The sequence below is a fragment of the Nonomuraea sp. NPDC051941 genome (genome assembly GCF_044593615.1).
Window position 1 is genome coordinate 1 of sequence record NZ_JBIUCF010000010.1, and the last position, 57,671, is coordinate 57,671.

At 71.2% G+C, this 57,671-nt stretch carries 47 protein-coding genes (1 of these 47 running past the window's edge); 21 read left to right on the forward strand and 26 right to left on the reverse strand.

What is annotated here, in order from left to right; genetic code table 11:
- Nucleotides 1–60 precede the first annotated feature (60 nt).
- Entirely contained in the window at nucleotides 61–1,491 is a 1,431-nt protein-coding gene (locus tag ACIHFD_RS18400) for an N-acetylmuramoyl-L-alanine amidase (protein WP_397367927.1), read from the forward strand.
- A 337-nt stretch (nucleotides 1,492–1,828) separates the two neighbouring features.
- Here ACIHFD_RS18400 and ACIHFD_RS18405 read toward each other — a convergent pair whose 3' ends face one another.
- Both ACIHFD_RS18405 and ACIHFD_RS18410 read right to left on the reverse strand, forming a co-directional pair.
- Nucleotides 1,829–2,809 carry a helix-turn-helix domain-containing protein gene (locus ACIHFD_RS18405; RefSeq protein WP_350742859.1) on the reverse strand — a complete coding sequence of 327 codons (981 nt, stop codon included), beginning with the start codon at nucleotides 2,807–2,809 and terminating at the stop codon, nucleotides 1,829–1,831.
- Between the two features lie 34 nt (nucleotides 2,810–2,843).
- Complete coding sequence (locus tag ACIHFD_RS18410; protein ID WP_355210662.1) at nucleotides 2,844–3,797, reverse strand: LuxR C-terminal-related transcriptional regulator; 954 nt, start codon at nucleotides 3,795–3,797, stop codon at nucleotides 2,844–2,846.
- 115 nt (nucleotides 3,798–3,912) lie between these two features.
- Here ACIHFD_RS18410 and ACIHFD_RS18415 point away from each other — a divergent pair, with 115 nt between their 5' ends.
- The 4 genes from ACIHFD_RS18415 to ACIHFD_RS18430 all read left to right on the forward strand — a co-directional run bounded on the left by ACIHFD_RS18415 (nucleotide 3,913) and on the right by ACIHFD_RS18430 (nucleotide 11,002).
- Nucleotides 3,913–7,746: a S8 family serine peptidase gene (locus ACIHFD_RS18415; RefSeq protein WP_397367928.1), complete on the forward strand. Its 3,834-nt coding sequence runs from the start codon at nucleotides 3,913–3,915 to the stop codon at nucleotides 7,744–7,746.
- Between the two features lie 122 nt (nucleotides 7,747–7,868).
- Nucleotides 7,869–8,759 carry an ABC transporter ATP-binding protein gene (locus ACIHFD_RS18420; protein ID WP_397367929.1) on the forward strand — a complete coding sequence of 297 codons (891 nt, stop codon included), beginning with the start codon at nucleotides 7,869–7,871 and terminating at the stop codon, nucleotides 8,757–8,759.
- Complete coding sequence (locus ACIHFD_RS18425) at nucleotides 8,756–9,601, forward strand: ABC transporter permease (RefSeq protein WP_397367930.1); 846 nt, start codon at nucleotides 8,756–8,758, stop codon at nucleotides 9,599–9,601. Before ACIHFD_RS18420 ends, ACIHFD_RS18425 begins: the two co-directional genes overlap by 4 nt.
- Before the next feature lie 105 nt (nucleotides 9,602–9,706).
- The gene (locus tag ACIHFD_RS18430; RefSeq protein ID WP_397367931.1) at nucleotides 9,707–11,002 is read left to right on the forward strand and encodes an FG-GAP-like repeat-containing protein; all 1,296 of its coding nucleotides are present in this window, start codon (nucleotides 9,707–9,709) and stop codon (nucleotides 11,000–11,002) included.
- A 51-nt stretch (nucleotides 11,003–11,053) separates the two neighbouring features.
- Here the strand turns inward: ACIHFD_RS18430 and ACIHFD_RS18435 are convergent, their stop codons facing one another.
- Nucleotides 11,054–11,692, reverse strand: a complete 639-nt coding sequence (locus ACIHFD_RS18435; protein ID WP_355210647.1) for a TetR/AcrR family transcriptional regulator — start codon at nucleotides 11,690–11,692, stop codon at nucleotides 11,054–11,056.
- Nucleotides 11,693–11,864: 172 nt separating this feature from the next.
- Here ACIHFD_RS18435 and ACIHFD_RS18440 point away from each other — a divergent pair, with 172 nt between their 5' ends.
- Genes ACIHFD_RS18440 through ACIHFD_RS18460 form a run of 5 tightly spaced genes read left to right on the forward strand, consistent with a single transcriptional unit; the run spans nucleotide 11,865 to nucleotide 16,821 of the window.
- Nucleotides 11,865–12,743, forward strand: coding sequence for a sugar phosphate isomerase/epimerase family protein (locus tag ACIHFD_RS18440; protein ID WP_397367932.1), 879 nt, complete (start codon nucleotides 11,865–11,867; stop codon nucleotides 12,741–12,743).
- Nucleotides 12,740–13,780: a Gfo/Idh/MocA family protein gene (locus ACIHFD_RS18445; protein ID WP_397367933.1), complete on the forward strand. Its 1,041-nt coding sequence runs from the start codon at nucleotides 12,740–12,742 to the stop codon at nucleotides 13,778–13,780. The genes ACIHFD_RS18440 and ACIHFD_RS18445 overlap by 4 nt, the downstream gene beginning before the upstream one ends.
- On the forward strand, nucleotides 13,777–14,577 hold the full coding sequence (locus ACIHFD_RS18450; protein ID WP_397367934.1) for a hypothetical protein: 801 nt from the start codon (nucleotides 13,777–13,779) through the stop codon (nucleotides 14,575–14,577). The genes ACIHFD_RS18445 and ACIHFD_RS18450 overlap by 4 nt, the downstream gene beginning before the upstream one ends.
- Nucleotides 14,578–14,605: 28 nt before the next feature.
- On the forward strand, nucleotides 14,606–15,877 hold the full coding sequence (locus ACIHFD_RS18455; RefSeq protein WP_397367935.1) for an MFS transporter: 1,272 nt from the start codon (nucleotides 14,606–14,608) through the stop codon (nucleotides 15,875–15,877).
- 26 nt (nucleotides 15,878–15,903) lie between these two features.
- Nucleotides 15,904–16,821, forward strand: coding sequence for an NAD(+)/NADH kinase (locus tag ACIHFD_RS18460; protein WP_397367936.1), 918 nt, complete (start codon nucleotides 15,904–15,906; stop codon nucleotides 16,819–16,821).
- 10 nt (nucleotides 16,822–16,831) lie between these two features.
- Here ACIHFD_RS18460 and ACIHFD_RS18465 read toward each other — a convergent pair whose 3' ends face one another.
- Genes ACIHFD_RS18465 through ACIHFD_RS18485 form a run of 5 tightly spaced genes read right to left on the reverse strand, consistent with a single transcriptional unit; the run spans nucleotide 16,832 to nucleotide 22,057 of the window.
- Nucleotides 16,832–17,869, reverse strand: coding sequence for a hypothetical protein (locus tag ACIHFD_RS18465; RefSeq protein ID WP_397367937.1), 1,038 nt, complete (start codon nucleotides 17,867–17,869; stop codon nucleotides 16,832–16,834).
- A gap of 54 nt (nucleotides 17,870–17,923) precedes the next feature.
- A complete protein-coding gene (locus ACIHFD_RS18470) occupies nucleotides 17,924–18,769 on the reverse strand; it encodes a carbohydrate ABC transporter permease (RefSeq protein ID WP_350742833.1) in 846 nt (281 codons plus the stop codon).
- Nucleotides 18,762–19,787, reverse strand: coding sequence for a sugar ABC transporter permease (locus tag ACIHFD_RS18475; RefSeq protein ID WP_350742831.1), 1,026 nt, complete (start codon nucleotides 19,785–19,787; stop codon nucleotides 18,762–18,764). Before ACIHFD_RS18475 ends, ACIHFD_RS18470 begins: the two co-directional genes overlap by 8 nt.
- Complete coding sequence (locus ACIHFD_RS18480) at nucleotides 19,784–21,034, reverse strand: extracellular solute-binding protein (protein ID WP_350742829.1); 1,251 nt, start codon at nucleotides 21,032–21,034, stop codon at nucleotides 19,784–19,786. Before ACIHFD_RS18480 ends, ACIHFD_RS18475 begins: the two co-directional genes overlap by 4 nt.
- A 39-nt stretch (nucleotides 21,035–21,073) precedes the next feature.
- The gene (locus ACIHFD_RS18485) at nucleotides 21,074–22,057 is read right to left on the reverse strand and encodes a LacI family DNA-binding transcriptional regulator (RefSeq protein WP_397367938.1); all 984 of its coding nucleotides are present in this window, start codon (nucleotides 22,055–22,057) and stop codon (nucleotides 21,074–21,076) included.
- A gap of 162 nt (nucleotides 22,058–22,219) precedes the next feature.
- On the opposite strand from ACIHFD_RS18485, the gene ACIHFD_RS18490 reads away from it, so the two are divergent.
- A complete protein-coding gene (locus tag ACIHFD_RS18490) occupies nucleotides 22,220–24,286 on the forward strand; it encodes a glycogen debranching N-terminal domain-containing protein (protein ID WP_397367939.1) in 2,067 nt (688 codons plus the stop codon).
- On the opposite strand, the gene ACIHFD_RS18495 is transcribed toward ACIHFD_RS18490, so the two are convergent.
- From ACIHFD_RS18495 to ACIHFD_RS18515, 5 genes are read right to left on the reverse strand one after another with little or no spacing between them, the layout of a single operon-like run.
- The gene (locus ACIHFD_RS18495; protein WP_397367940.1) at nucleotides 24,261–25,091 is read right to left on the reverse strand and encodes a carbohydrate ABC transporter permease; all 831 of its coding nucleotides are present in this window, start codon (nucleotides 25,089–25,091) and stop codon (nucleotides 24,261–24,263) included. The two genes, ACIHFD_RS18490 and ACIHFD_RS18495, sit on opposite strands and share 26 nt — an antisense overlap.
- The gene (locus ACIHFD_RS18500; RefSeq protein WP_397367941.1) at nucleotides 25,088–26,023 is read right to left on the reverse strand and encodes a carbohydrate ABC transporter permease; all 936 of its coding nucleotides are present in this window, start codon (nucleotides 26,021–26,023) and stop codon (nucleotides 25,088–25,090) included. The genes ACIHFD_RS18495 and ACIHFD_RS18500 overlap by 4 nt, the downstream gene beginning before the upstream one ends.
- Nucleotides 26,023–27,333, reverse strand: a complete 1,311-nt coding sequence (locus ACIHFD_RS18505; RefSeq protein ID WP_397367942.1) for an ABC transporter substrate-binding protein — start codon at nucleotides 27,331–27,333, stop codon at nucleotides 26,023–26,025. Before ACIHFD_RS18505 ends, ACIHFD_RS18500 begins: the two co-directional genes overlap by 1 nt.
- A gap of 7 nt (nucleotides 27,334–27,340) precedes the next feature.
- A complete protein-coding gene (locus ACIHFD_RS18510; protein ID WP_397367943.1) occupies nucleotides 27,341–28,054 on the reverse strand; it encodes a fibronectin type III domain-containing protein in 714 nt (237 codons plus the stop codon).
- Nucleotides 28,055–28,072: 18 nt separating this feature from the next.
- Nucleotides 28,073–28,657: a hypothetical protein gene (locus tag ACIHFD_RS18515; RefSeq protein WP_397367944.1), complete on the reverse strand. Its 585-nt coding sequence runs from the start codon at nucleotides 28,655–28,657 to the stop codon at nucleotides 28,073–28,075.
- 124 nt (nucleotides 28,658–28,781) lie between these two features.
- On the opposite strand from ACIHFD_RS18515, the gene ACIHFD_RS18520 reads away from it, so the two are divergent.
- Nucleotides 28,782–31,673, forward strand: a complete 2,892-nt coding sequence (locus ACIHFD_RS18520) for a CBM35 domain-containing protein (RefSeq protein ID WP_397367945.1) — start codon at nucleotides 28,782–28,784, stop codon at nucleotides 31,671–31,673.
- A 103-nt stretch (nucleotides 31,674–31,776) separates the two neighbouring features.
- Here the strand turns inward: ACIHFD_RS18520 and ACIHFD_RS18525 are convergent, their stop codons facing one another.
- Both ACIHFD_RS18525 and ACIHFD_RS18530 read right to left on the reverse strand, forming a co-directional pair.
- Complete coding sequence (locus ACIHFD_RS18525) at nucleotides 31,777–33,132, reverse strand: OFA family MFS transporter (RefSeq protein WP_397367946.1); 1,356 nt, start codon at nucleotides 33,130–33,132, stop codon at nucleotides 31,777–31,779.
- Nucleotides 33,133–33,247: 115 nt separating this feature from the next.
- On the reverse strand, nucleotides 33,248–34,039 hold the full coding sequence (locus tag ACIHFD_RS18530; protein ID WP_397367947.1) for an SDR family NAD(P)-dependent oxidoreductase: 792 nt from the start codon (nucleotides 34,037–34,039) through the stop codon (nucleotides 33,248–33,250).
- 87 nt (nucleotides 34,040–34,126) lie between these two features.
- Here ACIHFD_RS18530 and ACIHFD_RS18535 point away from each other — a divergent pair, with 87 nt between their 5' ends.
- From ACIHFD_RS18535 to ACIHFD_RS18550, 4 genes are all read left to right on the forward strand, one after another.
- On the forward strand, nucleotides 34,127–34,735 hold the full coding sequence (locus ACIHFD_RS18535) for a TetR family transcriptional regulator (RefSeq protein WP_397367948.1): 609 nt from the start codon (nucleotides 34,127–34,129) through the stop codon (nucleotides 34,733–34,735).
- Between the two features lie 258 nt (nucleotides 34,736–34,993).
- Entirely contained in the window at nucleotides 34,994–35,734 is a 741-nt protein-coding gene (locus tag ACIHFD_RS18540; protein ID WP_397367949.1) for a hypothetical protein, read from the forward strand.
- A gap of 1 nt (nucleotide 35,735) precedes the next feature.
- Nucleotides 35,736–38,432, forward strand: a complete 2,697-nt coding sequence (locus ACIHFD_RS18545; RefSeq protein ID WP_397367950.1) for a PQQ-binding-like beta-propeller repeat protein — start codon at nucleotides 35,736–35,738, stop codon at nucleotides 38,430–38,432.
- A gap of 191 nt (nucleotides 38,433–38,623) precedes the next feature.
- Complete coding sequence (locus ACIHFD_RS18550) at nucleotides 38,624–40,798, forward strand: fibronectin type III domain-containing protein (RefSeq protein WP_397367951.1); 2,175 nt, start codon at nucleotides 38,624–38,626, stop codon at nucleotides 40,796–40,798.
- On the opposite strand, the gene ACIHFD_RS18555 is transcribed toward ACIHFD_RS18550, so the two are convergent.
- Nucleotides 40,783–42,012: a serine hydrolase domain-containing protein gene (locus tag ACIHFD_RS18555; RefSeq protein WP_397367952.1), complete on the reverse strand. Its 1,230-nt coding sequence runs from the start codon at nucleotides 42,010–42,012 to the stop codon at nucleotides 40,783–40,785. The two genes, ACIHFD_RS18550 and ACIHFD_RS18555, sit on opposite strands and share 16 nt — an antisense overlap.
- Nucleotides 42,013–42,089: 77 nt before the next feature.
- Between ACIHFD_RS18555 and ACIHFD_RS18560 the strand changes: the two genes are divergently transcribed.
- Entirely contained in the window at nucleotides 42,090–42,260 is a 171-nt protein-coding gene (locus ACIHFD_RS18560; protein WP_397367953.1) for a hypothetical protein, read from the forward strand.
- 4 nt (nucleotides 42,261–42,264) lie between these two features.
- Nucleotides 42,265–42,510 (forward strand): dihydrodipicolinate reductase C-terminal domain-containing protein, encoded by a 246-nt coding sequence (locus tag ACIHFD_RS18565; protein WP_397367954.1) that lies wholly within the window; start codon nucleotides 42,265–42,267, stop codon nucleotides 42,508–42,510.
- 8 nt (nucleotides 42,511–42,518) lie between these two features.
- Here ACIHFD_RS18565 and ACIHFD_RS18570 read toward each other — a convergent pair whose 3' ends face one another.
- The 6 genes from ACIHFD_RS18570 to ACIHFD_RS18595 form a co-directional block, all read right to left on the reverse strand.
- Nucleotides 42,519–43,376: a carbohydrate ABC transporter permease gene (locus tag ACIHFD_RS18570; protein WP_397367955.1), complete on the reverse strand. Its 858-nt coding sequence runs from the start codon at nucleotides 43,374–43,376 to the stop codon at nucleotides 42,519–42,521.
- Nucleotides 43,373–44,287, reverse strand: coding sequence for a sugar ABC transporter permease (locus ACIHFD_RS18575; protein WP_350742797.1), 915 nt, complete (start codon nucleotides 44,285–44,287; stop codon nucleotides 43,373–43,375). Before ACIHFD_RS18575 ends, ACIHFD_RS18570 begins: the two co-directional genes overlap by 4 nt.
- Nucleotide 44,288: 1 nt before the next feature.
- Nucleotides 44,289–45,608: an ABC transporter substrate-binding protein gene (locus ACIHFD_RS18580; RefSeq protein ID WP_397367956.1), complete on the reverse strand. Its 1,320-nt coding sequence runs from the start codon at nucleotides 45,606–45,608 to the stop codon at nucleotides 44,289–44,291.
- Between the two features lie 11 nt (nucleotides 45,609–45,619).
- Nucleotides 45,620–47,713 carry a glycoside hydrolase family 36 protein gene (locus tag ACIHFD_RS18585; protein WP_397367957.1) on the reverse strand — a complete coding sequence of 698 codons (2,094 nt, stop codon included), beginning with the start codon at nucleotides 47,711–47,713 and terminating at the stop codon, nucleotides 45,620–45,622.
- 36 nt (nucleotides 47,714–47,749) lie between these two features.
- Nucleotides 47,750–49,804 (reverse strand): hypothetical protein, encoded by a 2,055-nt coding sequence (locus ACIHFD_RS18590; RefSeq protein ID WP_397367958.1) that lies wholly within the window; start codon nucleotides 49,802–49,804, stop codon nucleotides 47,750–47,752.
- 223 nt (nucleotides 49,805–50,027) lie between these two features.
- Nucleotides 50,028–50,384, reverse strand: a complete 357-nt coding sequence (locus tag ACIHFD_RS18595; RefSeq protein ID WP_397367959.1) for a winged helix-turn-helix transcriptional regulator — start codon at nucleotides 50,382–50,384, stop codon at nucleotides 50,028–50,030.
- 132 nt (nucleotides 50,385–50,516) lie between these two features.
- Between ACIHFD_RS18595 and ACIHFD_RS18600 the strand changes: the two genes are divergently transcribed.
- Nucleotides 50,517–51,254 carry an SDR family oxidoreductase gene (locus ACIHFD_RS18600; protein WP_397367960.1) on the forward strand — a complete coding sequence of 246 codons (738 nt, stop codon included), beginning with the start codon at nucleotides 50,517–50,519 and terminating at the stop codon, nucleotides 51,252–51,254.
- Here the strand turns inward: ACIHFD_RS18600 and ACIHFD_RS18605 are convergent.
- Nucleotides 51,233–51,928, reverse strand: a complete 696-nt coding sequence (locus ACIHFD_RS18605; RefSeq protein WP_397367961.1) for a DUF899 domain-containing protein — start codon at nucleotides 51,926–51,928, stop codon at nucleotides 51,233–51,235. The genes ACIHFD_RS18600 and ACIHFD_RS18605 overlap by 22 nt on opposite strands.
- Nucleotides 51,929–52,211: 283 nt before the next feature.
- On the opposite strand from ACIHFD_RS18605, the gene ACIHFD_RS18610 reads away from it, so the two are divergent.
- Entirely contained in the window at nucleotides 52,212–54,212 is a 2,001-nt protein-coding gene (locus ACIHFD_RS18610; RefSeq protein ID WP_397367962.1) for a serine/threonine-protein kinase, read from the forward strand.
- A 113-nt stretch (nucleotides 54,213–54,325) separates the two neighbouring features.
- On the opposite strand, the gene ACIHFD_RS18615 is transcribed toward ACIHFD_RS18610, so the two are convergent.
- Together ACIHFD_RS18615 and ACIHFD_RS18620 are read right to left on the reverse strand one after the other, a co-directional pair.
- The gene (locus ACIHFD_RS18615) at nucleotides 54,326–54,856 is read right to left on the reverse strand and encodes a hypothetical protein (protein ID WP_397367963.1); all 531 of its coding nucleotides are present in this window, start codon (nucleotides 54,854–54,856) and stop codon (nucleotides 54,326–54,328) included.
- A 162-nt stretch (nucleotides 54,857–55,018) separates the two neighbouring features.
- A complete protein-coding gene (locus ACIHFD_RS18620) occupies nucleotides 55,019–55,702 on the reverse strand; it encodes a TetR/AcrR family transcriptional regulator (protein WP_397367964.1) in 684 nt (227 codons plus the stop codon).
- A 73-nt stretch (nucleotides 55,703–55,775) separates the two neighbouring features.
- Between ACIHFD_RS18620 and ACIHFD_RS18625 the strand changes: the two genes are divergently transcribed.
- A complete protein-coding gene (locus tag ACIHFD_RS18625; protein WP_397367965.1) occupies nucleotides 55,776–57,302 on the forward strand; it encodes an FAD-dependent monooxygenase in 1,527 nt (508 codons plus the stop codon).
- A gap of 50 nt (nucleotides 57,303–57,352) precedes the next feature.
- Here ACIHFD_RS18625 and ACIHFD_RS18630 read toward each other — a convergent pair whose 3' ends face one another.
- On the reverse strand, nucleotides 57,353–57,671 hold the 3' end of the coding sequence (locus tag ACIHFD_RS18630; RefSeq protein ID WP_397367966.1) for an enoyl-CoA hydratase/isomerase family protein. 530 nt of this gene lie beyond the right edge of the window; the window shows 319 of its 849 coding nt (coding positions 531–849); its start codon lies beyond the right edge, outside the window — the gene reads right to left on this strand; its stop codon occupies nucleotides 57,353–57,355.

The following is a 57,671-nucleotide window of genomic DNA, read 5'->3' on the forward strand; positions in this document are numbered from 1 at the left end:
GGCAAGGCCGGATCCAGCACGTACAACAGCCCGTCCGAGCACTGCGGGAGCTGAACCCCCTTGAACCTGCGCATTCTCCTGACCGGCGCCGCCGTTCTGCCCCTGTCGATGCTGGTGGGGCAGCCGGCCGGGGCGGCGGCCGCCGATCCGATGACCGACGCGTTCATCAAGGCGGCCTCGACGTACGAGGTGCCCCGTGACCTGCTGGTCTCGGTGGCCTACTCCGAGACCCACCTGGACGGGCACCAGGGCCAGCCGAGCGCCGACGGCGGCTATGGCGTGATGCACCTGGTCACCGCCAAGACCCTCGACAAGGCCGCCACGCTGACGAAGAAGTCCGCTTCGGCGCTGAAGTCGGACGACGCGGCCAACATCGCGGGCGGCGCGGCCGTGCTGCGTGCCCTCGCCGACGAGCTCAAGCTGGACGCCACCGCCCGCAAGGACGCGGGCAAGTGGTACCAGGCGGTCGCCAAGTACGGTGGCGCCTCCTCGCCCGCGGTCGCCCGGCTGTATGCCGACACCGTGTACGAGCAGCTCGCCAAGGGTGTGAACGCCAAGACGCCCGCAGGGGAGACCGTCACCGCGCCCGCACGCGCCGTGACGCCCGACCGCGGCCCGTACGCCAAGGCGGACGACCTGGACAAGCCCAGCACGCTCGCGGCGAGCACCGACTACCCGGGCGCCGCGTGGGTTCCGGCGCACAGCAGCAACTACGCCGTCTCCAACCGGCCGACCAGCGACGCGATCGACCGCATCGTCATCCATGTGGCGCAGGGCACCTACGCCGGGACGATCGACTGGTTCCAGACCGGGCCCCGGCCGAACCCCACCTCGGCCCACTACGTCGTGCGCTCCTCCGACGGCGCCATCACGCAGACGGTCAGGGAGAAGGACCGGGCCTTCCACGCCGGCACCTACAACCGGCGCTCGGTCGGCATCGAGCACGAGGGCTGGGTCGACAACGCGACGTGGTTCACCGACACGATGTACCGCGCGTCGGCGGCGCTGACCCGCAACATCGCCGACCGGTACGGCATCCCCAAGGACCGCACCCACATCGTGGGCCACAGCGAGGTCCCGGAGGCCGACCACACCGACCCGGGCCAGTACTGGGACTGGACCAAGTACATGCAGTACGTCACCGGTGGCGGCGGCGGGGGCACCAACCCGCACACGCCGGAGTCGGTGTGCGGCACCGGCTACAAGGTGATCGACTCGAGCGCGCTGGGCACGGCGGGCACCGTCTACCTGCTGTACAACGCGGACAACGGGAACAACTGCGTGGCCACGATCAAGAAGACCTCGCTGGGCACGGCCACCGCCACGACAGCCTTCCTGGAGGTCGAGGACAAGGCCCGGGTCACCGACACCGGCAACTTCGAGTACTACGCCGGACCCGTCCGGGCCGCCGCCGCCGACAAGTGCGTCAAGTGGGGCGGCAAGGCAGGGGCTAGCACGTACGAGAGCCCCTTCGAACACTGCGGAAGCTGACCCTCTGAGCTGTGGCCGGATCGCGCGGGCTCGCGATCCGGCCACATCCATGTCTTCCCGGAAAACCACACCACCGGTCGGCGCATCCGGGGGCTTCCCGCCGTCTCGTGGAGGCGCGCGCCGGACGGCCCGGTGCGCCCGCACCCCCTCCCCCGACCACGCAAGACGCCTCCTACTCCTCCACCCTGGTCAGTGGGGGAGGGGCTCTCCCGCCGTCAGAGGCGGGGTCTCTTGGAGGGAGGGCCGGTGCTGGGGTTGTGCGGCGTTGAGCGCGTCCTGACACTCCCACTCCCCGAAGGACCGCACCCCGGTCGGTGGGGGAGTGGCTCTCCCGCCGTCAAGGGGACGGTGGTGGGGGTGGCTGGGAGAGGGCGGCCTGGACGCCGGCCTGGAAGCGGGTGCGGGCGCCGAGCCGGGACATCAGCTCGGCGATCCGGCGCTCCGCCGTCCGGTGGCCGACCCCGAGCTGGCGGGCGATGGCCTCGTCCGTGAGCCCCGACAGCAGGAGCGCGATCAGCCGCGCGTCGTCCCGGGAGTCCCTGGGCGGCGGGTTGCGGACGGACGGTGCCAGCCCGAGCGGCAGCGCCCGCTGCCACAACCCCTCGAAGAGCCTGATCAGCGCCTCCAGCAGCCCCGACGGATGGATGACGAGCGCCGCCACCGCGTCCGCCGGCTCGTGCCTGAGCAGGAGCAGCGCCAGCCGGTCGTCCACCACGTACAGCTTCATCGGCAGCTCGGGCAGCACCCGCGCCTGCTGGCCCGCCCCCACCATCTCCTCGATCTGCCGTAACGCGCCCTCGGCCGCCACGAAGTCCCGCTCGTAGATCATGCGGCTGGTGATCCCGCGCTCCAGCAGCTCCCGCTGCGCGGCCACGCTGCCCAGCGGGTCGAAGTACGGCCGCCTGGACAGGCACCGGAGCTGCTGCCTGGCGGCGCGCTGGATCTGGGCGTGCCGCTGCTCGACCGCCCGCCGCCCGGTGACCACCTCCACGACCACCGGGGGCGTACGCTCGCGGGCGCGCTCCTGGAAGACCTCCTCGAGCTCGCGGGCACGTTCGCGGACCCGCAGCAGGTCGCGTTCGGCGGCGAGCAGGAGGACGTCGAGCGCCATCTCCGGGGCGACGGCGGCGTAGGCGGGCGGAGGCCCCGGGGAGGTGTTGAGCAGGCCCTTGGCCTCCAGCGACGCGAGCAGCGGCTGCAGGTCGGCGCGCGGCCAGGCGGCGGCCAGCTCGGCGAGGGTGGCGGGGGAGCGGTCCAGCAGCACCTCGTACAGCGCCTCCTCATCGGGCCCGAGCCCGATCGCGCCCAGCGAGGTCACGGCCCGCCCCCGTCCATGCCGAGCCCGAGGGCGGTCATAACGCGTCCCCGTCCAGCCAGCCGCGTACGACCGCCTGGTAGCCCGCCTGGAAGCGGGTGCGCGCGTCGAGCCGGACCATCATCGCGCGCACGTGGCGGCGTACCGTCCGGTCGCTCCACCCGAGGTGGGCGGCGATGGCCGCGTCCGTCAGCCCCGCGGTGAGCAGCGGCAGCAGGTCCCGCTGCGCGTCGGCGGGGCCGGTCGCCTCGGCCAGCCGCCCGTGCCTGACCTGCAGCGGTACGGCCCGCTCCCAGTACATCTCGAACAACGCCGACAACGCGTCCAGCAGCGTCGAGTCGTGCACCACCAGCGCGGACTCCACCACGTGCTGGTCATGGCGGAGCGGCATGATCGCCATGGGGAGGTCGTTCAGCGCGAGCTTGACGGGCACGTCGCCGACCCTGGCCTGCTCGCCAGCCGCGACGTAGCGGGTGATGAGCGAGAGGGTGCCCGGCACCTCCATGGCCCGCCGGTCGTACAGCGCACGGTACTCGACACCCCGCTCCAGCAGCTCGAACTCCACCGCGTTGCCGCCCATGGGCGTCGCGTACGGCGGCGCGTCGAAGACGCTGATCTGCCGCCGCGCGCTCTCCTGGAGCCGCCGGAACCACCGGCCCACCGCGTCCTTGCCGATCACCACCTCGACCAGGTCGGCGGAGTCCCCGTCCGGCACCGAGCGGTGGAAGCGCGCGGCGAGCTGGGCGGCGCGGTGGCGGGCCGCCGCCAGCTCCCGGGTGCGCGCCCGGATCAGCGCGTCCAGCCCCATCTCGGGAGAGACCGCAACATAGCGCGGCGGGTCCTCCGGGAGCCGGGTGATCAGCCCCAGCTGCTCCAGCCTGGCGGCCGTGGAGGCGGCGTGCCCCAGCTCGGCGAGCGCGGCGGGGGAGCGCTCCACCAGCGCCTCGTACAGCGCCTGCTCGGCGTACGAGAGCCCGATGATCTCCAGCACGATCACAGCATGTCCTATTTCCGCACATGGCGGGAAGAGGACTCACAATCGTCTTTCGCGGCTTTACTGCGATCTGTCATGGTTCCCGGGGACACGATGATCTCTGAGGAGACGCATGATCGGCCGGTCGCTTGTCGCGTTGGGGGTGCTGCTTTCCACCGGGATGGCCGCCCCGACCCCACCTCCCGCTCCCTCCGTGCCGCCGCCGGTCGTCGGCGCGGCGGGGGAGTCCGCAAAGAGGATCACATTGATCACCGGGGACGTGGTCACCTACAGTACCGCCCCGGACGGCAGCCCGCAGGCTCAGATCCAGCCGGCCCGGCGCCCGGACGGCGCCCCGGTGTTCTTCATGTCGGTACGCGAGCCCGCCGCGTACTACGTCTACCCCACGGACGTGATGGGCCTGGTGTCGGCGGGACGCCTGGACAGAGGCCTGTTCGACGTCGCCTACCTGGCGGCCAACGGCTACTCCGACGCGGAGAGCCCCACCCTGCCGCTGATCGTCCAGCACGGGGCGCAGCAGCGCATGGCCGGGGCCCGCACCCTGGTCAGCATCGACGCCGCCGCCGTGAAGGTGGACAAGAAGACCGCCGGCCAGTTCTGGTCCGGGGTCAGCACGGCGAGGGCCGCGTCCGAGAAGATCTGGCTCGACCGCAAGGTCCAGGTCTCGCTCGACAGGAGCGTCAAGCAGATCGGCGCGCCCGAGGCGTGGGCGGCCGGGCTCAAGGGTGCGGGCGTCAAGGTGGCCGTGCTCGACACCGGCATCGACGCCACCCACCCCGACCTCGCCGGCCGCATCGCCGCGGCCGAGAACTTCAGCTCGGAGAAGACCGCCCAGGACGGCCACGGCCACGGCACGCACGTCGCCTCCATCATCGCGGGCAACGGCGCGAAGTACCGGGGCGTCGCTCCCGAGGCGTCGCTGCTGGTCGGCAAGGTGCTCAACAACTACGGCAGCGGCCTCTCATCCGACATCATCGCGGGCATGCAGTGGGCGGTCGACCAGAAGGCCCGCGTGGTCAGCATGAGCCTCGGCGGCTGCTGCCCCGGCCCGGACAACCCCCTCGACCAGGCCCTGAACAAGCTGTCCGCCGATTCGGGGGCGCTGTTCGTGGTCGCCGCGGGCAACGACGGCACGAGCCGCCAGGTCGGTGCCCCGGGCACCGCGGCCTCGGCGCTCACGGTCGCCGCCGTGGACCGCGACGACAAGCTGGCGTCCTTCTCCAGCCGGGGCCCCACCGCGATCGACTACAGCCTCAAGCCCGACATCAGCGCCCCCGGCGTGGACATCGTCGCCGCCCGCGCGGCCGGCACGTCCATGGGCGAGCCGGCCGAGGACGGCTACACCACCGCGTCCGGCACCTCGATGGCCACCCCGCACGTCGCGGGCGCCGCCGCGCTGCTCGCCCAGCAGCACCCCGACTGGACGAACACCCAGCTCAAGGCCGCGCTCACCAGCTCCGCCCACGGCGACGGCCAGGACGCCTACGAGCAGGGCGCCGGCCGCGTGGACGTCGCCCGCGCCGTCAAGCAGCAGGTGCGCGGCTCCGGCGGCATCGACTTCGGCTTCCTGCCCTCGCCCCAGAACGGCCCGGTCACCAAGACCCTCACCTACACCAACGACGGCGACCAGCCGGTCACCCTCACGCTGAGCACGGGCGTCAGGGCGCACCGGGGCGGCGACGTGCCCGCGCGCACGCTCACCGTCGACCGCGACACGGTCACCGTCCCCGCGCACGGCACCGCGCCGGTCTCGGTCACGTTCGACCCCGCGGGCCCCGACACCTGGTACGAGGGCTCCGTCCGCGCCACCGGCGAGAACGGCCAGGTCCAGGTGAACACGGCCGTGGGCGCGTTCGTCGAGCCGAAGAAGGTCACCGTCCGGGCCCGGGTGGTGCTGCCCGACGGCGCGAGCGCCCCCACGGAGAACCCGTGGATGTTCATGCGCACCGACGACCGCGACGACCTCCAGTACGCCTACACCCCCGCCTCGGGCACCGAGACCGAGGCCCAGGTCTACCCCGGCACCTACACCGTGCTCACCGCGCTGGCCTGGCGCGGCGCGGACGGCGCATGGGTCCAGTCGCTCCCGTCCGACCCGCAGATCGAGATCACCAAGGACACCACGGTCACGCTCGACCTGCGCAAGGCGCGCAAGGTGTCCGTGCGGACGCCGCGCGAGTCGGAGACCCGCCTGTCGCAGTACGCCTACCGGCGCACCGCGGCCAACGGCGTCGGCTACGTCGACGTGCAGTCCCTGTACCCGCAGTACGGGCTGGACAACTACGTGATGCTGCCCACCCGCAAGGTCACCCAGGGCACGTTCACCCTCAACGGCCGCTACCAGCTCGGCGCCCCCGCCATCACCATGTCGGTGCCCGGCGGCCCTCGCATCACCCCCCGCTACCAGGACATGGCGCCGCAGACGCCCAAGCTCGACGGCCGCAGCAGGCTCTCGCTGGCCTACGCCGGCAAGGGCACCGACTTCGGCGGCCTGGACGTGCGCGGCAAGCTCGTCCTGCTCAACCTGGAGGACCTCTGCCCGGCCGTGGCCTGCACGGGCAACGCCCTGGACCGGGTCAAGGCCGCCCAGCAGGCGGGGGCCGTGGGAGTCCTCGGGTACGGGGCCGTCAACCGGGCCTTCCTCGACCCGGCGGGTAGCTGGCCCACGTACCCGATCCCGACCATGAGCCTGACCGCCGAGCAGGGGCGGGCCCTGGCAGCCCTGGCCGGGCGCCGGCCGGTGACGGTCACGGCGGAGGGCGTCGCCACCACGCCGTACCTTTACTCGCTGATGCTGCCCGAGCAGGGCCGCGTCCCCGCCGACCTGTCCTACTCGGTCCGGACGGGCGACCTGCAGCGCATCGAGGACCGTTTCCACGCCGACCGGCCCGGCTCGGTCGAGCTGAGTACGTCGGCGGGGATGGTGCGGCCGGCCAGGTTCGCGAACACGTGGTCCATGGAGCACACCGTGCGGGCGCAGACGACCTTCACGGAGTACGTGGGGCCCGTCTCGCCGGACGTCGTCTGGACCCGCACGAACACGATGAACTACGACGAGGGCGGCGACTTCTACAACAGGCGCGCGCTGTCGGCGACCGCGGTGGACATCTTCGCCACCGCAGGCACGCGGACCGAGCCGTGGGGGATCCAGCCCCGCGTGCCGGGCAACGTCGTCGTCTCCGACGCGGTGCTCCGCTCCGGGACCGCCCAGTGCTTCCCCTGCCGGACGAAGGACACCTTCCTGTCGGCCCTGCCGATCATGGGCCCGGTGCCGAACCACCAGGAGGCGTTCGCATACAACGCCAACTTCCAGGGTGACAAGCACGGCGGAAAGGACGAGCTGCGCCTGTACCGCGACGGGCGGGAGGTCCCGCTCGTCGAGGCAACGGTCGTGATCGCCATCTTCGCGATCATCGTGCCGACCTTCACCCTCCCGGAGACGGAGGCCGCCTACCGGCTCACCGACAAGTTCCACACCCCGAACCCGTCCCAGCTGTACGCCAAGGACGTCGAGACCGCCTGGACGTTCAAGTCGAAGCGGCCCACCGGCGGGATGCAGACCACGGACGACGGGCTCTGCCTGGCCTGGTTCGCCACGGGCAAGCTGGCGCCGTGCGAGCCGGTCCGGCGGCTCAACCTCCGCTACGGCGTGCCTCTCGACCTGGACAACCGCCTCAAGGCGGGCACGCCGCACCGGATCACCGTCACCGGCTACCACGGGTCCTACGGCACCCCGGACGCGAAGGTCAAGGACGTGAAGCTCTCGGTCACGTTCGACGACGGCGCCCACTGGACGCCGGTCCGCGTCTCGGCCTCCGGCCAGGCCACCGTCACACCTCCCGCGCTGGCGGCCACCACGGGCGCCGTAGGCCTGCGGGCCCAGGCGACGGACGCCGAGGGCAACACCGTCGAGCAGACCGTCCAGCGGGCGTACGGCCTGAAGTGACCTCGCACGGCCGCGCCAAGCAACCCGCGTTGACTAAGTCGAAATTAGTCAACTAGGGTTGCTTGCGCGGCCGGGCTCTCCGGGCGCCACGCCGAGGCGTGCTCCCACGAGAGGCGAGATCCATGACGACGAGCGAAGTCGTGCTGGACGTCGAGGGCCTGCGGATGCGTTACGGCCCCGCCGACGTCCTGCACGACGTGACCTTCCGGGCACGCCGGGGCGAGGTGGTGTGCCTGCTCGGCCCGAACGGCGCGGGCAAGACCACCACGATCGAGATCCTCGAAGGCTTCCGCATGCGGTCGGCCGGCCGGGTCGAGGTGCTGGGCGCCGATCCGGCCCGCGGCGGCGAGGACTGGCGGGCGCGGGTCGGGGTCGTCCTGCAGTCCTGGCGCGACCACGGCAAATGGCGGGTACGCGAGCTGCTCGAGCACCTCGGCCGCTACTACGCCGCGTACGCCACCGAGACCGTCACCCGGCCGTGGCCGGCCGACCGGCTCATCGCGGCGGTCGGGCTGACCGAGCAGGCCGAGCACAAGATCAGGACGCTCTCCGGCGGCCAGCGGCGCAGGTTCGACGTGGCCGTCGGCCTCGTGGGCCGTCCCGAGCTGGTCTTCCTCGACGAGCCCACCGCCGGGCTCGACCCGGTGGCCCGGCGCGCCTTCCACGAGCTGGTCCTGGAGCTCGCCGCCGAGGGCGACACCACGATCCTGCTCACCACCCACGACCTGGCCGAGGCCGAGAAGCTCGCCGACCGCATCATGGTGCTCGACGGGGGCCGCATCGTCGCGGACGGCACGGTCGCGCAGCTCGCCCAGCAGATCGCCGGCGAGGACGAGGTGCGCTGGACCCGCGACGGGCAGCGCTTCGCCCGGTCGGCCACGGAGGCGACCCGGCTGGTGTTCGACCTGTTCAAGCAGTACGGCGAGGAGATCGAGGACCTCGAGGTGCGCCGCGCCTCGCTGGAGGACACCTACCTCTCCCTCGTCCGGCAGGCGGAGGAGGCGGCCCGATGAGCCCGACCGCGACGGCCTGGCGGGCCGGATGGTCCCGCGGCCTGATCGAGCTGCGGCAGTCGTTCACGAACGGCGCCGACCTGTTCGGCCACTTCCTCTGGCCCGTGCTGATGCTGGTCACCACGTACTTCCTGCGGAACGTGTCCTTCGGACAGAGCGGGCTCTCCCTCGGAGCCCTGGCCCTGCCGAGCATCCTCGGCATGAACGCCGGGATGTCCATGGTGAGCATGAGCCAGCACCTCACCGCCGACCGCGAGGACGGCACCCTGCTGCGCGCCAAGGCCACGCCGCACGGGATGACCGGCTACCTGCTCGGAAAGATCATCCTCGTCGCCGGCGGCCTGGTCGCCGACCTCGCGATCTTCCTGGTTCCCGGCATGTTCCTGGTGCCCGGCCTGGCGTTCGGCGACGCGGGCGCCTGGCTGACCGTGCTCTGGGTGCTCGTGCTGGGGCTGGTGGCGACGCTGCCGCTGGGGGCGGTGCTGGGCTCGGTGTTCGTCAGCGCCCGCAGCCAGGGGCTGATCCAGCTCCCCGTGCTGGGCTTGATCGCGATCTCCGGCATCTTCTACCCGATCACGGCGCTGCCGGAGTGGGTGCAGTGGATCGCCCAGGCGTTCCCGGTCTACTGGCTCGGGCTCGGCATGCGCTCGGCCCTGCTCCCGGACGCCGCGGCCGCCGTCGAGATCGGCGCGTCCTGGCGGCCCGTGGAGACGGCCGGGGTGCTGGTGACCTGGGCCGTGCTCGGCCTGGTAACGGCCCCGTTCCTGCTGCGCAGGATGGCCCGCGGGGAGTCGGGCTCCAGCGTCGCGGCCCGCCGCGAGAAGGCCCTGCAGCGGATCTGACGCGCCCTGCGACGCCGCGAGATGGCCCGGCGGCGCGGGCGCGGGTGGCGGAAGCGGTGGCGGAAACCCGGCGCTCGGCAGGGTCGAGCACTAAGCTCGGTGCCTGTGCCGCGAAGGGTGATGATCTGGCCGGCGTTGGTCCTCCTGCTCGCCGGATGCGGCGGCGTCCGGCCTGCGCCCAGCCCCGCCGGTCAGTCGCCGTCGGCGTCCACGCCGGCTCCGACGCCGACCGCCACCCCGACCCCCGCGCCGACCCCCGCGCGGCGTTCGGCCAAGGCCGGCGGGCGGCCCGACGACGTCAACGGCGACGGCCGTGCGGACCTGCTCGTCTACGCCGAGCTGCTCCGACCGGGCCTGCGCTTCCTCGCGGTCGTCTACGGCTCGCCCCGAGGGCTGCGCGCCGGCAGGCCGGCGGTCGTGTCGTCGCGGACGTTCTTCGCCTGGCAGATCGACCGGGGCATCCGAGCCGACCTCGACGGGGACGGCTTCGGCGACATCCTGGGCTACGGGCGGCCAGGCGATCGCGACGAGACGATGGGCCCGCACATCTTCTGGGGCGGCCCGGACGGCATCGACACCGGAACGCTCCCGACCCCGGTGCCGCCGCCCGTCAAGACCACCATGGCGACGTTCCGGTCCGTCGCCGGCGACTTCGACGGGGACGGCGCCGCCGACGTGGCGATGTCCGCCGACGACAACCGAGGCGGCTCCAACCTGGTCGTGATGTACGGCCCGTTCAGCCGCGCCGGCATGCCGAGCCGTCAGACCGTCCAGCCCTCGCCCACGGGTAGCGACTTCTGGCGGATGACCGTCGACGAGATCGACGGGCGGCACGCGACCGGGCTGGTCGTGTTCGAGGGCGACGACGGCGAGCAGACGTCCGGGTGGCTGCTGAACGGCGGTCCGGACGGCCTGGCGAAGACGGGGCGCAGGCTGGGCAAGGGCATGGCGGCCACGTTCGGCGACTTCGACGGCGACGGCGCCAGGGACCTGGCGGTCGGCGACGACGGCAGCCGCAACGACGAGCCCGGCACCGAGACCGAGGCGCCCGACGTCGACAGGACGCTGACCGTCTACTACGGTGACGGCCGCACCCGGACGTTCAAGGGCGACAGGGGCTCGGCGGTCGCCGGCGACTTCGACGGCGACGGCCGTGACGACCTCGCCTACGGCGGGGCGCGCGACGGGCGTGAACCGGTCCGGATGTTCTGGGGCGGCCGAGGCGGCCTGCGCGCCGGTGGCGGCATCAGCGGCCTGGTCCGCGGCGCGCCGCTGGCGGCTGGCGACTACGACGGCGACGGGGACGACGAGCTGGTCCTCGCCGCCGGCGACGACCTCCTCGACGTCATGGTGACGGACGGCAGGAGCGTGCTGACCCGCTTCGACCTGCCACCCCGCTGAACCCCCCGGCATCGGGGTGACGCTTCAGGACCCGCCGTCGACTGCGCGGGCTCAGGAGGCCGTGACCGGCGCGTACGCGCCGCTCCTCCACCGCGCCAGCGTGTGGTCGAGGTGGAAGTCGAAGAGACCGACCAGGTCCACGGTGGGGTCGAGCAGCCACTGGATCTCCAGGCCGTCCATGGTGGCGCAGAGCGCGCGTACCTCGGCCTCGGCCTGCGCGTCGGTCAACGGCGGGATCTCTCCCGTCTCCGCCGTCGCGAGCAGGCGTTTGACCAGCATGTTCACGATGCCCGTGTAGCGGTCCTGGATGAAGGCGCGCGCCGGGTGCTTCTCGTTGGACGCCTCGCCGGTGAGGTGGATGAACAGCTCGAGCAGGCCCCGGTGGTGGGTGTGGTACGTCATGAGGTCGCGCAGGTCGTCGAAGGCCGACAGCCCGTCGCGCCGTTCGTGCCGGAGCGCGGCGGTCTCCCGCGCCCACCATTCGAGCACCGCGGCGAGCAGCTCCTCCTTGTCCTGGAAATGGCGGAGCAGGGCCGCCGGTGAGACGCCCACGTCCGCGGCGATCTGCCGCATGGACGCCCCGTTGTAGCCGCGCTCGCCGAAGGCCTTGGCGGCGGCGCTGACGATCTGCTCGCGGCGCTTGATGCCGCTCCGGTACGGGCCGCGCGGGGTCCCGCCGACGTTCGCCACCCTCTGAGCCTCCCACGGAAAATCTTCGGATCAACCTCTTGCGTCAAAAGCTATCAGGCGTTTACGTTTTGAGTTCCAAAGGTTAACACTCGATCACATTTCCCCGATGGGCTCCGTTACGCCCTGGAGCAGGCGCGATGCCACATGCTCGCGCCCTTGGAAGGACCCCGAGATGATCGGCATCAACCCGCTACCCTGGCTGCTCGGGCCGTCCGGTTTCATGCTGGACGTCCCCACCCTGCGCACCGCCTTCGCCGAGATCGCCGAGGCGGGCTTCACCGCCGTCCAGGCCGACGTGCCGGAGGGCACCTCGGCGACCGCCTACCTGGCCCTCCTCGGCGAGTACGGACTCGCCCCCGCGCCCGGCTACTTCCAGGGCACGTACGAGAACCCCGAGGCGATGCCCGGCCTCCTCGAACACGCCAGGCGGCACGCGGGAACGCAGGCCGCGCTCGGCATGACCGAGGTGTTCATCGCCTCGGCCCTCACCCCGGAACGGCTCGCCGCACCCGCGACCGGCGCCGCGTACGACCCGGGCAGGCTCGCCACCGTCATCGAGAACCTCGCCCGGACCTGCGAGGTCATCACCGGCGAGGGGCTGCGCCCGTGCCTGCATCCGCACGTCGGCACCTGGATCGAGACCGAGGAGGAGACCCGCGCGGTCCTGGACGCCATCGCCCCGGAACTGCTCTCCTTCGGGCCCGACACCGGCCACCTGCACTGGGCGGGCGCGGATCCGGTCGAACTGATCACCCGCTACCGCGACCGGGTCGGCGCGGCCCACCTCAAGGACGTCCACACCGCCGTCGCCCGGCAGGCCCGTGAGGCGGGCGCGGACTACCGGGAGGCCACCGTGGCCCGCCACCTGTGGACCGAGCCGGGTCAGGGCGACGTGGATCTCGAAGGAGCGCTGGCCGCGCTGCCCGCGGGCTTTGGCGGGTGGCTGGTGGTCGAGGTCGACGTACCCGACCACGGCACCCCCAAGGACAGCGCGATCCTGTCGCGTCAGTGGGTCACCGAACACCTCACCACCGCAGAGGTGCGTCGATGACCGTCGGCGTCGGATTCATCGGAGCGGGCCCGGTCACCCAGGCCATCCACCTCCCCGCCGTCGCCGGGCTGTCCGACCGGCTGCACGTGGCCCGCGTCATGGACGTGGACGAGGGCACCGCGGCCGCGGTCGCCGCCCGCGCCGGGGCCGCCCACGGCACCTCCGTCGAAGAGCTGCTCGCCGACCCCGCCGTAGAGATCGTCGCCGTGTGCAGCCCGCACGCCTTCCACGCCGAGCAGGCCGAGGCCGCCTGCGCGGCGGGGAAGAAGGCGGTCCTGGTGGAGAAGCCGCTGGCCACGACCCTGGACGACGCCCGCAGGATCGCCAGGGCGGCACAGGACACCGGTGTCCCGATCGTGGTCGGCGCCATGCACACCTACGACCCGGCGTGGCTGGCCGCCGAGCGGCACTGGGGCGACCTGCCCGCCACCGCCCGCCGGATCCGCTCGCGCATCGTGCTCCCGCCCAACGCCCGCTTCGAGACGCTGGCGACCCAGCTGCACGCCGAACCGGTGTTCCCGGTCCGCGGCGGCGACCCGTCGGACCCGGCGGTGCGGGCGGCGTCCATCCGGGGAGCCGTTCTCGGCCTGGCCATCCACAACCTCCCGCTGGTACGGCGCTTCCTGCCGCGCGTCGAGCGCGTGGACGTCGCCCGGCCGCTCAGCCCGTTCGGCTACGTCCTGACCTTCCAGGGCGGCGGGCGGACGGCCGAGCTCATCGGCTACCTGCACCGGGGCTGGCGGGAGGAGTGGAGCTTCGAGGTGTGGGGCGACGGCGGCGAGCTGCGGCTCGACTTCACCCCGTCGTACGTGCGCGCCGGCTCGGCCACCGCGGAGCTTCGCACCCCCACCGGGCTGCACACCTTCGGCCCCCACCCCGACAACGGCTACACCGGCGAGTGGCAGCACCTCGCCGCCCTGGTCACCGGTGCCGAACCGCTCCGCTACGCCGCGTCCGACCTCGTCGACGACCTGGCCTACGCGCTGGACCTCGCGGAACGCGCCGCCGACCTGCTGCTCCAAGGGACCGCCGCATGACCAGCACCACCCTCGAACCGCTGCCCGTCACCCTCGCCGAGAGCACCGACCACCCCGCCGTTCACGCCACCCTGGCCTCGCTGCCCAAGTACTTCCGCCCCGCCACCCCCGGCGGCCCGATCATCGGCACGGTCACCGCCGTGCCGACCTTGACCGCCCTGCGCGCCGCCCTGGACGCCCGGCCCACCGGCATCCTGATCGCCGGGGTCGCCGGGGGCGGTGTCGCGGACGTGCGGGAGCTCGCCGGACGTGCGGCCGCGGCCGGGGTCCCCGTCGTCGTGGCCGGGCCGTGGGCGCTCGATCCGGCGGTCGCGGCCCTCGCCGGAGCCCTGGACACCGAGGACGCCTCGCTCATCGAGGTGACCGCGACGGTCCCGGCCGGGAGCTCGCCGCCGGACGTCCTGCTCGACCAGCTCGCCCTGCTGCGTACCGCGATCGGGCCCGCCCGGGCCGTCGAGGTGATCCAGGCCGACGCCCACGGGCACCTCGCGCGGGCCCACGTCGGCGACGTGCCCGTGCACCTCGCCGCGGCCGTCTCCGGCCTGGGCACCCGGCGGGCGCGGCTGGACGTGCTGGGGCCGGCCGTCCAGTGGCGGCTCTCGTTCCCCGATCCCGCGACGGCCCGCCCGGCCACCGTCGCCCGCACCGACGCGGACGGCGAACGCCTGCTCCCCACCCTGTACGAGAGCGCCTACCGCGCCGCCTGGCGTCACCTGCACGCCGCCGTCACCGACGGCGCGGCCCCGCCGTATTCGCTGCACGACCTCGCCGACGACCTCGACCTGCTCCGCAACTGACCCCCCTGCTCCACCTCCGGAGGTCCCCGTGACCGCTCTCCCGACCCCGGCCGCGACCGGCCCGCACGACGCGCCGGCCGCCCCCGCGAGCACCCGCTTCATCGCCCTGTACGCCTTCGGCCAGCTCGGCCTCTGGGCCGCCCTGCTCACCCCGATCACCGTGACCCTCTCGGTCAAGGTCGGCGCCGTCGCCCCCGACACCAAGGCCGCCAGCCTCGGGCTCATCCTGTCCGTGGGCGCGTTCCTGTCCATGGCCATCACCCCCATCTGGGGCAACCTCTCCGACCGCACCACCAGCCGCTTCGGCCGCCGCCGACCCTGGCTGGCGGGCGGCGCCCTCGCGGGGGCGGCGGGGCTGCTCATCATGGCGCTCGCGCAGAACGTCCCCACCATCCTGCTCGGCTGGTGCGTCACCCAGGCCGGCTACAACGCCGCCCAGGCCGCGCTCAACGCCATCAACCCCGACCACATACCGGAGCGGCAGCGCGGACGGGTCTCCGGCGTCATCGGCCTGATGAGCAACGTCGGCATCCTGGCCGGCACGTTCATCACCACGTCCGTCGCCGGCAGCACGTTCCTCATGTTCCTGCTGCCGGGGGTCTTCGCGTTCGTCGCGCTCGGGCTGCTGATCGCGTTCCTGCCCGACCGTCCCGCCGACCGGGCCGCGCTCGGCCCGTTCCGCCCCCTCGACCTGCTGCGCAGCCTGTGGGTCAACCCCTTCGCCCACCGCGACTTCGGCTGGGCGTTCGCCGGCCGCTTCCTGATCTTCACGGGGAACGCGTTCAAGCTGACGTTCGGCTTCTACGTCATCACCGACCGCCTCGGCTACAGCCCCACCGAGGCCGTGTCGCTGGTCTTCACCGCCACGCTCGTCTTCACCTGCGGCTCGCTGGTCACGGCCACGATCGGCGGCTGGCTGTCCGACCGGCTGGGACGCAGGAAGGTCTTCGTGCTGGTGGCGTCCCTGATCATGGGGGTGGGCCTGCTGACCCTCGGCTTCACCACCACCTACCCCCAGTACCTGGTCGGCTCGCTGATCCTGGGCCTGGGGACCGGGGCGTACATGGCCGTCGACATCGCGCTGGTCGTGCGGGTCCTGCCCAACCCCGACAACGCGGCCAAGGACCTGGCCGTCTTCCAGATCGCCAACTCGCTGCCCCAGTCGCTGGCCCCGCTGATCGCCCCGCTCTTCCTCACCATCGGCGGCGGCACCGACAACTATCCCGCCGCCTTCACGGCCGCCCTGGTGTTCGCCGTGCTCGGCGCCCTGACGGTGATTCCCATCCGAAAGGTCCGCTGACCGCATCGCTGGGTAGGGGGCACCACGTGAAGCACTTCACTCTTGGGCTGGTGGTGCACCCCGACCGGCCGGTGCAGGACTCCGTACGGCTGATCCTCCGGCACGCGCGGCGCGCCGGAGGCGCGGTCATCGCCCGGCGGTGCGACGCCGGGCGAGTGGGGCCGGAGGTCGAGATCGTCACGCCCGAGGACTTCGTCGAGCGGGTGACCAGAGTGATCAGCCTGGGCGGCGACGGCACCATGCTGGGCGCGATGCGCCTGGTGGTCGGCCGCCAGGTGCCGGTGCTCGGCGTCAACCACGGGCACCTCGGCTTCCTCATCGAGGTGACCCCGTCGGAGCTGGAGCCGGCCCTCGACCGCCTGGCCGAGGGCCACTACACCCTCGAACCGCACAGCTGCCTGGAGGCCGACGACCACACCGCGTTCAACGACATCGTGGTCACCGCCGCCGATCCGCTGTCCAGCCTGACCCTCGACCTCGAGGTCAACGGCCTGAGGCACGGCTACTACCGCGCGGACGCGGTGATCGTCTGCACCCCGACCGGCTCGACGGCCTACAACCACGCGGCCGGCGGCCCCATCATCTCCCCGTCCACCGAGGCCGTCGCCCTGACCCCGGTGGCCCCGATGTCCGGCATCAGCCGCTCGGTCATCCTCGGCAAGGACGACCACATCGTGCTGCGCAACCCGTCGGACGACATGACGCTGCTCTTCTCCGTGGACGGCACCCCCGCCAGGCAGCTCCGGCCCGGAGCCGAGCTGTCCGCGCGGCTGCGCACGGACGCGGTGGACGTCGTACGGTTCGACGCCGACACCTACGCCCAGCGCAAGCGGGTCAAGCTCAGCCTGCTCGACCTGCCGCTCAGGCCGGACCAGCTCGTCGAGCTGATCCCGCAACCCCTGCGTGAGCAGGCCGAGCGGCTGCGCCAGACGATGACGCGCTAGACCTGACCCGCTAGACCCGGACGCCGGCCTTCCGCCACGCCTTCAGCAGCCGGCGGGCCGAGCCGCCGATGGGGCCGACGGCCTCGTACAGCACCTCCCGCGACACCGGCTCGGCCCCCGCCACGGCGGTCACGGCCTCGTCCGCGGTGGTGATCGTGTGGGAGCAGACGCTCAGCAGGTAGGCGGGGATGTTCAGGCCCGGGTCCGTGCAGCCCACCAGCGGGACGCCCACGGCCGCGACCACCGGGAAGACGGTGCCCGGGATGCCGATGGCGGCCTCGGCCCGGGCCGACGCCTGGACCGACGGCACGGAGCTGATCTCGTACTTCTCCCAGAGCGAGCGGTCCTCGCGGGGGTGCAGTCCCACGAGGATGTGCTTGCCCGCCGCCGCCAGCCGATCGGCCGCGGCCAGCAGCAGCTCGGTGCCGGGGGCCGAGCCGCCCGTGCTGCTGGACCTGGTCACGCTGGTGAGCACCAGGACGGTGCCGGGCTCGGGCGCGTGCCTGGGCAGGTCGTCGGTCTGCGGGGTGCCGACGACCGTGATCGGGCGGCGCGTGCCCAGGTAGTCGTCGAACACCTTGGCCTCGGCCGGCGAGGACGCGGTGATCGCCCTGAGCCGGTCGCGGAACTCCTTCGCGCGGGGTGCCTCGACCGGCAGCTGGTACGCCAGCGAGCTCGCGACCAACGGCAGGCTCCGGAACCGGGCGGCGCACTCCGCCGGCCAGTCCCCGGCACCTGTCACGACGAGCAGGTCGGCGTCCGGAACGCGGTCCGGCGTCGCGACCGGCACCGGGTCGCCCGGCTTGATCCCCGTCAGGTCGGGCACCAGCTGCGTGATCTCCCACCCGCGCCGCCGCGCCTCCGGGAGCAGCGGGGCCACGTGGTAGGTGCCCCACGGCTCGTTCGTGGCGATCAGAACCCGGGGTGCCCTCCCGAGCGTGGCCGCCTGGGCGGCGGTGCCGCCCAGGACGGCGAGGCCCGCTCCGGAGAGCGCGCCGGCAAGCAGGGAACGACGGGTGAGCAGGGAAGATCTGTCATCGACTTTCACGTGACCGGAATCTAGGGGGTGCTTCTGAACATCCGCTGACGTCCAGAGGAACGCTCAGCCCTTGTCGGAGCCCTCGTTCGCGCCGCGCACGAAGTACCGCTGGAAGATCACGAAGACCACCGCCACCGGAATGGTCGCCATCAGCGCGGCCCCCAGCTTGAGCGGATACTGCGTGCCCTTGCCCAGCGACCCGCTCACCAGGTCGGCCAGCCCCCGCGGCAGCGTGAACAGCTCGGGATTCTGCACCGCCACCAGCGTGTGCGCGAACTCGTTCCAGGAGCCCTGGAAGGAGATGATGGTGAGCGTGAGCAGCGCAGGCCGGGCCATCGGCAGCACGATCGACCAGTACGTGCGGAAGACGCCCGCCCCGTCCACCTTCGCCGCCTCCTCGACGCTGACCGGCAGCGACTCGAAGAACTGCTTCATGATGAACACCCCGGCCGCGTCCGCGATCACCGGCAGGATCAGCGCGGTGTAGCTGTCGTACATGCCGAACTGGTTCAGCACCAGGAACTTCGGGATGAACAGCACCACGCCCGGCACCGCCAGCATCGCGATGATCGTCGAGAAGATCGCCCGCCGCCCCGGGAAGCGCAGCCGCGCCAGCGCGTATCCGGCCATGGAGTCGAGCAGCACGCGCCCGACCGTGATGACCACGGTCACCAGCAACGAGTTGCCCAGCCACAGCGGCAGGTCGGTGTTGAGGAACACCTTCTCGTAGCCGCCCAGCGTCACCGGGTCGGGGATGGGCGACAGGGGATGTGCCGCCGCGTCCGACTCGGTCTTGAAGGAGGCGGCGATCTGGATGACGAACGGGTAGAGGAAGACGAGCGCGAAGAAGATCAGGATGCAGTAGCCGGCGAACGTGGAGGCCAGCGATCGCGCGTTGTCCTTACGCATGACGCCTCTCTCTCATCACCCAGCGCTGGACCAGGGTCAGCACCACGATGATGGCGAACAGCACGAACGAGATCGCGGTGCCCGAGCCGTACTCGAAACTGCGGAAGGCCGTCTGGTACGACAGGAACGCCGGCGTCAGGGTGGTCTTGGCGGGATTGCCCTGGCTCATCACGTACACCTGGTCGAAGACCTGCCACGTCGAGATCAGCCCCAGCGTGAGCACCAGGAACATGGTCGGCTTGAGCAGCGGCAGCGTCACGTTCCTGAAGACCTGGCGGCGGCCCGCCCCGTCCAGCATGGCGGCCTCCTCCAGCGACACCGGGATGTCCTGCAGCGCCGCCAGGAACATGAGCATGAACGTCCCCGACGTGGTCCAGACGACCAGCGCGATGATGGTCGTCATCGCCACGCTGGGCCCGGACAGCCACTCCCACCACGACAGCCCGAACGGCCCGCCGGAGGTCAGGGCCTCCGGCGGGGCCGCCGGATCGACCAGGCCGACGGACCCGAGCAGCAGGTGCAGCACCCCGCGCGAGTCGGCGAACCACTGGGGCCCGTCGACGCCGAACATCCCCAGCAGGGCGTTGACCGCGCCGGAGTTGGCGAAGACGAACAGGAACACCACGCTGATCGCCACCGAGCTGGTCACCGACGGGAAGAAGAACGCGGCGCGGAAGAACGTCCGGCCCTTCAGCAGCCGGCTGTTGACGACCAGGGCCAGGCCGAGCGCCAGCACGGTCTGCAACGGAACCACGATGGCCACGTAGTAGACGTTGTTGCGGACGCTCGTCATGAAGTCCTGCCTGGCCAGCCCGTCCTCGGTGAACAGGCGGGTGTAGTTGTCCACGCCGACGAACGGCACACTGCCCCGGAACGGGCTGCCCTGCCCGTTCCAGTCGGTCAGGCTCACCCACAGCGCCATGAGGATCGGCGCCAGCATGAACAGGCCCAGGATCACCACGACGGGGGCCACGAAGAGCCAGCCCGCCAGGTTCTCACGAGTCTTGCTGATGGTCATGACGTGCCGAGCGCGGCCTGGATGTTCTTCTGCGTCCGCTGGAGCAGCGTCTTGGGCGCGGTGGTGGCCAGCTGCTGCAGCCCGGTGTCGAAGTCGGCCAGGACGCTGTCCATCTTGGGGGCGTTCACGGGGCCCTGGGCGTAGTCGGCGCCGTTGACGAAGGGGCCGTCGTCGGGGAACTCGGCAGTGTAGGCGGCCTTGGCGGACTGGCGCGAGGGCATGACGCCGAACGCTTTGGCGAAGGTCATCTGCTGGTCGGCCTTGGTCATCGCCTCGACGAACGAGATGGCCTGCTCCTTGTGCTTGCTCTTGGCGGAGATGCCCCAGCAGTTCGTGAACGACAGCGTGCCCTTGCCCTTGGGGCCGGCCGGCAGCTCGTGGACCGAGTACTTGACGTCGGGGAAGTCCGCCTTGAGCGCGCCCTTGATCCAGTTGCCCTCGATGGTCATGGCGGCCTTGCCCTTGCCGAACGCCTCGCCGCCCCAGCCCGCGTCGAGCTGGTCGGGGTAGCGGGCCAGCTTGGCCGACACCAGCGAGCGCACGTACTCGAGGGCCGCGAGGTTCTGCGGGCTGTCGGCGGTGGCCTGCTTGCCGTCGGGGCTGGTCAGCCAGCCGCCGGCCTGCACCATGAACGCGCCGACGCGGTCGCGGGTCGGGCCGATCGCCAGCGGGGTGACGTCCTTGGCCTTGAGCTTCTCGGCGACCGAGGTGAGCTGCTCCCAGGTGGTCGGCACGTCGGCGTCGGTGAGCCCGGCCTTGGACCACAGGTCCTTGTTGACGATCAGCGCGAGGGTGGAGAAGTCCTTGGGCGCGCAGTAGAGCTTGCCGTCACGGGTGAACGCCGTGCGCAGGGAGGGGTAGAAGTCGTCGGGCTGGCTGATCTTGTCGCCGTACGGCTCCAGGGCTCCGACGCTGGCGTAGTCGGCGAAGCGGGAGGCGTCCACGTAGAACACGTCCGGGGGGCTGTCACCGGCGAAGGCCTGGCCGAGCTGCTGGGCGAGGTCCTGCGCGGGCGTCACCGTCGCGGCCGCGCCCGCCGAGGAGGCCCAGGTCTGGGCGGCCTGCTTGACGGCCGCGGTCTCCGCCTCGCCGGAGGAGCCGATGAGGATCTGCAGGTTGACCTGGCCGCCGCTCTGCTGGGGGGCCTGGCTCGGCTTGTCGTCGAAGCCGCTGCCGCAGGCCGACAGAACGAGCGTGGCGCAGGCGAGGCCGCTGATCGCGGCGGCGCGGCGGTTACGTGACGTCATCGGGGTGGGTCCTGTTCTCGCGTTGTGGGGGGTTAAGGGTCAGGCGGACTTACGGATGGCCAAAGAGGGGGGCAGCAGCACGTGCGCCGACGGCGGCTCGGCGTCGGGGCTCTCCAGGGCGCGGGCGAGCAGGTCGACGCAGGCCGCGGCGGCCTCGCCGAGCGGCTGGTGGACGCTGGTGAGGCCGACGGCCCTGGCGGCGGGCGTGTCGTCGAAGCCGATCACCGCGACGGGGCGGCCGGGCTCGCGGGCCTGCAGCGCGCCGAGGGCGAGGGAGTCGCTCGCGCATACCAGGGCGGTCACGCCGGGGTCGGCCGCGAGCAGGTCGCGGGCCGCGCTCTCCCCGGCCGCGATGCCGTCCTCGACCGCTCGCTGCAACCCGCCCAGATCGTGCCCGGTCAGCGTTCTCGCCCAGCCCTCGCGGCGGTCGTCGCCCACGCCCGAGCCGGGCGGCCAGCCGATGAAGCCGATGCGCCGGTGACCGGCGGCCAGCAGGTGGCGGGTGGCCGCCTCGGTGCCCGCGGCGCCGTCCACGTCCACCCACGGATGGCGCGCGTCGGGCAGGTCGCTCCAGGGCCGGCCGAACGCCACGAACGGCAGCCCGCGCTCCAGCAGCCAGGCCGCGCGCAGGTCGTCGTGGTGGGTGCCGGTCAGCACGAACGCGTCCGGCTTGTACGCGCCGAGCAGGTCCTCGTACGTCGCGATCTCCGCGTGGTCGTCCGCGGCGGTGTAGAGCAGGATCCGGTACCCCTCCTGCGCGGCCGTCTCCGACAGGCTGTGCAGGAAGCGGTCGGCCCACGAGCCGCTGATCCCGTCGCCGTCGGGCTCGATACCGATGGCGATCAGGCGGGAGCGGCCGGTGCGCATCTGGCGGGCGGCCTGGTTGGCGCGGTAGCCGAGCCGTTCGATCACCTCGAGGACGTGCTTGCGGGTCTCCTCTCGGACCACTTCCGGGCTGTTGAGCGTGTTCGACACCGTCTGGCGCGACACGCCTGCTGCCTTCGCCACATCGGTGATCGTCACCTTTTCCGCCATAAATCGCCTTTCGAGGGGGTTGAACGTTCAAAGTCCGGTGCGGCATGATTTGATCGTTCAAAGTTAGCGGAGTGTTTCGAAATCTGCACCCCTGGCGTCCGTCTGTCAAGGCCCGGGGTGATCAATAATCTGACCTCAGGGGGAAACGTAGTGCTTCAGCCGCTGCTGCACGATCTGGTCAGCACCGTCATGGCGCCGGCGAGCGCGCTGAGCGACGCCGACGGCCAGATCCGTCAGGCCGGCGTGCAGGGGCTCTTCTGCGCGGACCGCCGGGTGCTGTCCCAGGCCCGGCTTCTCGTGGACGGGCGCGAGCCGGAGTCCATCGGGTACGCGCCCGGGGCCGCCGGCCAGGCCCGGTTCGTGTCCCTGGCCCGCTGGCTCGGCGACCGCACGATCGACCCCACGGTGCGGATCGAGCGCTCGCGGGAGGTGTCGCCGTTCGGCATGGGCGAGCAGGTGGAGATCGTCTCCACCGCGTCGTCGCCGGTCACGGCCACCGTCACCGTCGAGCTGGCCTGCGACTTCGCGGCCGTCGAGGCGGTCAAGTCGGGGCGCTCCGGCACCCCCGTACCGGCGGGCGCGGCCGGGGACGGACGCCTGACCTGGCACGCCAACAGCGCCCGCGTCACCGTCACCGGCCACGGCGCCCACGCGACGGCGGGCGACGGGGCCTGCCTGCGGTGGGAGGTGAGCCTGCCGCCCCGCGGCCGGGCCACCCTGCGCTGGGAGCTCGCCGTCGAGGACCCCGCCGCGGTCGTCGTGCCCCCCGCCGCGACCCTCGAATGGATCCCGCCGCACGTCACCGCCGCCGACCGGCGCGTCACCAGGCTGCTGGACCAGTCGCTAGAAGACCTGCGGTCGCTGCGGCTGGCCGAGCCCGGCGAGCCCGGCGACACCTTCCTCGCGGCCGGCGCGCCCTGGTTCCTGACCCTCTTCGGCAGGGACAGCATCTGGGCGGCGCGCATGTTGCTCCCGCTCGGCACCCGGCTGGCCGCGGGCACCCTGCGCGTCCTGGCCCGTCGCCAGGGCCGGCGCCTCGACCCGGACTCCGGCGAGGCCCCGGGCAAGATCATGCACGAGCTGCGCCGGGACGCCTTCGACCTGGATGACAAGGGCGGACGGCTGCCCGCCGCCTACTACGGCACCATCGACGCCACCCCGCTCTGGATCAGCCTGCTGCACGACGCGTGGCGCTGGGGCCTGCCGGACTCCGAGGTGCGGGCGCTGCTGCCGAACCTCCAGGCGGCGCTGGGCTGGCTCGCCGACCACGCCGACCCCGACGGGGACGGGTTCCTCGAGTACATCGACTCCAGCGGGCGCGGCCTGGCCAACCAGGGCTGGAAGGACTCGGGCGACTCGGTGCGCTTCCACGACGGCCGCCAGGCCGAGCCGCCGATCGCGCTGGCGGAGGTGCAGGGCTACGCCCACCAGGCCGCCCTGCACGGGGCCGCCCTCCTGGACGCCTTCGACCTCCCGGGGGCCGGCCGATGGCGAGACTACGCCGGGACGCTGGCCGAGCGCTTCCGCGCCGCCTTCTGGGTCGACGGGCCCCAGGGCCCCTTCCCGGCGCTCGCCCTCGACCGCGACAAGCGCCCCGTGAACTCCCTGACCAGCAACATCGGCCACCTGCTCGGCACCGGCCTGCTCTCGCGCGAGGAGTCGGCCCAGGTCGCCGGCCTGCTGGCCTCTCCCGGCATGGCGGAGGCGTTCGGGCTGCGGACGATGTCGTCAGAGGAGGGCGGGTTCAGCCCGCTGTCGTACCACTGCGGATCCGTCTGGCCGCACGACACGGCCATCGTCATCGCCGGCCTGGCCAGGGAGGGCTTCGACGAGCAGGCCACCACCCTGGCCGAAGGGCTGCTGGCGGCGGCCGAGTCGTTCGGCTACCGGCTGCCGGAGCTGTTCGCGGGCGACGCCCGGGACCGGGTGGGCCGCCCGGTGGCCTACCCGGCCTCCTGCCGCCCCCAGGCGTGGTCGGCCGCCGCCGCGGTCGTCATCGCCCACGCGGCCACCGGGCTCTACCCCGACGTGCCGGCGGGCCGGGTGGAGCTGCGCCCGCTGTCCGGCGCGCCCCTGGGCGCGCTGACCGCCGGGCTGCGCGTGGCGGACGCCGAGGTCGAGGTACGGGTGGACCACGACGGCACCGCCACGCTCAAGGGCCTGCCCCCGGGCATCCGCCTGGAGGAGACGGTCACCCCTTCGTCGCGCCGCCCGTGAGGCCCTTGACGAACTGCTTCTGCAGCAGCAGATAGAAGACCAGGATCGGCAGCGTGGCCAGGAACATCAGCGCGAACATGCCGCCGAAGTCCGCCGCGTACTGGCCGAGCGACTTGTAGACGCCCGTCATGATCGTGGTGCCCTCGCGGGGGCCGTAAATGATCAGCGGGTTGAGGAAGTCGTTCCAGATCCACACCCCGAGGAAGATCAGCACGCTCGCGGTGGCCGGCCGCAGGAGGGGGAAGACGACGCGCCAGAACGTCTGCCAGCGCGTCGCCCCGTCGATCGCGGCCGCCTCCTCCAGCTCGCGCGGGATGCCCTTCATGAACCCGGAGAAGACGAACACCCCGAACGGCACGTAGTAGCCGACGTTGAACAGGATGAGCCCCTGGAGCGTGGACATCAGCCCGAGCGACTTCAGCACCTGCGTGACCGGGATGAGGATGACCTGCGGCGGGATCATCAGCCCGCACAGCAGCAGCACCATGACCGCGCGCGACCACCACTGGGTGTGCCGCGCCAGGTAGTGGCCCAGCATGGCCGACAGCAGCGTCAGGATGACGATCGACAGCGACGTGACCACGACGCTGGTGCGCAGCGACGACCAGAAGAGGCTGTCGGGGTCGGTCAGCACGCGGGTGAGGTTGTCCAGGGTGAACGGATCGGGCAACGACATCGTGTCGCGGGAGACCTGGCCGCTCACCTTGAAGACGTTGATCAGCGCGATGTAGAGGGGGATGAAGAAGACCGCGCCGATGACCAGCGCCACCAGCGGGCGCACCCACGGCAGCCGCGAACCGGTCATAGCTGAACCTCCCTGCGCTGCAGGATCCGCAGCGTGACCACCGACAGGGCGGCGATGACGACGAGCATGACGACCGCCTCGGCGGAGGCGTAACCGGTGCGGTTCTCCACGAACCCCTCCTGGAGGACGACGAACGCCACACTGGCCGTCGTGCCCGTGCCCGGGCCGCCGTTCGTGATGACCTTCACGTGGTCGAAGATCTTGAACGCCGAGATCAGCAGCACGACGGTGTTGATGGTCAGCGCGGGCGCCAGCAGCGGCCAGGTCACCTTCCAGAAGCGGCGCAGCGGCCCCGCCCCGTCGATCGCGGCCGCCTCGGCCAGCTCCTGCGGCACGCCCTGCAGCCCGGCCAGGTAGACGACCACGCAGAAGCCGAGCATCTGCCAGCAGACGATGGACGCCAGGGAGTACAGCGCGATGTCCGGGTCGGACAGCCAGCCCGGCGGCTCGGCCACGCCGAGGGCCCGCAGCCCCTGGTTGACCGGGCCGTCGTCGGCGAGCACGCGCGTCCAGATCACGCTGATGACCACCGAGCTGATCACCATCGGCGTGAAGAAGACGCTGCGCAGCGCGTTGTAGAGCCAGCCGCGCCGGTCGAGGACGACGGCGACGGCCACGCCGAGCACGTTCGGGACGATGACCACGATCAGCGTCAGGATCGTGGTGACCCGCAGCGAGTTCAGGAACGTCTCGTCCCGCAGGAGCAGCGCGTAGTTGCGCAGGCCCACGAACTGCGTGTTCGGCCTGAGCAGCGCCTGGTTGGTGAGGCTGTAGCCGACGCTCATCGCGATCGGCAGCAGGACCAGGCACGTGTAGACGAGCGTGCCCGGCGCCGCGAACGTCAGGAAGTGCCACAGGCCCGGCCACGCCGGCCGCCTGCTCCCTGGGCGGGTGAGCGTGCCGGGCCTGCGATGGGTGGTGCTGACGGCCATCAGCCGCTCTTCTCCCATTCGGTGTCGAGGAAGGCCAGCGCCTGGTCCGTCGTCTTCTTGCCGCTGACCAGGTCCTGCGCGGTCGACCAGAACTTGCCCTGCATGCCGGGCAGCATCGCCGCGTCGCCCGCCTCCCAGCTGAACGCCGGGACGGTCGCGTTCTGCTGGAGCGCCTGCTGCCACAGGTCGTACACGGCCTTGAAGACCGGGCCGGTGGTGGACGGCGGCGTGTAGCCCTTGACGGCGGGGAAGAGCGCGTCGGCCTTGACCGAGGCGTCCAGGTTCTCCTTGGTGAGCTGGAAGGCCAGCGCGAACTCCTTGGCCGCGGCCATGTTCTTGGCCGTGGCGCTGACGGACAGGCCGCCGCCGGTGAACGCCGGGAGATGCAGGCTCCCGTCGTCGCTCGGCCAGGCGAACACGCCGATGTCGTCCTTCATCTCCGACTGGTCGGCCGCGGCGGCGAACCAGCTCCCCATCGGGTACATCGCGCCCTTGCCGCCCAGGAACGCCTCCTGCGTCTTCGGGTAGTCCTGGCCGATCTGCCGCTTGTCGATGTAGCCCTTGGCGGCCAGGTCGGCGAACTTCTGCGTGGCCGCCTTCATGGCCGGGTCGGCGGCGAACGTCACCTGGCCTGCGCGCCGCTTGGCGATCCAGTCGGGGGTCCTGGCGTACAGGTCGGTGGCCAGGATGGCGGTCCACGGCTGGGAGGTGACGAACACTCCGCCGCTCACGAACGGCGTGATCCCGGCGGCCTGGAGCTTGCCGGCGTCGGCGAGCAGCTCGGCGTACGTCTTCGGCGGCGCCTCGATCCCGGCCTTCTTGAACAGCTTCTTGCTGTAGTAGACGTTCGGGATCGTCTGGGTGTTGGCCGGCAGCTGCAGCACCTTGCCGTTGACCGCACCGCAGGTCGGGCAGATGAAGTCCTTGAGCTCCTGCTCGGTCCAGGTCGCCAGGTTCGGCTCCAGCGCGATCAGGTCCTGCATGCCGATCTGCACGTCCGGCAGCTGGCCCGAGGCGGCGAGCTGCTTGGCGTAGTCGTTGCGCTCCGACTCCGACGGCGCGGCGACGAGCTCCACGTCGAGGTCGGGGTTGGCCTTCGTCACCAGCGCGACCTGGGCCTTCCAGTACGACTCCGGCAGGTTCGGCGACGGGAAGACGAGGAAGGTGACCTTCTGCTTGCCCCCGGCGGAGGACCCGGTGGAGGACCCGGTGGAGGGTGCGGCGGACGTGCTCGGCGTGCCGCTCGAACAGGCGCTCAGCGCCAACGTGACGGCCAGCGCGAGCGCTCCGGCCGCGGACAGCTTGTTCATGGTGAGCTCAGTCTTCTCCGGTGGTGGGGGATGGGAGGTCGTCGCCGGTCGTCCGCCTGACGACGTTCGATGGCGGGCCGTAGCGGAAGGCGCGCACCCGGTACGACGCGTGCCGCTCCTCGGGCAGGGTCACCAGGCCGAACGCGTTGACGTCCGGCGCCAGCACGGCGGTCACGCGGTAGTCGGGCCGGTCGGCGGGCCGGTCCTCCAGCAGGAAGCCCTCCTCGTCGCGGGCCCGGTCGGCCCACCGGAACGCGACGCCGTCGGCCTGCGTCACCGTGGCCGTCAGGCCGGTGGGCGCGGCCCCTTCGCCGCCCACCGGCCGGCTCCCGGGGGACCCTCCCGGGATCACGCGCGGCTCGGCCCAGCCGGGGCCGGGCTTCGGGTACGGGCCGTCGCCGAGCGTGACGTCGACGGGCGCGGAGGCCGCGCCGTAGTAGGGCCGCAGCCGGTAGTGGAACGTGGTGCGCGGCATCAGGTCGGGATGGGTGTACGCGGTCTGCTCCGGCGGCAGGAAACCCAGGATCGTGTACGGCCCCTGAGGCTCGGTGGCGAACTCGATCACGTGCCCGGCGGCGCCCGGATCGCGGCCCTGCCAGCGCAGCGCGATGTCGGTCGGTGACACGAGCGCGGCCTCCAGCCGGACCGCCGGATCCTGCGGCCGCTCCTGCTGCGGGGCCGCGCACCCGGCGACCACCGTCGCCATCAGCACCAACACCATCCGGGCCCTCATCGCCCCCTACTTACGCCAGAAGCGGACGCCGCTCCACTCGACCGTGGCGGGCCCCTGCCCGCTGGCCGTCCGGTACGCCCCGAACTTGTCGTAGAAGCTGCCGCTCTCGCTGGCCACGGTGTGCTTCAGCGACCCGTTGATATAGGTCCGGTGCACGCTGCCGACCACGTGGACGGTGTTGACGCGGACCGTGGCGCCGATCGTCGCGCCCGTGGCGATCGTGTCGCCGCCGTGCACCGCGTACAGCCGTCCGCCGCGCTCGACGGCGAGCATGAAGAACGGGCCCGTGGTCTTGAACGTCTGCTTGAGGCTGATCCGCGAACCGGGCAGGCTGGTGATCTTGAAGTAGCCCTCGAACTGGCGCGTGCCGTCGGAGTAGGTGGCGTAGCGCCGTTCGGCCCGCTGGTCGCCGCTGTCGGTCGAGCAGGTCAGCTTGAACGTCAGGTCGCCGACGTCGCCGCAGCCCCGCTCCTGGACGGTGAACGTGGGCGAGTACGAGGTCCACGGCCCCGATTCCACGGGGTCGGCCGCGGCCGGGAGGGCGGGCAGCAGCAGTCCGGCGGTCAGCGCGCTCGTGGTGAGTAATCGCATCGACCCTCCATTAGGAAACTTTCCTATCACAAGTCATAGGATCACTTAGCGCGTTGGCGCGTCAAGTCTCTTGACCGAGGGCTGTGGCTGCTGTATTCGTCGGATGTCTGAAGGGAAGCGATCTATGGGACTTCGACCGCATCGCCGTACCCTCCTCGCCGCACTCGTTCTCGCCGTGATCGCGAGCCTGTGCGCGGCACCCGCCGGCGCGGAGGTTCAGCATCCGAGGCAGGAGTGGTTACGCGACTCGACCGCCGGGCTGTTCCTGCACTGGGGCATGTTCACCGCGCCGCGCCACCTCGACTGCGCGGCCTGGGAGAGCGACGTCACGGGTGGCGGCTGGAGCCCGGACTACTGGGTGGACGAGGCCCGCAAGCTGGGAGCCTCGTACATCGTGCTGGCGACCTTCCACAGCAGGCTCGGGTACGCGCGGCCGTGGCCGTCGCAGATCCCCGGCTCGTGCAGCACCAAGCGGGACTTCCTCGGCGAGCTGGTGAACGCCGGGAAAGCCAAGAATGTGCGGGTCATCCTCTACATGACCGACGACCCGCAGTGGCACAACGAGCAGGGGGTTGAGACGCTCGATTCGGCCGCCTACTCGGCGTACAAGGGGCGGCAGGTCGACCTGACCACCCGCGCCGGTTTCGGCATGTACAGCTATGACCTTTTCTTCGAGGTAATGGCCAAATATCAGGACTTGGCGGGGTTCTGGATCGACAACGACAACGAGTACTGGGAGCAGAACCGGCTCTACGAGCAGATCCGCGAGAAGCGCCCGTCCTGGTTGCTGAGCAACAACAACGAGGACACCCCGATCATGGACACGGTCAGCAACGAGCAGAAGACCGGTATGACCCCGGCCTACGACTACCCGCAGGCCGCCTGGACCCCGATGCCGCGCCTGGTCGAGGCCGACTACAAGCTGCCCACCACCGGCGACTGGTGGTACGACGGCGGCAGCCATCCGGTCGACTTCCGCCTCAGCACCGGCCGTTACGTCACCAACGCCGGCTCGTCGATAAAGTCGCTGATGGCCGAGACCCCGATGGTGAACGGCCGCTTCCCGCCGCAGCAGGAGGAGTTCAACGCCTTCATGTCCATGTGGGTCCCGCCGATCCAGGAGTCCTTGCGGGGCACCGAGGGCGGCGGCTACATGTACGGCGGCCTGCAGCCCGGCTTCTGGAACGACGGCGCCCACGGCGTCGTCACCGTGGAGCCCGGCGCCAAGATCCAGTACGTGCACGTCGTGACCAGGCCCAGCACCGACCAGGTACGGCTGCGCGACAACGGCCACCGGGTGACCCGGGTGAGCGACCTGCGCACGGGCGAGCGGATGCGCTTCAGCCAGTCCGGCGGCTACCTGACCATCCTCGGCATCACCCGATGGGACGACTACGACACGGTGTTCAAGGTCGAGACGGCCGGCCGCCCGGGCTTCTACGACGGGCTCAAGGCCACCGCGTCCGCCTCCCGCGACGGCCACCCCGCCGCGGCGCTCGTGGACGGCAGCCACGAGGTCTACTGGGACAGCGGCGCGACCCTGCCGGTCTCGGTGACGCTCGACCTCGGCCGCGTGCGCAAGGCCGCGTACCTGGCGGTCAGCCAGCGCGAATGGTCGCCGACGTACGCGCGGGAGACGTTCGGCCGCCCCGAGGACTCCGCGCGGATCAAGGACTACCGCGTCTACGCGAGCGACGACGGACGGCACTGGGGCCGCCCGGTCCGCGCCGGCGCGATGCGCAGCGCCCGTGGCACGCAGGTCGTCGACCTGGGCGAGCTGCGCGCCCGCTACCTCAAGCTCGAGGTGCTGAACACCTGGGCCGGCCCGCAGGCGCCGCGCTTCTTCCGGGAACTGCAGATCGACGAGATCAGGGTCGCGAACGAATATCCGCTCTCCTTCGGCGACCCGGTGCCGCTGGAGGCCGAGCGTCAGCACCGTTCGGGCGCCGCCCGTCCCGACCTGTGCCCGGCGTGCTCGGGCCATGCCCAGGTCGCCGGGCTCGGCGGCGGGGCGCGCAACGCGATCACCTACCGGGACGTCACGGTGGCGGCGGCCGGCGACTACCGCCTGCAGATCGACCACACGGCGGCCACGCCCACGTCCCTGAAGGTCGCCGTCAACGGCGCCGCACCCGTGGAGGTCCAGGTCCCGGGGGACAACCCGGACGTGCCGCTCTCCACCGCGCTGCCGGTGCCGCTCAAGGCCGGGGCCAACACGATCACCCTGTTCAGCGACGCGGCCAAGGGCCCGGGAGTGGACCGCCTGGCGGTCGCGCCGCTGCCGCCCGCCTCGTACGTGCCCAAGACGACCATGACCGTCGAGCCCGGCGGCCTGCAGTGGGCCGGCCCCGGGCAGCAGACGATGAAGGTGTCGGCCAAGCTGCGCCTCGACGCCGACGACGCGCTCGACCGGGTGCGGCTCGCCCCGGTCGTCCCCGCCGGCTGGACCGTCGAGGGCGCCCCCGTCACCGCGGCCTCGATGCGGCTCGGGCAGACCCTCGAAGGTACCTGGACCCTCACCTCGCCGCCCGGCCAGGACGTCACGCCGGCCGACATCCCGGTGACGGCCGCGTTCGAGGTGCTGGGCCGGGCCGGCACGGTCACCCGGCAGGTACGCGTCCGGCCACGCCCCGCCGACCGGGTGTTCATGCGCGAGGCCGAGGACTCGCGCAACGGGCTCGGCAGCGCGGGCATCACCAACTGCTCGCCGTGCTCCGGCGGCCAGAAGGTCCGCAACCTCGGCGGCGCCCCCGACGCCTTCGTGCTGTTCGAGGACGTCGTGGTGCCCGAGGCCCGGCAGTACACGCTGTTCATCGACTTCACCGTCAACGGGCCGCGCTCGTACTTCGTGAGCGTCAACGGCGAGGCGCCGGTCGAGGTGAAGGTGAGCGGCGCCGGCAACAACACCCCCTACACCACGACCGTGCCCGTCACGCTGCGGGCCGGCGCCAACACCGTCAAGATCTACAACGACACGGAGGCCGCGCCCGACCTGGACCGGATCTCGCTCGGCTAGTCGAACAGCTGCGTGAGCTTCAGCACCAGCTCGTACACGCCGAACGCGAAGGGCAGCGCGACCCAGGCCCACGCCAGCACCATCAGGGCGGTCCGCCTGGACGTCATGTCGCCTGCCCTTCCATGGCCGGCTCGGCCGGCTTCTCGTGGTACCTGTCGCTCACCGGCCGGATCAGCTCGTTGGCGAGCAGGCCCACCGCCAGCAGCCCGATCATGATGTAGAGGGAGGTCGTGTAGAGCGCCGGCCCCGACCGCCCCGCCGCCTTCTGCGCGTCGGCGATGGCGTTGATGATCAGCGGGCCGAGCACGCCCGCCGTGGACCAGGCCGTGAGCAGGCGGCCGTGGATCGCGCCGACCTGGTAGGTGCCGAACAGGTCCTTCAGGTACGCCGGGACCGTCGCGAAGCCGCCGCCGTAGAAGGACAGGATGCCCAGCGCGCACACGATGAACAGCGGCTTGGAGGAGTTGCCCGCCAGCGCGATCACCAGGTAGAGCAGCGCGCCGGCCCCCAGGTAGACGCGGTACATGTTCTTGCGGCCGATCACGTCGGAGGTGGAGGACCAGACGAAGCGGCCGGTCATGTTCGCCAGCGACAGCAGCGCGACGAACCCCGCCGCCGCGCCCACCGCGACCGGCGTGGCCGTGCCCGCGAAGAAGTCCCTGATCATGGGCGCGGCCTTCTCCAGGATCCCGATGCCCGCGGTGACGTTGCAGCACAGCACGACCCACAGGCAGTAGAACTGCGGGGTGCGGATCGCGTTGCGGGCCGAGACGTCCGCGTCGGTGATCAGCGGCCTCGACGCGACCACCGGCGGCGTCCACCCCGGCGGCGACCAGCCCTCCGCCGGCACGCGCACCAGCAGCACGCCCATCGTCATGAAGACCGCGTAGACCACGCCGTGCACGAGGAACGTGGTGGCGATCCCGCCCGTGCTCGTGCCGAACGACTCCAGCATCTGCGCCGACCACGGCGAGGCGATGAGCGCGCCGCCGCCGAACCCCATGATCGCGATCCCCGTCGCCATGCCGGGCCGGTCGGGGAACCACTTGATCAGCGTGGAGACGGGGGAGATGTAGCCGATGCCGAGCCCGATCCCGCCCACGACGCCGTAGCCGAGCACGACCAGCCAGTACTGCCGGGTGGCCACGCCGAGCGCGGACAGCAGGAAGCCGGAGGAGAAGCAGGCCATCGAGACGAACATCGCCCAGCGCGGCCCGTTGCGCTCCACCAGCGTGCCGCCGAAGGCCGCCGACAGGCCGAGCATGACGATACCCAGCTGGAACGGCAGTGCGCTCTGCGTGCCCGAGAGGTGAAGGGAGGACTCCAGCGGGGGCTTGAACACGCTCCACGCGTACGCCTGCCCGATCGCGAGGTGGACCGAGAGCGCGGCGGGCGGCACCAGCCACCGGCTCCAGCCGGGTGCCGCCACGATCCGGGAACGGTCGAGGAATCTTGCCACCTCACACGCGTACCACATACGGTATGCAGTATTGAAGATCTTTACGATGAGCGGTCAGAAACGAGCGACGAGCGGACAAGGGTGAGCGGCGCCCGGGCCGCTCACCCCGGCCGGCTCAGGCCAGGCTCTGCCCGCCGTCCACGGTGATCACCTGGCCGGTGACGTAGTTGTTGGCCATCACGAACAGCGCCGACGCGGCGGCCTCATCGGCGGTGCCGAAGCGGCCGAGCGGGGAGCCCTCCCCGGCCTTGGCGACCGCGGCGTCGCCGTCGAGCCCGGACAGCGTGCGCAGCAGCGGGGTGTCGAAGGTGCCGTAGCGGATGGCGTTCACCCGGAGCCGCTTCGGCGCGAGCTCGACGGCGAGCGCCTTGGTGAAGGTCTCGACGGCGCCGACGGCCGCCAGCGGGCCGGTCATCCCGGGGATCGGGCGGACGACGTACGTGCCCGAGGTGAAGGTGATCGAACCGCCCGCCGGCAGCCGGGTCGCCGCGAGCCGGGCGGCGACGACCGCCCCCCAGAGCCGGGTGTCCAGGGCCGAGCGGAGGTCGTCGTGGGAGAGCTCGGTCACCGGGCCCGCGCCACTCAGGCCGCCTGCCGTCACGAGCACGTGGTCGACGTGTCCGGCCCGCTCGAAGATCTCCGCCAGCGCGTCCTCGTCCGACCCGTCCGCGGAAATGCCGAGCACCGAGTCCGCCGGGCCGTCCGCCGGGGCCGCGTCGCGTACGCGGTCCACGGCGGCGGCCAGCCTGGCCTGGTCGCGGCCGACCAGCACGACCCGGGCGCCCACCCCACCCAGCAGCACGCCGGCGGACAAGCCGATGCCCGAGGTGCCGCCGATGAGGACGACGGTGGAGCCGGCCAGGCCGGTGGGGAGCGGCGAGCGGACCGGTACGGGAGCTATGGACATGATGTCTCCTCAGCAATAAACCATCTGGTTGGTTTAGATCGAAGCGGATGTCGCGCAGAAAGTCAACTGGATGGTTTAATTCAGTTCATGAGCTACGACGCGGAGGCCACCCGACAGCGGATCTTCCAGTCCGCCACCGCCGAGTTCGCCGCGCACGGCCTGGCCGGCGCCCGGGTGGAGCGCATCGCCGCCGCCGCCAAGGCCAACAAGCAGGCGATCTACCTGTACTTCGGGGGCAAGGAGAAGTTGTTCGGTGCCGTGGTGCAGGCCAAGGTCGACGAGGTCTGCCACGCGGACACCCTCGATCCCGGTGCGGTGGCCGACTCCGTGGGGCAGCTGTTCGACTGGTACCAGGACCACCCGGACCTGATCAGGCTGCTGCTGTGGGAGGCCCTGGAGAGCGGCCCGGGTCCCGTCCAGGGCGAGGACGAACGCCGCGAGGCCTACCGGGACAACGTGCGCGACCTCGTGGACGCCGGCGTCGGCGCCGGGCTGGACGGGCCCGAGCGCACCTGCGCCGCCCAGGACTGGATGTTCACCGTGCTCGGGCTGGTCGCCTGGAACTTCGCCGTCCCCCAGCTGTGCCGCCTCGTCCTCGACGAGCAGGACGACAAGGCGGCCCTGGCCCGGCGCCGCGAGGCCGTGGTCTCGGCCGTCCGCACCCTCGCCGCCAACCAGCCGCCCTTCAGCCGCTGACGAAGGCGAGCGGGCGAGCCCCATCCGTGCCATAGGAAATTCGTCGACAGCCCCACATCACGGCGCGCAGCCGTATAGGTATACAGCAAGGGGAGAGTCGGTCGCCGTTCGCCGTGCACAGGGGGACGCCTCATGGCCAAGGCGCGCCGCAAAAGGCGTGCGAAATCCGCTGGAGCCGATGAGGCTCCCGCCTCTCGGACGGAGGAGGCCGGGCGGTGGAAGGCCGCTCGGACGTGGGTGGCGGGCATTCTCAGCGCCGTGCTCATCGCGGCGGCCGGCGCCGTGTTCACCGCCTGGTTCAACGCCCGCGGACCCGACACGGTGGACCGGATCAGCGGAGCGCCCCCGATCAAGGTCGGCCACGTGGCCGTCGACTACTCCGCGCAGGACACCGCCCTGAGGATGCCGGTGACCGACCCCGGAGAACGAGCGGCCCTGCTGGGCAACACCTCAGGTTCGGGCCGTGACACGATCATGGCGGGCCATCGCCGGGCCCCGCTCGAACAGGCGAACGTCACCGTCGTCCTCATCGGCAACCGCAGCAGCGTACGCATCGTCGACATCAAGCCGCGGGTCCTCGATCGCAAGCCGGTGTCGGACGGCGCGCTGCTGGTCTACACCCCCGCCGGCGAGGCCGACACCATCGAGCTCGCCGCTGACCTCGACGAGCCGGCTCCCCGCTTCGCCACCGCAGGGGACGCTTCGTATTTCAGGAAGAAGCAGATAGACCTGAAACGGGACGAGCCGGTCACCCTCTCTATGTCGATCAAGGGCACGGCGGCGTATTACGAGTTCGATCTCCTGGTCACCGTGCTGGCGGAGGACCGGACCGAGCAGGTGACGATCGAAGGGCCGGGGAAGAGCCCGTTCCGGGTGACCGGCATCGCCGACGCCTACAGGGCCTACTACGCCGTCTCCTCGCTCGGCGGCTGGCAGCCGATCTCACGCGGCCAGGCGTGCGCGATCGAGCGTAAGATCCAAAAGGTCAAGGGGTGCTGACGTGCTCGGGCGGCGCGCGGGGGCGATCCTGCTCGTGGTGGTCCTGGCGGCCTGCTCGTCCGCGGACGCTGCGCGGCTCTCGCTCGTACCCGTCGAGTGGCGCGTGGCGTGGTCGGCGCCCGCGGACGCCGGCACCGGTGAGCCGCCCTTCGAGACTCCGCGCTACGCCGTGTCCGAACGCGCGGTCGCCATGGCGACACTCCAGGGCACCGTACGGATCCACGATCCGCGTACAGGTGAGCTCCGGCGCACCGTCCCCGCAGGCCCGGCTCCCGCCGCCCCCGTCACCGGCGTGTGGATCGCGGCGGACACGCTGGTCGTGTCGCGAGGAACGCCCGACGTCGCCGCCCATGCCCTGATCGGCCTGGACCTGGCCACGGGCGCCACGCTGTGGCGGCGCACGATCGCCGTCTCCACTCATCGGGCCCCGGCGATCGGCGCCGGCGTGTACCGGGGCCCGCGGATCATGGTGACCGAGCGCGGCATCGTGGTGTTCGAGCGGCCTGCCGAACCCTTCGACCTCCAGGCCCTCGATCTCCGGACCGGCGCGACCACGGTGCGGGCGACGTACCCGCGAGGCTGCGACCTTCAAGGCGCCGCGACCGCCCGATCGGTGATGCTGCTCAGCTATTGCGCGAGCAGCCAGGTGCGGCTCGCCTCGATGGATCCGCGCACGCTCCGGCCCGGCTGGGCGCGCCTGCTGTCGTCGCTCGCCTCGCCGCCGGACGGAGGCCCGCCGATGACCCTCACGGCCAATGCGGATGGATATGTCCACGCCTCGGTGGGGGAGGAGGACTTCTTCTACGGTCCGGACGGCCGCCCGGCGTCCACCGCCCCGAAAGCCGCGCGGGTCATGAACCCGACCCGCTGGAGCGCGCCCCTGTTCGCCGGCTCGTACCCCGTGACGGCCGGCAACGACGCGCTCCTCCTGCACAACGGATGGCCGTTGCCCGCGTACCTGACCTCCCTGGACCCCACCACCGGACGGCTCGGCGCGCTGCCGCTCGACCTGCCCGCGCGGACGGTGTCCCTCGTCGGGGCGATCCGGGACCTGGCTTTCGTGTACGGTGACGGCCGCCTCATCGCGTACAAGCTGAGCTACGGGCTCTCCCACGGGTCTGCCCGGTTCGGCGGCGTCCCGGCGAGCGCCTGGCCGGACGCCTGCTCCCTGCTGACCGGCCGCGACCTGTCCGTCCTCGCGGACGGCTACCGCGCGGTGCCCGGACAGGACGATCCGGCGCTGCCGAAACCGGCGACATGCGACTGGATACCGCCCACGGACGATGGCGCCGTCGTCTCGCTCTCCGTGGAATGGGTGTCCCCGTCGAGCGCGGCCGCGCGGAAGCTGTTCACCGCCGAGGCGGGCGCCGTCAAGGGGACCGATGCCGTCGACCGCACCACCCAGCGCCCGGACCTCCTCTCCTACACCGTGGCCAGGACGAACGGACTCCACGGCGCGACGATCGTCAACGCGGGCCCCGTCATCGTCCGGCTGAGCTCCACCTCACGGCAGGCCGTGCGGCTCCTCTCCCCGTTGCTGCGGGACAATCTGCTCGCCCGCTACCAGCCGGGCGCCCGCGCTCCTGGCCCCGTCCGCGAGCGCGGCTGGATCCATCCGACCGACGGGGCCGTCCACGCCGAGCCGGTGGTGGCCGGCGGTGTCGTGTACGCCACGAGCGGCGACGGCACGGTCTCCGCGCTGGACGCCGCCACCGGCGGGCTGCGGTGGAGCTTCCGGACCGGCGGCCCCGTTCAGTTCGATCACGTGGTGATGGACGGCACCGTCTTCGTCGCGAACACGTCCGGCAGGCTGACGGCGCTGGACGCCGCCACCGGCCGCCCGAGGTGGAGCCGCAGGCTCAACGTGGCCGGCGACCTGGTGGGCGCGGCGGGCCGCCTCTACGTCTGGACCAGGAGCCCCGCCTGGTCCGCGAACGCCGAGGTCGTGGCGCTCGACGCCGCCTCCGGCAGGCGGGCGTGGGGCTTCCGGCCGGAGGGCGACGTCCTCAACCCCGACCCTGTGCTGGCCGGCGACGTCGTCCACGTCGGCGGCGACCACGGCATGGTGTACGCGCTGGCCGCAGCCTCGGGAGCCCGGAAATGGCGTTTCCGGGCCGGCGGAGCACGAGACCACACCTATCTGGCGCGAGCCGGCGGGATCGTCTACGCCGCGAGCACCGATGGCGAGGTGCACGCCCTGGAAGCCGCCTCCGGGAAGGCCCGGTGGAGCTCGGAGATCGCCGGTTCCGTCGACTTCCGCCCGGTGGCGGCCGGAGGGGCCGTGTACCTCGGCGGCAGGGACGGCACGACGTACGCGCTGGACGCCGCCTCCGGCACGGGGCTGTGGCGCTTCCGGACCGAAGGCGACAAACCCGGCTACCGATGGGATGCCGCCGTGGCCTCCGGACTCGTGTACGCCACAGGGGCCGACAGCGCGCTGCACGCGCTCGACGCCACCACCGGCGCGTCGCGATGGTCGTTCCCGCTGGGCAAGGGCCGCCCGGCGGGCCCGGTCGCGGCAGGCGGGACCATTCACATCGGGGACGGCGCGGGAACGTTGCACGCGCTCGACCCCGCCACCGGCACGGTGCGCCGGAGCTTCCCAACCGGGAGCCCCATCGAAACCCGGCCGGTCGTGGCAGGCGCCTTCGTGTACGTCGGCGGCTCGAACGGCGATATCTCGAAACTTTCGGGATAGCGGGCTCTATGGGGACAGAGGTGCCCTATGCATCGCCCGATCTCCGAAAGTTTCGACATTCGCGCTGATATATTCCCAGCTCACAATCCAGGCAAAAGATTGAGCTTTGAAATATTTCTGTCCTATATTGACATGTTTCATAGGGGTTCCCAGACTGATCGCCAACACTTCACCCGGAAGGGAGAGCCCTGGTGATCACCAGCTTGGCCCGCTCCAAGATCCGTACGAGGGTCGTCGCGCTGACGGCGGCAGCGGCGCTGTCGATCGCCGGAGCGGTGACGGTAGCGCCCCCCGAGGCCGTCGCGGCGGCCGGAGTCGAGGACGAGGGCGCCGACTGCACGGTGACCGGCCTGCCCGACGCGGGCTCCTTACCCACCAACTCCAAGCTTCCCGACCCCTTCAAGAAGCTGGACGGTACGCGCATCTCCGCCAGGTCCGACTGGCGGTGCCGACGCCAGGAGATCAAGAAGCTGGCGGAGAAATTCGTCTACGGTGAGAAGCCGGGAAAACCGGCCGGCGTCACCGGAACGGTTTCGAGGACCGGCATCACCGTGAACGTGAACCACAACGGCAAGAGCTCGAGTTTCTCGGCGAGCGTCGATCTGCCGAGCGGTTCCGGACCTTTCCCGGCCGTCGTCGTCGTGGGCGGATTCGGCGCGGACACGGCCGCCATCAAAGCGGCCGGCGCCGCCGTCATCAATTACGACCCGTACGCGGTCGGGAAAGAGGGCACGCCACGCAATAACAAGCAGGGCACGTTCTACAGCATCTACGGCTCCTCCAGCAGCACGGGGCTGCTGCTCGCCTGGGCCTGGGGCGTGAGCCGGATCATCGACGTCATCGAACAGTCGGGCGGCGGCATTCTCAAAGCTGATGCGACCGGCGTCACGGGATGCTCGCGCTTCGGAAAGGGCGCTTTCGTGATCGGCGCGTTCGATCAGCGCATCGCCTTGACCATGCCGATCGAGTCGGGCAGCGCCGGCGTTCCCATCTTCCGCGGAATTCCCGGGGAGGGCGCCCAGAGCCTGAGCAGCGCGTACGGAGAGCAGCCGTGGCTGGGCGACGCGTTCGGCTCCTTCACGAGCAGCCCGGCCAGGCTGCCGGTGGACACGCATGAAATGGTGGCCATGGTCGCGCCGCGCGGACTGTTCATCATGGACAATCCGCACATCACCAATCTCGGACCCAAGTCCGCCAGCGTGGCGGCGTTGGGCGGGGCGGAGGTCTACAAGGCGCTCGGCGCGGGAGACAACATCACGTACTGGTCCGACATCCAGGACGGCAACCACTGCGCCAACCGGGCGGAATGGCGGACCCCGCTCCAGCAGAACATCCAGAAGTTCCTGCTGAAGACGGGCAATGCTCCTGGCGCGATCAGGATCTCGTCCAAGGCGCTCGGCAATCTGGCCGAGTGGAGAGACTGGCAGACTCCCACGCTCGGCGATTCCGGCGACACCACCCCGCCGAGCACGCCGGGCACCCCGGCCGCGTCCAACGTGACCGTCACCGGCGCCATGCTGACCTGGGCCGCGTCCACCGACCAGGGCGGCTCCGGCCTGGCCGGCTACAACGTCTACCGCGAGCAGGGCACCACCGACCCGCAACTCGGCCAGTCCGCCACCAACTCGATCACCCTCACCGGGCTGACCGCGAACACCCAGTACCAGGTGTACGTGCGGGCACGGGACGGCGCGGGCAACCTGTCCGGCGACTCGCCACCGGTCACGTTCACGACGACGACCGGCGGTGGCGACACCTCGCCGCCGACGGCCCCGGCCGGCCTGGCGGCCTCGGCGACCACGTCCACGGGCACGACCCTGGGCTGGAGGGCCTCGACGGACGACACCGGCGTCGCCGGCTACGACATCCTGCGCGCGCCCGGCGCGAGCGGTGGCACGTTCACCCAGGTCGGCACCTCGGCCACGACCTCGTTCAGCGACACGGGCCTGACCCCGAGCACCACCTACCGCTACCAGGTCAGGGCGCGCGACGCCGCGGGCAACACCTCGCCGGTCTCGAACACCGCACAGGTCACCACCCAGCCCGGCACCTCCACCGGAACGTGCACGGCCGTCCCCACCGTCCAGACCCAGTGGGCCACCGGGTACGTCATCCAGCCCCTGACCATCACCAACACCGGCACCTCGACGATCAACGGATGGACGGTCACCTTCACGCTGCCGGCCGGGCACACGCTGACCGGCTCGTGGAACGGCACCGCCACCGTCAGCGGGCAGACCGTGACCATCAAGAACGTCAGCCACAACGGCACCCTCGCCCCCGGAGCCGCCACCGCCGGCGTCGGCTTCCAGGCGACCCGCCCCAACGGCAACACCGCCCTCCCCTCCGGCTACACCTGCGCCTGACCGCCCCGGCCCGCCCGCTCCTCACCACTGTGGGCGGGCCGGGCGGTGACCTCGTGACCCGCCCAGTCGAGCGCGACCTCGCCGTTCGCCAGGAAGTCCAGCTCGACCTCGCCCTTCATCCTGGCGAAGAAGCGGGTCTCCGACATCGGGCGCAGCTCCGTCCTGACCAGCCCGTGCACCTCCACCATGAGCCGCTCGCCCTCCCGCGTGACGTCCATCGTGGACGTACGTCCCATGTACCGCATGGTGTAGCGGCCGGTGTGCCGGTCGAGGATGTCCGGGGCGACGGTGACGAAGACGCGCCGGCTCGGCAGCTCGTACGGCTCGCCACGGGCGATCGCCGCCAGCGCGGACTCGATCTCGGAGAAGGCGGCGTTCTCGATGTTGGACAGAACGGTCACGAACAGGTCGTCGTGCCGGTAATGGGCTGAGACGCTGACGAATCCGATGGTGCCCCCCGCGCTCTCCACCCGGTCCGCGCTCACCACGCAGCCGTACCCGTACCCGGTGCCGTCGGCCTCGACATGCGGCCTGAACAGCTCCGCCAGCGACTCGCGCCGCAGCAGCCGGGGCAGGCCGCGGTTCCAGCGGTGCAGGTCCTCGACCGTCGAGTGGAGCGCGCCGGCAGCGTCCTGGTTGGAGTCGTCCAGGTACGGGGTCCTGGTGAGCCGGCCGTCGACCGACATGTAGCCGGCGGCCGTCCCGGTGCCGTCGGCCAGGCCGCTGCGCTCCATGGCCAAGGGGGCCAAGACGTTCCGGCGCAGGTATTCGCCGTAGGTCAGGCCGGACAGCCGCTCGATCACCTCGCCCAGCAGGATCCAGCCCGAGTTGCTGTAACTCATCCGCGTGCCCGGCTCGAACAGCAGGGGCCGGTCCTTGAAGTCGTCGACGATGTGCCGCCGGGTGCGCGGCGTCCCCATGACGCGGGTGAAGCCGTCCGTCGTGACGTAGTCCGGGATGCCCGAGGTGTTGGTCAGCAGGTGGTGCAGGGTGATCCGCGCGCCGTGCGGGTAACCGGGCAGGTGGTGGGCGAGCGGGTCGGTGACGCGGAGCCTGCCCTGCTCCTGCAGTTGCAGGATCGCGATCGCGGTGAACGTCTTGGTCTGCGATCCGATGCGGAACGCCGTCGCCGGCGTGTTGGGCACGCCGCGCTCGTGGTCGGCGTGGCCGTACCCCTTGGCGAAGAGCCGCCGGTCGCCGCGGGCGACCAGCACCGCACTCCACGAGGTCCGACTTCGCGCTGGCGCTGCGCTGGCACGCGCTCCTGGAGTCCGGCGAGGCACGGGACCTGGTGGCGGCCTCGTTCCGGGAGCTGGAGGCCCGCCGGGTGGCGCTCGCCGCCGGGCGCGAGGCGAAGGCGGGGCTGTCGCCGCTGGCCGACGCCCTGTTCGACAACGCCGAGGCGCATCTGGCCGCCGACGCGAAACTCCTGGAGGACGTCCGGCGCCTGCTGGACGGCTGATCCTGTGGTTGATCGGTGGCGGCCGCCCGGCGCCGAGGTCGCCGGGAGCCGCATCCACTCGGTACGGTTGCCCAGTTTCGTGGTGAGCACCGAGATCGTGTTCGGCGGTCCGGGGGAACGCCTGGTCATGCGGCACGACCCCGGCACCGACCCCAGCCCGTACGTGGCCGGGACGCTGCTGGCGGTGCGCCACGCGGGCGAGGAGACCGGTGTGCGCAGGGGACTGGACTCACTGCTCTTCAGGGGCTGACCGGCCCGCTACTTGACGGCGCCGCTGGTGATACCCGAGATGATCTTGCGTTGGGCGACGGCGAAGACCACGACCAGCGGCAGGCTCATCAGGATCACGTACGCGAAGATCAGGTGCCAGTTGTTGAGATAGAGCCCGGCGCTGGCCACACGGAAGAGGTTGAGGGGCAGCGTGTCCAGGCGTCCGCCGATCACGAAGAAGGCGTAGAAGACGTCGTTCCACACGTACAGGCAGACCAGGATGGTGGCCGTGGCCAGCACCGGGCGCAGCAGCGGCAGCACCACCAGCCAGAACACCCGCATCGGGCTCGCCCCGTCGAGCTGCGCCGCCTCCTCCAGGGAGGTGGGGATGGTCCGCACGAAGCCGGTGACGAAGAAGATCACCGTGGACATGTAGATGCCCATGTAGACGCCGATCATCCCGACCGCGCTCCCGGCCAGGCCGAGCTGGCGCAGCAGCAGGACGACGGTCACGACGGCGGGCGGGAGCACGATGCCGCTGATCGCCAGCGCGTACAGGACGGCGTTGAGCCGCGTGGCGCGGCGGGCCAGGATCCAGGCCGCCATCGACCCGAACAGCAGCACCCCGATCACCGAGGGCACGACGACGAGCAGGCTGCCCAGCGACGCCCGCAGCACCTCGCCGTCGCCCCACACCTGCCGCAGGTTCTCCAGCAGGTGCCACTCGGTCGGCAGCGACAGGTCCGGCGTGAGCGCCTCGCCGCGGGACTTGGCCGCCGTGACCAGCACCAGCCACAGCGGGATGCCGATGGACAGCACCACGAGCACGAACGTGACCGCGGGCTGGAGCCGGCGCCACACGGGCGCGTCGCTCACCCCGCGGCGGTCGGGGACGACGGGGGTCACAGGATCTCCTCCCGCTTGCGCAGCACGTAGATGACAGGGAAGGCCATGAGGGCCACCAGCAGGAACAGCACCAGGCTCATCGTCGTGGCCTGCGCGAACAGCCCCTGGCCGAAGGTGCGGTAGATGAAGATGTTCAGGATCTCCGTCGTGCGGGCGGGCCCGCCGCCGGTGGTGGCCTGGGCGATGTCGAAGCCGTTCATCGAGCCCAGCAGCGCCGTGGCGACGTTGAACGTGATCGCGGGCGCCAGCAGCGGGAAGCGGACCGCCCAGAACGTACGCCACCGCGACGCCCCGTCGATGTGGGCGGCCTCCACGATGTCCTCCGGGACGGTCTTCAGCCCCGCCAGGTAGATGAGCATCGACAGCCCCATCCACTTCCACGCGTGGATCAGCGCGACGACCACGACCGTCCAGGTGGTGTCGCCCAGCCAGGCATAGTCGATCCCGAGCAGCCGGTTCAGGCCGCCCGTCGGCTTGAGCAGGGCCTGGAAGATGTAGCCGACGGCGAGGGCCGACATCAGCACCGGGATGAGGAAGAACACCCTGGCCACCCGGTTGAGCCAGGTGTCGCGTTCGAGCAGCACGGCCAGGCCGAAGCCGAACGCGTTCTGGAAGAGCGCCACCAGCACCGCGTACACGACCGTGACCCGCAGCGACCGGAACAGCGTGCCGTTGGAGGCCAGGTCGGTGAAGTTGTCCAGCCCGACGGGCCGGATCGCGCTCTTGAAGCCCGACCAGTCGGTGAAGGCGTAGACGAAGTTGAACAGCGTCGGCAGGAAGAAGAACACCAGCAGGATGGCGAACGCCGGAGCCATGAACCACATGGGGTGCGTCCGCCTCCCGACGACCGGGCGTCCGCGGGTCGCGGTCGTGGTGCGGGAGGCGGCCTGCCGCGAGGTGGTGATCAGCACGTCAGAAACCGCTCGCCCCGGCGGCCTTGGCGAGCTGGGCGAACTGATCCTGGGTGGCCGAGGCGACCTTCTCCGGCGTCATGGTCCCGGTGATCATGTCGGCCAGGTTCAGGTACAGGTCCGGGTTGGCCACCGCCAGCGCCTGCATCGACCCGACCGCGGTGGGCAGCGCGGCGTGCACGTCCAGCAGCGCCTGCGGCACGCCCGCCGGGCTGGGCACCGACGGCTCCAGGGAGACGGTGTTGCGGTCGGCGACGAAGTCCTTGTAGCCGGGCCCCATCCAGTACGCCAGCAGCTGCCGCGCCGCGGCCTCGCGCTTGGCGTCCCCGGTCTTGAACGCCACCAGCGCGTTCGACTGGTCGGGGATGAACGTGCCGACGTTCCCCGACGGCGAGATCGGGAAGAAGCCGATCTTCTTGTTCAGCGTGGCGGTGTCGGCCGAGGCCTGCAGCTGCCCGAAGAACGAGTTCACCTGCACGACCATGGCCGCCTTGCCGGCCAGCAGCGCCGCGCCCTGGTCCTCGAACTTCGCGGTCTTGATGTCGGAGTTGAACAGCCCCTCGTCGATCAGCGACTTGTACGTCTTGATCGCCCCGACGACGGCCGGGCTGTTGAACGTCTCCTTGCCCGTGTTGATCCGCTCCCACAGGCCGTCCTTGGCCGCGTCCGCGAGCTGGACCTGCACCCACCACTGGGTCGCCCACTTGTCGCCGGCCATCTCGAAGAACGGCGTGACCCCCTTGGCCTTCAGCGTGCGCCCCAGCTTCACCATCTCGTCGAAGTTCTTCGGCGTACTGGTGATCTTGTTGGCGGCGAAGACCTCCTTGTTGTAGTAGACGCCCTCGACCGCGGGGCTCGTGATGAGGGCCGCGTACCGGGCGCCGTCCAGGATGCCGGTGATGTCCTTCAGGTCCGGCGACAGCTGCGCCAGCCACGGCGCGTCGTTCAGCGGCTGGAGGTTGGCCTTGGCGTTGATCGCGGTCAGCATGGACGCGGTCGGCTGCCAGAACGCCAGGTCGGGCTTGTCGCCGGTGGCGACCTTGGTCTGGATGCCCTGCTCGTACGGGTCCGGGATCGTCACGACCTCGACCGTCGCGCCCGTCGCCTGCTGGAACCCGGCGATGACCGCCTTGGGGACGGTGTTGCTGTTCTGGGCGGCCCAGATCGTCAGCTTGACGCCGTCGAGCTTGGTGGCCGGGTCGGGCCAGGCCGCGGCGGTGGCGGGCGCGGCGGAGGAGGTCTCGACGGAGGGGTCGCTGCACGCGGCGAGGCCGAGCGCGAGCGCCGTCGCGACGGCGGCGGCCGTCCAGGTGGTCTTCATGGTGGTCTCTTTCATGAGGCGGTGCGGATGCGGAGGATCCGGGCGGAGTGGGGCTCGTCGCAGCAGGGGGTGAGCGTCAACACGCCGGTGCCGGGCTGCCAGTCGCGAGCCCAGTCCGGCAGGTGCCGCGGGTAGATCACGTCGATCTCGACCGCGCATCCCGCCAAATGTGGCAGGTCCAGCCGTACGGGCTTCGCCCCGTCGCGTCGCCATACGCCAAGGTATGTGACGTCGGCGGTACGCAGCCCCAGGGCGAGATGGCGGTCGCCCCAGCGCGGCAGCCCCAGCGGCCACACGGGCGTCGCGCGGGCCAGGTCCGCGCGGATCTCCTTGTGGACGCGTACGGCGTCGCGGACCGAGTCGAGCTGGGCGGGGCTCATCCCGTCCAGGTGGCCGGACAGGTAGAGCCGCCCCAGCATGCCGGTGCACAGCGCGAAGGCGATCTCCTCGTCCGACATGTCGGGCTGCGGGTAGGCCCAGCTCGCCGACTGCTCGGGCAGCACGGACATCGGCGCCGACACCGCGATCGGCGGGTAGAGGCGGAAGTCCTGCTGGTCGCTGGTGGACTGCAGGTGCAGCCGGGACAACATGGCGTAGTCCATGCGCATGGCGCCCGACGCGCAGTTCTCCAGGGTGAGGCCCGGATGGCGCGCCAGGACGCCGTCCAGCCAGGCCAGGTGGGCCCGGTTGCAGGCCAGCAGCCCGTCCCCGGCGCTGTCGGCGTCCAGGTCGGTGCCCGCGCCCGGGTCGATGTTGTAGTCGAGCTTGAAATAGCCGACGCCGAGCTCCTCCACCAGCCGGTCCACCACCTGGTCCAGGTGCGCGATCGCGCGGGGATGGCGCAGGTCCAGGTGGTAGCGGCCGTGCTCGACCAGGCGTACGCCGCCACGCTGCAGGAACGCCTCGGCGGGCAGCTTGTCGGCCATGGGGCTGCGGACGCCGATCACCTCGGGTTCGAGCCACAGCCCCGGCACCATGCCGTGCTCCCTGATGCGGCCGAGGACCTCCTCGATGCCGCGCGGGAAGCGCGTCTGCGACGGCTGCCATTCGCCGACGCTGTCCCACCAGGTGCCGCCGTCGTCGTACCAGCCCGCGTCCACGCAGAACGTCTCGGCCCCGGCCGAGGCGGCGGCGTCGATCAGCGGCAGGAGCTTGGCCGTGGTCGGGTCGCCCGACAGCGTGTTCATGTAGTCGTTGAACACCACCGGCAGCCGCTCCCGGTCGGGGTGCGGCCGGACGATCATCCGCCGGTGCGCGGTGAGCGCCGCGGCCGCCCCTTCCAGGCCCGCGCCGGACACCGCCACCGACACCGGCACCGTGGTGAACGACTCGCCGGGTTGGAGCAGGTGCTGCCACTGGTGGTCGATGTCGGTCGGGCCGAGCAGCGCGACGTACGGGTCGTCGAGCCGCTCGCCGACCTCCCAGCGCCAGGCGCCGTTGTGCTCGATCTGCCACAGCCACGCCTGCCCGCCGGCGCGGTCGATCAGGCCGCCGGTGGGCAGGTGGGAGCCGGTCGACCAGGTGCCGGTGCTGACGACCGCGAGCCGCCCGCGGCCGTCCTGCCCGTGGCCGCCCAGGCGGAGATCGGGTACGGCCTGCCCGCGCAGGGCCTCGCGGACCCAGCGGCTCTCGCCCAGCCATTCGCTGTCGGCCCGTACCACGTCCAGGTCGTCCACCGCCCCCGCGAAGGCGGCGGCGAACGACGTGACGCCCAGCAGCAGCCGGGGGTTCTGGCCGCGGTTGGTCACCCGCGTCCAGACCTGGAACGCGCTGACGCCCTCCGCCGAGCGCAGGAAGACCTCGGCGCTCAGCCCGCTCCGCGCGTCGTGCAGGTCGAGCTGCAGCACGTGCCATGCCCCCTCCCTGCGCTGTTCGCAGCCCCGGTAGGCCAGGCGCAGGCCGGCGGCCGTCCGGGAGAAGCGGTGCGAGGCCCGCGCCCGGCCCTCCTCCGGGACCAGCAGCTCCACCAGCGGCTGCGTCGCCCTGGGCAGGTGCGCCGTGGCGGCGTCGCCGCCGGACAGCGACCGGACGCCGACCGGGCCGTCGGGTGAGACGTCGAGCACGACCCGCAGGCTCGGGTGGCCCCAGACGACGCTGGTGTTCATGGATCTCCTCTGCTGCTTCTTACCGGTCGGCTTGTCTCAGCCGACCGGCTTGGCGATCTGGATGCGGTCGATGTCGGGCGCGTAGCCGGTGGAGGCGTTGCCGAACGTGATCGTGTTCGCTCCGGCGGCCAGGGTGACGTCCACGACCGTGGTCCGGTAGTTCGACCAGCCCAGCGTGTTGCGGAAGTAGTGCCGCTGGGCCGCGCCGCCGTTGACCGAGATGTCGGCGTAGCGGTCGACGATGTTGCTGTTGTAGTTGGTGGCGCCCTCGCCCAGCTCGCCGTTGGCGTACGTGACGACCAGGCGGTAGCGGCCGGCCGAGGCGGCGGTGACGTTGTTGAAGCGCAGCGTGTTGGCCGCGCCGGCGCCGACATATCCGACGTACTTCCCGCCCGAGGCGGCGGAGTTGGCCGCCACCCTGGCGGCGCCGCCGAGCGTGTTGGCGCTGGACTCGGCCTCGTACGCGGTGATCGTCCCCGTCGTCGCCGACACGTCGAGGTAGTCGACGTTGACGCCGGCGGCGCTGACCTCCAGGCGGTTGATCCCGGCGGCCAGGAACACCTTGGTGGTGACGGTGCTCCAGCTTGCGGCGGCGGGCAGGCTGACGTCGGTCAGGTCGGAGCCGTTGAGCCGCAGCTTGGCCGTGCGGGCGGCGGAGGCGGAGTAACGCAGGTCCACGTTGTAGTAGCCGTCCGAGGGGGCCGTGACCACGAACTTGGCGCCGCCGTCCGCGGAGGAGACCGGGCCGTAGGTGATCGCGCCCGGCGCGGCGGCGTACTCGGCCTCGTAGCGGGAGCCGGTGGTCGGGTCCTTGTCCGGGGTCACGATCACCTGGTACGCCGAGGAGCCCTTCAGCCCGGTGAGCGGGATCGTGATCTGGCCGCCGGACGGCGTGAAGTCCGCCTCGGTGACCTTGTACGGGCCGGGGGAGGGGTTCAGCCCGGTGTTGTCCACGCCCCAGACGGCGGCGTGGACCGTGGTGCCCAGGGCGCCCGGGATGCCCTTGACGACCAGGTTGGTGTCGTACGTGCCGCTGGCCGGGTTGTTGCCGCCGAAGATCACCCTGGCCTGCTTCTTGCCCTGGTCGAGCGCGGCCAGGACCTGGAGGGAGCCGTCGGGGGCGGGTGGGGTGACGGCCACGGTGTTGCCGGTCAGCTCGCCGTACCACTTGTACAGCCACCAGCCGCCGGTCGCCTGGTTGTTCCTGGTGACCAGGTCGTTGAGCCCGCCGGCCGTCGTCCAGTACGCCAGGCAGCCGTCGACCTTGCTGTTCTCGAACTTCGCCACGAACTGCACCAGGTTGCCCGGCACGCCGAGGTCCCCGGAGAAGCGCCCGTACTCGTTGATGGTGATCGGCCTGGGGGAGATGCCCAGGCTGGACTCGATCGCCCGGTAGTCGGCGTAGTGGGTGTGCCAGCCGGTGAAGAAGTCGTCGCCGAGCTCGTGCCAGGTGGTGACGTCCGGCAGTACGGCGTTGTCCCGGGCGAACTGCATGAACGTCCGGATGTCGGCCGAGCGGTAGCTCGCGAAGTTCGGGCCCGCGATGCGGGCGCCGGGGTCGAGGGAGCGGATCCGGCGGTAGACGGTCCGGTAGTCGTTCATGAACCCGGCGAGGTTGCCGCCGTACCAGATCTGGTCGGGCTCGTTGAAGGGGACGTAGACGTACGAGGTGCGGTACGGGTCGGCGACGACCTTCCTGACCATCGTGTCCACCTTGGCCAGGTAGTCGTTGATGCCCAGGTTCTCGTACGGCCACTGCTTGTAGACGTCCTGCATGTAGATCTGGATCTCGCGCCCGCCGGCGCGTTTGAACATGGGGGCGATCTTGAGCGCGTCGCCGTTCGGGTGCTGCAGGCCGTCGGGCGCCTTCTGGGCGGTGACCTGCGGTTTGAGGGCGGCGAGCATGGTCTCGTTCGGGATGCCCTCGTCGCCGAGCCCGTACAGGAAGCCGGTGGCTCCGTACCTGAGCGCGCCGGTCGAGCTGCCGAGATCGACGACGAGCTGGGACGCGGCCTGGGCGGGGGCGGCGTGCACGGCACCCGTCAACAGGACCACCGCCAGCATCGCTGACCAGGCATGTTTCCTCCTCATGGCGAGACAACCTCCTTGCGTGCTGCGGGCGTCGAAGCCCTTGGGGGGACGTGGAGGTGCGCAGATGTGACCGGTCACATTTCTTGTTGCCTGAGTGTGACCGCTCACATTGCCGAGGAGAAGACCCTGTTACCAGGTTGTTACCGGCAAATATCGACCGAGAGTCCGCCGCGTGCGCGGGATGCGGCCTGCCACCTTGGCTTCGCAGGGTCGGCGGAACCGCTCAGGGAGTTTCCTGTTCGTACACGGCCTGGGCGGCGAGGATGTCACCCGCATGGTCCCGGATCCAGTCGGACAGGGTCTGGAGCGACTCGGTGATCCCCTCGCCGAGGGCGGTCAGGCCGTAGCTGACCTGTGGCGGCGTGGTGGGGGTGACCGTTCGGCGGACGAAGCCGTCGCGTACGAGCGTGCGCAGCGTCTGGGACAGCATCTTCTCGCTGATCCCCTCGATCTTGGTGCGCAGTTCGTGGAACCGCAGCGGGCCACCGCGGACGGCGGTCAGCACGAGCACCGCCCAGCGGCTGGTGACGTGGTCGAGCACCATGCGCGCCGGGCAGTCCCTGTGAAACGCGTCACTCATACGCCGTGCCACCCCTTGACGAGCAGAAAGCCGACGGCAGGGTATGGAGCTTACCAAAAGGTAGGTACTTTCTCCTGGAATGCTCAATACCTAGAGTCTGCCACCGAAGCCGTAGAGCAGAGGAGGCATGACATGCGACGCATCGCACTCATCACCGGCGCGGGGCGCGGTATCGGTGCCGCGACAGCACATGAGCTGGGCCGCCGCGGTTTCCACGTGATCGTCAACTATCGCGCCGACACGTCGGCGGCCACCTCGGTGGTCAAGCAGATCCAGGCGGCCGGCGGTACGGCGCAGGCTGTCCAGGCCGACATCCGCGACCCTGGCCAGGTGGCCGAACTCGTCGAGGCCTGCACGCGGGTGGACGCGCTGGTCTGCAACGCCAACATCCCCCCGCCGTTCGGCCCGCTGGCCGAGATGTCGTGGGAGGACTTCGCCGGCAAGGTCACCGGGGAGCTCGCCGGGGTCTTCCACATCACCCAGCGGGCACTGGACCGCATGCGCGAGCAGGGCGACGGCCGAATCGTCTACGTCTCCAGCCTCAGCGCCGAGCTGGTACGTCCGGGCGCGGCCGCGCATGCGACGGCGAAGGCGGCTCTCAACACCTTTGCCCAGCACGTCGCCGCGGAGGCCGGTGCCTGGGGAATCCGGGTGAACGTCGTGGCGCCGGGCGCGGTCCGTACCGAGGCCAGCGCCATGATGCGAACGCCCGAGACGGAGGCGGCGCTGGGGCGCCGCTCGGTCCTCGGCCGGATGCTCGATCCTCAGGACGTCGCCGCGGTGATCGGCTCCATTCTCGACGGCGGGTTCGACGCCGTGTCCGGCGCCTGCATCCCGGTGGACGCGGGCTACCGGGTCCTGTCCGGCTGACGGCCCTCACCCGCGCCGTACTCGTCGTGCCAGTTCCACCACTGGTACGGCGGGGTCTGGGGATAGCCCTCGGGAGAGTCCTCCCACTCCTCCTGCCGCCCGAGCGCGGTCATGTCGAGGTAGCTCCAGGTGCTCCCCAGCGCCTCGTCGCCGCGGTCGTTGATGAAGTAGGTGCGGAAAACCCTGTCGCCGTCGCGGATGAACGCGTTGGTGCCGTGCCACTCGTTCACGCCGAAGTCGGCGTCGAAGTCGTCGGTCAGGGTGTACCAGGGCATCGTCCAGCCCATCCGCGCCTTCACCCGCGCGATGTCCGGCTGGGGCGCGCGGGAGACGAAGACGAGGGTGGTGTCACGGGCGTTCAGATGGGCGAGGTGCCCGACATGATCGGCCACCATGGAACACCCGACGCACGCGTGATCGGGCCAGCCGTGCACGCTGGGATCGAAGAAGGCGCGGTAGACGACCAGCTGGCGACGGCCCTCGAACAGGTCCGGCAGGCTCGCCTTACCCGCCGGCCCGTCGAACTCGTAGTCTTTCTCCACCGCCAGCCACGGCATCCGCCGGCGCTCCGCGGCCAGCGCGTCCCGGGCGTGGGTCAGCTCCTTCTCCTTGACGAGCAACCGCCTGCGCGCAGTCTCCCACTCCTGTGGCGTGACGATCGCGGGTGTCTTCATGGTGTCGTTCACCTTCCCGTCCAGTTCCGCGTTCCCCTCCCCATCCCCGTCAGGATGATCCTTCAACGCCTCCAGCGGGCCGTCCCGATCACGGGGCCCGCATCGGTGCGGAAACGCCGCCCCGATAGCGCACCCGCCACCAGGCCCGCCTCGGCCGGCAGCACCAGGCGTTGAGCGATCGCCGCCACATGCGCCCATAGGCAAGGCTTTTGCGTCATCATGCGGACATATACCTTTTGAGCAGCCGAGTGGATCCTCCCTGACCCCAGGAGAAGATTGCCTCATGTCCGGTCCGCGCCCGTTGGCCGAGAACGATCCCCGGCAGATCGGGGACTATCGACTGATCGGCGTGCTGGGCGTCGGCGGGCAGGGAGTCGTCTATCTGGGGCAGGCCCCCTCGGGTCGGCGGGTGGCCGTCAAGACGCTGCACGCCCGGATGGCCTCCGAGCTCGAAGCCCTGGACCGGTTCCTGCGCGAGACCGAGATAGCCAGGTCGGTGGCGGCGTTCTGCACGGCGCGGGTCGTCGACGCCGGGATCGCCGACCGGGCGCCCTACCTGGTCAGCGAGTACGTACAGGGCCCGTCCCTGGACGAGCTCGTGACCCGGGAGGGGCCGCGCACGGGCGGCGGGCTGGACCGGTTGGCGATCACCACCCTGGTCGCGCTCGACGCGATCCACCGGGCCGGCATCGTGCACCGGGACTTCAAGCCCAGCAACGTGATCATGGGCCAGGAGGGCCCCGTCGTCATCGATTTCGGCATCGCCCGGGTGCTGGACCACTCCACCACGGGATCCGGCCTGATCGGCACCCCGGCCTACCTGTCGCCCGAACAGCTCAACGGAGAGCCGGCCGGGGCCGCCTCGGACGTGTTCGCCTGGGCCGCGACCATGGTGTACGCCGCCACCGGGCACCGGGCCTTCTCCGGCACGGTCACCGCGGGAGTCCTCAACGCGATCATGACCCGCGAGCCCGACCTGGCAGGCGTCCCCGACCGCCTCCGTCCCCTCCTTGCCGCCGGCCTGGCCAAGGATCCCGCGTCCCGGCCGAGCATCACCGACCTGTTCACCGCGCTCACCCATGAGACCCCCCTCCAGGACACGGGTTACCGGCGTCCCGCACCGCCACCCGAAAACGCCCCGCGCCGCCGCCGTCAACGTCCGCCCGGCTTGGCGAAGGTGTTCGCGGCGGCCGCCGTCGTCCTCGCGATCCCTTTGGCCTTGTGGCTGGCGTCCGTCCTGGCCGGGAGCCTCCCCGGCAATACGCTCTCCACCGCCGGCGCGAAGCCCTCCACGACGGGCGCGCCGTTCGGCACCCTGATCCGCGAGCCCGTCAACGGCTGGCAGCCGTGGGTGCTGTCGCTGGCCGTCGGGCAGTGGGACGGCCGTCCCGTGGTCGCCTCTGGAGGCTACGACGGCACGGTGCTCATATCGGATCTCGCCACCGGCGCACCCCTCCACTCCCCGTTCACGGGGCATCAGGGTCCGGTCTGGTCGGTGGCGACAGGGCAGGTGAGCGGCCGCCCGGTCGTCGTCTCCGGTGGTCGCGACGGCACCGTACGCGTCTGGGACCAGACCACCGGCGAACCGATCGGCACACCCTTCCAAGGCCATCGGGGCTCGGTCGAATCGGTGGCGGTCGGGCAGGTGAACGGCCGCCCCGTGGCGGTGTCCGGCGGTCTCGACGGTACGGTGCAGGTTTCGGACCTGGCCACCGGCGACCGGGTCGGCGACCCCGTCGGCACCGGCCGCGGCTGGGTGCTCTCGGTGGCGGTGGGCGAGGTGAACGGCCGCCCGATCGTGGTCTCCGGGGACGTCGACGGCACCATCCTGATGACGGACCTGGCCACCGGCACTCCCATGGCCAGACGCGTCAACGCTCACGACGGGCCGGTCGAATCGGCGACGGTGGCGCGACTCGACGGCCGCCCGGTGGCGATCTCCGGCGGCGGGAAAGGCGATCACACCGTACGCGTCTGGGACCTGGCCACGGGCGAACCGATCGGCCGGCCCTTCAGAGGCCACCGGAGCTGGGCGCTCGGCCTGGCCGCGGCGCAACTGAACGACGGCCGCCCGATCGTGGTCTCCGGCGGCTACAACGACCAGACCGTACGGGTGTGGGACCTGGCGACCGGCAAGCCGATCGGCGAACCCTTCAAGGACCACGTGGGCCTGATCGAAGCGGTGGCAACCGGACACCTGGACGGCCGCCTGGTGGCGGTCTCCGGGGGCAACGACGGCAAGGTCCGGGTCTGGAGCCTGAGCTCCCCGTACCCGTCTCCATGAACGGATTCCATCGACAGAGCCCGCCTCAGCGAGGCCGCCGTTGAGCTGTTCGGGCGCCAGGCAGGCCTGCCACCGGGTCTCGCGGTCTCGGCCGAGCACCTGTGACGGGGCCGCTACCCGAAGCAGTCCTGAGCGGTCAGGACCAGGGTCACCCCGAGGACCATCCTCTTCGACACGAGGAAGACGTAGGACGCCTTGGGGTTGCCCGGCACGGTGGCGAAGGTGCCGTACAGCGCATTCTGCTTCAGGTTGGGGTAGGCGGCCTTCAACTGCGCGGGAGTGGCGCCTATGCCGATGCCCTGAGGCGTTTTGACGCCGCGGCCCGGCGCGGAGATCGTGACCACGCCCTGCTTCTTCGAAATGTACATCCCTGCCCGGTTACCGCTGTACCGCCGCTCCTTCAGGTCATAAGTCGAGCACTTGGTGGGGACGTTGATGGTCTTGCGGACGATCCTCCCGGTCGCCCTGGCCCGCGCCTCCGTCATCCCGAGCTTGATGTTGCCGTACCCGAACGGCCCTAGCGTCCTCTTCTGGGCGGTGGCAGCGGCGTTCGCCGCGGGAACGATGCCTGCCATCATGACGCCGGCGGCCAGCGCCGTGACCAGCGCCGACCGGCCGATTCGTTGGGCTTTGGACTGTTTCACAGCACTTCCTCCGTGATCATGACTGCAAACTGTAGCCCGAACGCGGCAGGGGCGCCGGTGATTGACGAGATCATCAGATGTCTTCGCGAACGTTGAGGTGCGTGTCCCGTACCACCGGCGCTGTGGCCCGATGGCGCCCCCGTCCGTCTCGTCGACCTGGCTTCAGAGACGGCCCGGTCGCGGTGCTTGGGGGCGGGGTCGTGTCCCCAGCAGCGGCAGCCACACCTCGTCCACGATCTCGACGATCGACTCGTCCGGCACCGCGCGCATCGTCGTGAGCAGGTCGTGGCGCAGCAGGTCGAACGGCAGGTTCACCACGCGGGACGGGCGTGGCACGTCGGGCAGCTCGCCGCGCCCGACCGCGTGGGCGACGATCGTCTCGAAGGCGGTCGCCTGGCCCGGCGGGAGGAGGGTGCGGCGCAGCTCGCCGAAGCTGGTGCCGGCGTCGCGGAAGTAGTCCGCCAGCTGCACGCTCATGAACGTGATCGTGGGCGCGCGGTCGGCGTTGGCGTTGCGGAGGAAGCCGATCGCGTCGTCGCGGAGGCTGCCGGTGTCGGGCACCGCGATCGGTTGCCAGAACTTGGTGAGCGTGGCCAGCAGCAGGTCGTCGCGCTGCGGCCAGCGCCGGTAGAGCACGGGACGGCTCGTGCCGGCGCGGGCGGCGACCGCTTCGTAGGTGAAGCCGTGGTATCCGTGCTCGATCAGCACGTCCCACGCGGCGTCGAGGATCGCGCCCTCGAGTTCGGAGCCACGGCGACGGGATGCGCCGCCGTCGGTACGGCGTTCCGCCGCCTGCGCCCCGATCGTCCCGCGCTCATCCGCGATCCGCTCGTACCTAGGATCCACTTGCGTATCTTATCGCGGTGACTTACGGTGTCCGCCGTTAGATACAGCTGCGTATCCTAAGGAGGCGTCAGGGATGTTCGACGTCATCATCGTCGGCGGTGGACCCGCCGGCCTCTTTCTGGCCTGCGAGCTCCGCCTCGCGGGAGCCCGGCCCCTGGTGCTGGAACGACGGCCGGAACCGGACCCGGCAGACAAGGCACACGGCCTCGCTGGTCAGGTCGTGCGGTTACTGGACAACCGCGGCCTCCTGGAACGCTGCGGGGGCCGAGGGGCACCGGTGCCTGCGCCCGGGTTCTTCTTCGGCGGGATGCCCCTGCCGCTGCACGTGCTCGGCAGCGATAACCCGATGTATCTCCTGCCGGTCAACCAGCGTGACCTGGAACGGGTGCTCGGCGAGCGCGCGGCAGAACTCGGCGCGGAGGTCCGGCGAGGTTGGGACGTGCTGTCCTTCAGCCAGAACGATGACCAGGTCGACGTCGTGGCACGCGGTGCGGACGGAATCGAGACGACCTTCACGACCCGATACCTCGTCGGCTGCGACGGCGGCCACAGCCTGGTTCGCAGGCAGGCGGGAATCGCCTTCCTCGGCACCAGCGACGACAATGTCGTCGACCGGACGGCCCTCATCGGGCCGAGCGACCGCTTCCGTTTCGCGCCGGGGGGACGGGTCGTGATCGAGGGCCTCGGCGAGATCCCGGCGCACTTCCACCGTACCGAGCGGGGCGTTTTCACCCTCCTCGCGCACGACCCGGAGCGGCCGCTGGTCAACACCGCCGAATGGGAAGATCACCCGGCAGGCGATTTCCCGGGGCCGGGCGCGCCGATGACGATGGCCGAGATGGAGGACAGCGTTGAGCGGGTTCTCGGAGTGCGCCTGCCCCTGACCGCGCCGCCCGAGGGTGCGCCCACCTTGCTTCGCCGCCAGTGCGGCCGCAACTCCCGGCTCGCCGACCGCTACCGCGACGGCCGAGTCTTCATCGCCGGCGACGCCGCCCATGTCAGCCACGGGCCGACCCTGAATCTGGCGCTGCAGGACGCGGCCAACCTGGCCTGGAAACTGGCCGCCACACTGCAGGGCTGGGCCCCGGAAGGCCTGCTGGACAGCTACGGAAGCGAACGCCACGCGAGCGGCGAACGCGTGCTCATGCACACGCAGGCCGCGACCGCCCTGATGGCGCCCGGAGGCGATGTCACCGCCCTGCGCCTGCTCTTCGCCGAACTCCTCGGCCACACCGAGAACCTGCACCTGGTCGCCGCCCTGCTGGCGGGCGCCGATGTCCGCTACGACATGGGCGAGGAACACCCCGCCGCGCCCACCGGCTGGTTCGTACCATCCCTTGAGCTGACCACCGGCGACGGACACGCGCGGCGCCTCGCCGAGCTCCTGCGCGACGCCAGCCCCCTGCTTCTCGACCTCACCGGCGGGAACGACCTCGCCGCCACCGCAGAGCCCTGGAACGACCGGGTGCGCCGTGTGACCGCAACCGCCGCCGACGTGGCACCCGCATTGCTCATCCGGCCGGACGGCTACGTCGCCTGGGCGGGCGCGGACCCCGACAGCCTGAAGGCGGCCCTCACCCGCTGGTTCAGCCCGGGCTGAGGTCCGTCGTCTGTGGCCCAACGGTGGCCCGAGGGCGAAGTTCGGGCCGTCTACTTCCCGTCGGAGCCGGGGCGGTACGGGAACCGCGTCACCCAATGCGGGAGGTCGCGTTCGACGTCGCTTCGCTGCTGGAGTCCCGCCTCGAACAGGTGCCTCGCGATGTGCTGCTGGGCCGGACGGGTCACCGCGGCCCAGAAGGCATCCATCTGGTCCTTGAACTCGGCCACGGGCCGCTGCGTGGCGAGGTTGACGAAGTGCTTGATGTCCCTGATCGTCTGCAGGTCGAAGGAGGCGACGCGGGACGCGAACGCGTCGACGAAGCCGTCGAGGTCGTCGTCGGGCAGGGCCCGGTTCACGTACCCGTACATT

Excerpts from the sequence above, each read along its gene's own strand:
- ACIHFD_RS18600 (WP_397367960.1), top strand. The coding sequence starts at position 50,517 with ATGCGACGCATCGCACTCATCACCGGCGCGGGGCGCGGTATCGGTGCC.
- ACIHFD_RS18625 (WP_397367965.1), top strand. The coding sequence starts at position 55,776 with ATGTTCGACGTCATCATCGTCGGCGGTGGACCCGCCGGCCTCTTTCTG.
- ACIHFD_RS18590 (WP_397367958.1), bottom strand. The coding sequence starts at position 49,804 with ATGAGGAGGAAACATGCCTGGTCAGCGATGCTGGCGGTGGTCCTGTTG.
- ACIHFD_RS18420 (WP_397367929.1), top strand. The coding sequence starts at position 7,869 with ATGACGACGAGCGAAGTCGTGCTGGACGTCGAGGGCCTGCGGATGCGT.
- ACIHFD_RS18520 (WP_397367945.1), top strand. The coding sequence starts at position 28,782 with ATGGGACTTCGACCGCATCGCCGTACCCTCCTCGCCGCACTCGTTCTC.
- ACIHFD_RS18440 (WP_397367932.1), top strand. The coding sequence starts at position 11,865 with ATGATCGGCATCAACCCGCTACCCTGGCTGCTCGGGCCGTCCGGTTTC.
- ACIHFD_RS18470 (WP_350742833.1), bottom strand. The coding sequence starts at position 18,769 with ATGCGTAAGGACAACGCGCGATCGCTGGCCTCCACGTTCGCCGGCTAC.
- ACIHFD_RS18415 (WP_397367928.1), top strand. The coding sequence starts at position 3,913 with ATGATCGGCCGGTCGCTTGTCGCGTTGGGGGTGCTGCTTTCCACCGGG.
- ACIHFD_RS18580 (WP_397367956.1), bottom strand. The coding sequence starts at position 45,608 with ATGAAGACCACCTGGACGGCCGCCGCCGTCGCGACGGCGCTCGCGCTC.
- ACIHFD_RS18505 (WP_397367942.1), bottom strand. The coding sequence starts at position 27,333 with ATGAACAAGCTGTCCGCGGCCGGAGCGCTCGCGCTGGCCGTCACGTTG.
- ACIHFD_RS18530 (WP_397367947.1), bottom strand. The coding sequence starts at position 34,039 with ATGTCCATAGCTCCCGTACCGGTCCGCTCGCCGCTCCCCACCGGCCTG.
- ACIHFD_RS18585 (WP_397367957.1), bottom strand. The coding sequence starts at position 47,713 with ATGAACACCAGCGTCGTCTGGGGCCACCCGAGCCTGCGGGTCGTGCTC.
- ACIHFD_RS18450 (WP_397367934.1), top strand. The coding sequence starts at position 13,777 with ATGACCAGCACCACCCTCGAACCGCTGCCCGTCACCCTCGCCGAGAGC.
- ACIHFD_RS18480 (WP_350742829.1), bottom strand. The coding sequence starts at position 21,034 with ATGACGTCACGTAACCGCCGCGCCGCCGCGATCAGCGGCCTCGCCTGC.
- ACIHFD_RS18445 (WP_397367933.1), top strand. The coding sequence starts at position 12,740 with ATGACCGTCGGCGTCGGATTCATCGGAGCGGGCCCGGTCACCCAGGCC.
- ACIHFD_RS18495 (WP_397367940.1), bottom strand. The coding sequence starts at position 25,091 with ATGACCGGTTCGCGGCTGCCGTGGGTGCGCCCGCTGGTGGCGCTGGTC.
- ACIHFD_RS18500 (WP_397367941.1), bottom strand. The coding sequence starts at position 26,023 with ATGGCCGTCAGCACCACCCATCGCAGGCCCGGCACGCTCACCCGCCCA.
- ACIHFD_RS18605 (WP_397367961.1), bottom strand. The coding sequence starts at position 51,928 with ATGAAGACACCCGCGATCGTCACGCCACAGGAGTGGGAGACTGCGCGC.
- ACIHFD_RS18515 (WP_397367944.1), bottom strand. The coding sequence starts at position 28,657 with ATGCGATTACTCACCACGAGCGCGCTGACCGCCGGACTGCTGCTGCCC.
- ACIHFD_RS18475 (WP_350742831.1), bottom strand. The coding sequence starts at position 19,787 with ATGACCATCAGCAAGACTCGTGAGAACCTGGCGGGCTGGCTCTTCGTG.
- ACIHFD_RS18510 (WP_397367943.1), bottom strand. The coding sequence starts at position 28,054 with ATGGTGTTGGTGCTGATGGCGACGGTGGTCGCCGGGTGCGCGGCCCCG.
- ACIHFD_RS18595 (WP_397367959.1), bottom strand. The coding sequence starts at position 50,384 with ATGAGTGACGCGTTTCACAGGGACTGCCCGGCGCGCATGGTGCTCGAC.
- ACIHFD_RS18535 (WP_397367948.1), top strand. The coding sequence starts at position 34,127 with ATGAGCTACGACGCGGAGGCCACCCGACAGCGGATCTTCCAGTCCGCC.
- ACIHFD_RS18610 (WP_397367962.1), top strand. The coding sequence starts at position 52,212 with ATGTCCGGTCCGCGCCCGTTGGCCGAGAACGATCCCCGGCAGATCGGG.
- ACIHFD_RS18425 (WP_397367930.1), top strand. The coding sequence starts at position 8,756 with ATGAGCCCGACCGCGACGGCCTGGCGGGCCGGATGGTCCCGCGGCCTG.